This is a genomic window from Corynebacterium sp. 212_CJEI, assembly GCF_001055915.1.
Taxonomy (GTDB): Bacteria; Actinomycetota; Actinomycetes; order Mycobacteriales; family Mycobacteriaceae; genus Corynebacterium; species Corynebacterium jeikeium_D.
The window spans coordinates 1-44,015 of sequence record NZ_JVPT01000022.1 but is presented as its reverse complement, the minus strand read 5'-3'; the positions used below and the strand labels follow the sequence as shown (position 1 = coordinate 44,015).

General features: G+C 59.9%; 39 protein-coding genes. 19 read left to right on the top strand and 20 right to left on the bottom strand.

The features are described from left to right. The first annotated feature begins 129 nt into the window (after nt 1-129). Genes ADB02_RS01845 through ADB02_RS01820 form a run of 6 tightly spaced genes read left to right on the top strand, consistent with a single transcriptional unit; the run spans nt 130 to nt 6,828 of the window. Nucleotides 130-3,252, top strand: coding sequence for a Na+/H+ antiporter subunit A (locus ADB02_RS01845; RefSeq protein WP_049189497.1), 3,123 nt, complete (start codon nt 130-132; stop codon nt 3,250-3,252). Further along, nucleotides 3,249-3,764 (top strand): Na(+)/H(+) antiporter subunit C, encoded by a 516-nt coding sequence (locus tag ADB02_RS01840; RefSeq protein WP_016421505.1) that lies wholly within the window; start codon nt 3,249-3,251, stop codon nt 3,762-3,764. The genes ADB02_RS01845 and ADB02_RS01840 overlap by 4 nt, the downstream gene beginning before the upstream one ends. Then, nucleotides 3,754-5,460, top strand: coding sequence for a Na+/H+ antiporter subunit D (locus ADB02_RS01835; RefSeq protein ID WP_049189492.1), 1,707 nt, complete (start codon nt 3,754-3,756; stop codon nt 5,458-5,460). The genes ADB02_RS01840 and ADB02_RS01835 overlap by 11 nt, the downstream gene beginning before the upstream one ends. Continuing rightward, entirely contained in the window at nt 5,457-6,074 is a 618-nt protein-coding gene (locus ADB02_RS01830) for a Na+/H+ antiporter subunit E (RefSeq protein ID WP_049189491.1), read from the top strand. Before ADB02_RS01835 ends, ADB02_RS01830 begins: the two co-directional genes overlap by 4 nt. Beyond that, nucleotides 6,071-6,481 carry a monovalent cation/H+ antiporter complex subunit F gene (locus ADB02_RS01825; RefSeq protein WP_049189490.1) on the top strand — a complete coding sequence of 137 codons (411 nt, stop codon included), beginning with the start codon at nt 6,071-6,073 and terminating at the stop codon, nt 6,479-6,481. Before ADB02_RS01830 ends, ADB02_RS01825 begins: the two co-directional genes overlap by 4 nt. Beyond that, nucleotides 6,478-6,828: a monovalent cation/H(+) antiporter subunit G gene (locus ADB02_RS01820; RefSeq protein ID WP_016421509.1), complete on the top strand. Its 351-nt coding sequence runs from the start codon at nt 6,478-6,480 to the stop codon at nt 6,826-6,828. The genes ADB02_RS01825 and ADB02_RS01820 overlap by 4 nt, the downstream gene beginning before the upstream one ends. A 122-nt stretch (nt 6,829-6,950) precedes the next feature. On the opposite strand, the gene ADB02_RS01815 is transcribed toward ADB02_RS01820, so the two are convergent. The 4 genes from ADB02_RS01815 to ADB02_RS01800 all read right to left on the bottom strand — a co-directional run bounded on the left by ADB02_RS01815 (nt 6,951) and on the right by ADB02_RS01800 (nt 10,288). Then, nucleotides 6,951-8,174 carry a glutamate--cysteine ligase gene (locus ADB02_RS01815; RefSeq protein WP_049189489.1) on the bottom strand — a complete coding sequence of 408 codons (1,224 nt, stop codon included), beginning with the start codon at nt 8,172-8,174 and terminating at the stop codon, nt 6,951-6,953. A gap of 17 nt (nt 8,175-8,191) precedes the next feature. Next, the gene (locus tag ADB02_RS01810) at nt 8,192-8,749 is read right to left on the bottom strand and encodes a hypothetical protein (protein WP_049189488.1); all 558 of its coding nucleotides are present in this window, start codon (nt 8,747-8,749) and stop codon (nt 8,192-8,194) included. A 225-nt stretch (nt 8,750-8,974) separates the two neighbouring features. Beyond that, nucleotides 8,975-9,901, bottom strand: coding sequence for a LytR C-terminal domain-containing protein (locus tag ADB02_RS01805; protein ID WP_241482372.1), 927 nt, complete (start codon nt 9,899-9,901; stop codon nt 8,975-8,977). A gap of 42 nt (nt 9,902-9,943) precedes the next feature. After that, nucleotides 9,944-10,288: a DUF3263 domain-containing protein gene (locus ADB02_RS01800; protein ID WP_239392993.1), complete on the bottom strand. Its 345-nt coding sequence runs from the start codon at nt 10,286-10,288 to the stop codon at nt 9,944-9,946. 198 nt (nt 10,289-10,486) lie between these two features. Between ADB02_RS01800 and ADB02_RS01795 the strand changes: the two genes are divergently transcribed. Both ADB02_RS01795 and ADB02_RS01790 read left to right on the top strand, forming a co-directional pair. Beyond that, entirely contained in the window at nt 10,487-11,068 is a 582-nt protein-coding gene (locus tag ADB02_RS01795) for a peptide deformylase (protein ID WP_049189486.1), read from the top strand. A gap of 3 nt (nt 11,069-11,071) precedes the next feature. Then, nucleotides 11,072-12,190 (top strand): N-acetylglutamate synthase, CG3035 family, encoded by a 1,119-nt coding sequence (locus tag ADB02_RS01790; RefSeq protein WP_080969549.1) that lies wholly within the window; start codon nt 11,072-11,074, stop codon nt 12,188-12,190. 49 nt (nt 12,191-12,239) lie between these two features. On the opposite strand, the gene ADB02_RS01785 is transcribed toward ADB02_RS01790, so the two are convergent. Beyond that, nucleotides 12,240-13,067 carry an RDD family protein gene (locus ADB02_RS01785; RefSeq protein ID WP_241482369.1) on the bottom strand — a complete coding sequence of 276 codons (828 nt, stop codon included), beginning with the start codon at nt 13,065-13,067 and terminating at the stop codon, nt 12,240-12,242. A gap of 121 nt (nt 13,068-13,188) precedes the next feature. On the opposite strand from ADB02_RS01785, the gene ADB02_RS01780 reads away from it, so the two are divergent. From ADB02_RS01780 to ADB02_RS01770, 3 genes are all read left to right on the top strand, one after another. After that, nucleotides 13,189-13,986, top strand: coding sequence for an exodeoxyribonuclease III (locus tag ADB02_RS01780; protein ID WP_049189484.1), 798 nt, complete (start codon nt 13,189-13,191; stop codon nt 13,984-13,986). Nucleotides 13,987-14,229: 243 nt separating this feature from the next. After that, nucleotides 14,230-14,793 (top strand): MarR family winged helix-turn-helix transcriptional regulator, encoded by a 564-nt coding sequence (locus ADB02_RS01775; RefSeq protein ID WP_016421518.1) that lies wholly within the window; start codon nt 14,230-14,232, stop codon nt 14,791-14,793. Between the two features lie 42 nt (nt 14,794-14,835). Then, nucleotides 14,836-15,153 carry a hypothetical protein gene (locus ADB02_RS01770; RefSeq protein WP_180950649.1) on the top strand — a complete coding sequence of 106 codons (318 nt, stop codon included), beginning with the start codon at nt 14,836-14,838 and terminating at the stop codon, nt 15,151-15,153. 37 nt (nt 15,154-15,190) lie between these two features. Here the strand turns inward: ADB02_RS01770 and ADB02_RS01765 are convergent, their stop codons facing one another. Beyond that, complete coding sequence (locus tag ADB02_RS01765; RefSeq protein WP_049189483.1) at nt 15,191-15,694, bottom strand: NUDIX domain-containing protein; 504 nt, start codon at nt 15,692-15,694, stop codon at nt 15,191-15,193. Nucleotides 15,695-15,829: 135 nt separating this feature from the next. Between ADB02_RS01765 and ADB02_RS01760 the strand changes: the two genes are divergently transcribed. The 4 genes from ADB02_RS01760 (at nt 15,830) to ADB02_RS01745 (ending at nt 21,991) form a co-directional block, all read left to right on the top strand. Continuing rightward, nucleotides 15,830-17,488, top strand: coding sequence for a hypothetical protein (locus ADB02_RS01760; protein WP_049189482.1), 1,659 nt, complete (start codon nt 15,830-15,832; stop codon nt 17,486-17,488). Further along, nucleotides 17,485-18,564 carry a glutamate ABC transporter substrate-binding protein gene (locus ADB02_RS01755; protein ID WP_049189481.1) on the top strand — a complete coding sequence of 360 codons (1,080 nt, stop codon included), beginning with the start codon at nt 17,485-17,487 and terminating at the stop codon, nt 18,562-18,564. Before ADB02_RS01760 ends, ADB02_RS01755 begins: the two co-directional genes overlap by 4 nt. Then, the gene (locus tag ADB02_RS01750) at nt 18,561-21,026 is read left to right on the top strand and encodes a serine/threonine protein kinase (protein WP_049189480.1); all 2,466 of its coding nucleotides are present in this window, start codon (nt 18,561-18,563) and stop codon (nt 21,024-21,026) included. Before ADB02_RS01755 ends, ADB02_RS01750 begins: the two co-directional genes overlap by 4 nt. 113 nt (nt 21,027-21,139) lie before the next feature. Beyond that, the gene (locus tag ADB02_RS01745; protein WP_016421524.1) at nt 21,140-21,991 is read left to right on the top strand and encodes a L,D-transpeptidase; all 852 of its coding nucleotides are present in this window, start codon (nt 21,140-21,142) and stop codon (nt 21,989-21,991) included. A gap of 244 nt (nt 21,992-22,235) precedes the next feature. Here the strand turns inward: ADB02_RS01745 and ADB02_RS01740 are convergent, their stop codons facing one another. Further along, a complete protein-coding gene (locus tag ADB02_RS01740; RefSeq protein ID WP_016421525.1) occupies nt 22,236-23,432 on the bottom strand; it encodes an acetate kinase in 1,197 nt (398 codons plus the stop codon). Nucleotides 23,433-23,437: 5 nt separating this feature from the next. Next, nucleotides 23,438-24,763, bottom strand: coding sequence for a phosphate acetyltransferase (gene pta / locus ADB02_RS01735; RefSeq protein ID WP_241482374.1), 1,326 nt, complete (start codon nt 24,761-24,763; stop codon nt 23,438-23,440). 742 nt (nt 24,764-25,505) lie between these two features. On the opposite strand from pta, the gene ADB02_RS01730 reads away from it, so the two are divergent. Beyond that, the gene (locus ADB02_RS01730) at nt 25,506-26,894 is read left to right on the top strand and encodes an FAD-dependent oxidoreductase (RefSeq protein WP_049169886.1); all 1,389 of its coding nucleotides are present in this window, start codon (nt 25,506-25,508) and stop codon (nt 26,892-26,894) included. A gap of 33 nt (nt 26,895-26,927) precedes the next feature. Here ADB02_RS01730 and ADB02_RS01725 read toward each other — a convergent pair whose 3' ends face one another. From ADB02_RS01725 to ADB02_RS01700, 6 genes are all read right to left on the bottom strand, one after another. Continuing rightward, entirely contained in the window at nt 26,928-27,698 is a 771-nt protein-coding gene (locus tag ADB02_RS01725) for a sirohydrochlorin chelatase (RefSeq protein WP_049169883.1), read from the bottom strand. Nucleotides 27,699-27,753: 55 nt separating this feature from the next. Further along, nucleotides 27,754-29,055: a sulfate adenylyltransferase subunit 1 gene (locus ADB02_RS01720; RefSeq protein WP_049189478.1), complete on the bottom strand. Its 1,302-nt coding sequence runs from the start codon at nt 29,053-29,055 to the stop codon at nt 27,754-27,756. Continuing rightward, nucleotides 29,055-29,981: a sulfate adenylyltransferase subunit CysD gene (gene cysD / locus ADB02_RS01715; protein ID WP_049189477.1), complete on the bottom strand. Its 927-nt coding sequence runs from the start codon at nt 29,979-29,981 to the stop codon at nt 29,055-29,057. Before cysD ends, ADB02_RS01720 begins: the two co-directional genes overlap by 1 nt. 117 nt (nt 29,982-30,098) lie before the next feature. Beyond that, entirely contained in the window at nt 30,099-30,863 is a 765-nt protein-coding gene (locus ADB02_RS01710; RefSeq protein WP_049189476.1) for a phosphoadenylyl-sulfate reductase, read from the bottom strand. Nucleotides 30,864-31,113: 250 nt separating this feature from the next. Next, entirely contained in the window at nt 31,114-32,820 is a 1,707-nt protein-coding gene (locus ADB02_RS01705; protein ID WP_049189475.1) for a nitrite/sulfite reductase, read from the bottom strand. A gap of 143 nt (nt 32,821-32,963) precedes the next feature. Continuing rightward, entirely contained in the window at nt 32,964-33,989 is a 1,026-nt protein-coding gene (locus tag ADB02_RS01700; protein WP_049189474.1) for a sulfite exporter TauE/SafE family protein, read from the bottom strand. A 253-nt stretch (nt 33,990-34,242) separates the two neighbouring features. Between ADB02_RS01700 and ADB02_RS01695 the strand changes: the two genes are divergently transcribed. Together ADB02_RS01695 and ADB02_RS01690 are read left to right on the top strand one after the other, a co-directional pair. After that, a complete protein-coding gene (locus tag ADB02_RS01695) occupies nt 34,243-35,748 on the top strand; it encodes an FAD-dependent oxidoreductase (RefSeq protein ID WP_049189473.1) in 1,506 nt (501 codons plus the stop codon). Nucleotides 35,749-35,812: 64 nt separating this feature from the next. Beyond that, nucleotides 35,813-36,316 carry a phosphoribosyltransferase gene (locus ADB02_RS01690; RefSeq protein WP_048734520.1) on the top strand — a complete coding sequence of 168 codons (504 nt, stop codon included), beginning with the start codon at nt 35,813-35,815 and terminating at the stop codon, nt 36,314-36,316. A gap of 93 nt (nt 36,317-36,409) precedes the next feature. Here the strand turns inward: ADB02_RS01690 and purT are convergent, their stop codons facing one another. The 6 genes from purT to ADB02_RS01660 all read right to left on the bottom strand — a co-directional run bounded on the left by purT (nt 36,410) and on the right by ADB02_RS01660 (nt 43,272). Continuing rightward, nucleotides 36,410-37,630: a formate-dependent phosphoribosylglycinamide formyltransferase gene (purT, locus tag ADB02_RS01685; protein WP_048734516.1), complete on the bottom strand. Its 1,221-nt coding sequence runs from the start codon at nt 37,628-37,630 to the stop codon at nt 36,410-36,412. A gap of 116 nt (nt 37,631-37,746) precedes the next feature. Then, on the bottom strand, nt 37,747-38,778 hold the full coding sequence (locus tag ADB02_RS01680) for a nucleoside hydrolase (RefSeq protein ID WP_049189472.1): 1,032 nt from the start codon (nt 38,776-38,778) through the stop codon (nt 37,747-37,749). Between the two features lie 96 nt (nt 38,779-38,874). Continuing rightward, nucleotides 38,875-40,131 carry a glycerophosphodiester phosphodiesterase family protein gene (locus tag ADB02_RS01675; RefSeq protein ID WP_016421539.1) on the bottom strand — a complete coding sequence of 419 codons (1,257 nt, stop codon included), beginning with the start codon at nt 40,129-40,131 and terminating at the stop codon, nt 38,875-38,877. A 193-nt stretch (nt 40,132-40,324) separates the two neighbouring features. After that, nucleotides 40,325-40,963, bottom strand: coding sequence for an LppP/LprE family lipoprotein (locus ADB02_RS01670; RefSeq protein ID WP_016421540.1), 639 nt, complete (start codon nt 40,961-40,963; stop codon nt 40,325-40,327). A gap of 162 nt (nt 40,964-41,125) precedes the next feature. Beyond that, entirely contained in the window at nt 41,126-41,710 is a 585-nt protein-coding gene (locus tag ADB02_RS01665; RefSeq protein WP_016421541.1) for an LppP/LprE family lipoprotein, read from the bottom strand. A gap of 272 nt (nt 41,711-41,982) precedes the next feature. Continuing rightward, nucleotides 41,983-43,272 carry an adenylosuccinate synthase gene (locus ADB02_RS01660; RefSeq protein WP_016421542.1) on the bottom strand — a complete coding sequence of 430 codons (1,290 nt, stop codon included), beginning with the start codon at nt 43,270-43,272 and terminating at the stop codon, nt 41,983-41,985. 51 nt (nt 43,273-43,323) lie between these two features. Here ADB02_RS01660 and ADB02_RS01655 point away from each other — a divergent pair. After that, nucleotides 43,324-44,015 (top strand): hypothetical protein (locus ADB02_RS01655; protein ID WP_241482368.1); only part of this gene is annotated, 692 nt, incomplete at its 3' end.

Genomic DNA, 44,015 nt, shown 5'->3' with positions numbered 1-44,015 from the left:
CAACTCACCCCCAAATTTTCACTTTCCCAGAAACAATTGACCGTTTTCACACACTCGGTTAACACCGCTTCAAATGCTTAAGTCCCTAAAACGGGGTTGCATGAACTGGCGTGTTCCAATCATTATGGAATAGTGACTTCTCTCCTGTGCATCCTGTTCGTTACGGCAGCGCTTGCACCATGGACGATTAAGTGGCTCGGAACCCGCGGGTTCCTCGTACTCAGCCTCCCGCTGGCAGGCGGTGCCATCTACACCGGCACCCATCTCGTTCGCTTAGCTCTAGACAATGGCAACGGGGAAACTTCCGCACTCACGCAACCCGCCGTCACGCATTTTTCGTGGATGCCCATTATCCACTTGGATGTAAACCTGCGATTAGGTCCTATTGAATCGCTCTTCGGCACGCTGGTTTTGACCATCGGCTTTCTCGTACTGGTGTACTGCTCCGGTTACTTCATCAACCCGCCACTCGGCAAACGTCGCCGCGTAGGTTCCTTCGCAGCCCAAATGATCGCCTTCGCTGCGGCGATGTACGGCCTGGTCATCAGCGACAGCATCATGCTGATGTTCGTCTTCTGGGAAATTACCTCGGTTCTGTCCTTCCTCCTGGTGGGCTACTACGCCGAGCGCGCCTCCTCCCGTCGCGCAGCAGGCCAGGCGCTCCTGGTCACGACGCTGGGTGGCCTCATCATGCTGGTCGGTATCGTTCTGATGGGAGTGACCACCGGTTTCTGGAACTTCTCCGAACTCACCGCGCCTGGCGCTCTGACAGCGGCACAGCTGGACTCCACGGCAGTATCCACGGCCGCAATCCTGCTGGTCGTTGGTGCGCTGTCGAAGTCCGCTATCGCGCCCTTCCACTTCTGGCTACCCGGTGCAATGGCCGCCCCTACCCCGGTTTCTTCCTTCCTGCATTCGGCAGCGATGGTCAAAGCCGGTGTGTTCCTGGTTGCCCGGCTCGCGCCGACCTTCAATGACACCAACGCGTGGCAGCCAATCATCATCCCGCTCGGCCTCTTGACCATGATCATGGCCGGCTGGATGGCCCTGCGCCAGAAGGATCTCAAGCTGATTATGGCGTATGGCACTGTCAGCCAGTTGGGATTCATCATCACAGTCGCGTCGATAGGCACGCGTGCGACGATGCTGGCAGCCCTGGCACTGACGCTCGGCCATGCCATGTTCAAGGCCGCGCTGTTTATGGTCGCGGGCACAATTGACAGGCTGACTGGTACGCGCGATATCCGTGAGCTCTCTGGGCTCGGTAGAAAGTCGCCGCAGTTGCTGGTGATTTCGATTCTCGCCGCTGCATCGATGATGGGTGTGCCGCCGTTCGTCGGCTTCGTCGCCAAGGAAGCTGCGCTGGAGGCCACGCTCAATGCTGATCCGCTGCATGGGATGCCGTCGGTGTTTACCACCATTGGCCTCGTCGTGGGTTCGATTCTGACCGTAGCGTACTCGCTGTACCTGCTGCGCGCCGCGTTTGCGACCAAGTCCAGCACCCACGCCAGCGGCGGTGGCACTTCCCCTGCCGTGGCAGAGATGGATTCCCCGACGTGGGATCAGATTGGCCCGGCTTGGCTGTTGGCGCTGGCAGGTTTGGTTTTCGGCCTGGTTCCCCGCGTCCTCGACTCGACTATCTCGCCCTACCTCACCAATGCCTACCCGAATGCGGAAGCAGAATCGCACCTGGCTCTCTGGCACGGTTTCACCCTTCCTCTGGCGCTGACAGCCACAATTCTGATCACAGGTGGCATCATGCACTGGCAGCGCAAACTGGTGCGTCAGCTACAGTTTGAACAGCCGGCTCTCGGTAGTGCCGATGCGCTTTACGACGGCATCCTGGACTTGGCCCGCCGTCTTTCTCTCCGTGCCACTGCTGCGACCCAGCGTGGTTCCCTTCCGTTGAATGAGGCGGTCATTTTGCTGACCCTCATCGTGCTGTCCATCGGTGCCTTGTTGCTCGGTGAGCGTGATGAGCTCCGGATGGAACTGTGGGACTCTGCACCGCAGGGCGCGGTCGCGTTGATTATAATCATCGCGGCTCTGGCCGCCACCCAACAGAAAAACAGGCTCTCCGGTGTCATCCTGGTAGGTGTGACCGGCTACGGCTTGGCCATTATCTTCGCCATGTACGGTGCACCTGATTTGGCTCTGACGCAGCTGCTGGTTGAGACGGTCTCAATGATTGTTTTCGTGTTGGTGCTGCGCACGCTCTCGCCGCGGGCACCGGCATCAAATCCGAGGTGGATACGACACCGTGCATGGCTGGCCATCGCAGTCGGTGTCACTGTCCCAGTGTTGGCCGCCTACGCTATGGGCTCCCGTCGTACTGAGCCAATCTCCGGCGACATTCCGCCGCTAGCTCACGATATTGGGCACGGCCAGAATGCGGTCAACGTACTTCTTGTCGATATCCGCGCCTGGGATACCTTCGGTGAAATCACCGTGCTGGTGATGGTGGCGCTGGGGATTACCTCGCTGGTATTCCGCACGCACACGATGCACATGCGCTCAAAGATTAAGCCACAGCGGAATCGTGCTCGCCGCAACACCCGCTGGTTGAACACCATCGATGAGTCCGGTGAAGCCGAGCGGTTGCGCTACCCAATCATGGTTCTGGTGGCATCGCGCGCGCTCTTCCCCGCCATGATGGTGGTTTCCATCTACCTCTTCTTCGCCGGCCACAACGATGTCGGTGGTGGCTTCGCAGGTGGCCTCGTGGCTGCGCTGGCACTGACCATGCGTTATCTCATCGGTGGGCATCGTGAACTGGCAGCAACTCTGCCAATTCCTACCGAGGTACTTCTCGGCGGCGGTCTGCTGGTGTCGGCTCTTAGCGCCGTATGGCCACTGTTCGTGGGTTGGGCTCCGCTGACTTCCTGGTACGGCTCGCGGGAAATTCCGCTGCTCGGCGACGTCACCGTTGTCTCCCCTATGCTCTTTGACCTGGGTGTGTACATGATTGTCGTTGGCACGATTGTCTACATCCTGCGCAGTTTGGGCGGCGGCATCGATGCTCAGATAAACCTTCGCGCTGAGCGTGATCGTTCACGTCGTGTGAATCGAGCCGCACTCGGCCAGTCCCGCCAGCTGCGTAGCAAGTTGGCGGCGGCTAAGCCCGCAGGTGTTAAGTCCGCAGGCGTTAAACCTGCCGGCACTAAACCCGCAGGCACTGCCAACACAGCCACCTCGGAGGCCTCAGAACCGACAGCCCCAGCTAGGACCGAAGGAAAGGACACTCACCAGTGATTCTCAATTTTGTTCTGCTAGCTACTGTCGGCACGCTGATCGCCACAGGGGTGTACCTGTTCCTCGATCGTTCGTTGACCAGGATGCTCATGGGGCTGTTGCTGATGGGCAACGGTATCAACCTGCTCATCCTGCTTGGCTCTGGTGCACCGGGGCAACCACCGATCTGGGATAGAGAATCGCTAGTCAGCGATGCCCAGGCCGACTCGCTGCCTCAGGCCTTCATCCTCACCGCGATTGTTATCTCTATGGGCATGACCGCCTTCCTGCTGGCCCTGCTCTATCGCCAGCACCGCTACCACATCGGCGATCACGTGCAGGATGACCACGAAGACCGCAGTCTGGCACTGCGTCGCGCCAGCGACCCGTCGGCTGCTCCGGATCACGACAAGTCCGACGACCCCACCACCGGTCGTCCCACGGAGGCCGGAGATAACTTCGGTCCGGTCTGTTTCGAAAAGCCTGTTACCCCACCATCCAACACCCCAGGAGGTGACGACGATGACGACTGAGCAATTAATCCTGGCGCTAATCCCGCTTCCTATCATCGTCCCCGCCGCCACCGCCGCAATTGCTCTGCTGCTGGCACGTTTTCCCAAAGCACAGCAGGCGATCACGCTGTTTTCACTCGGCAGCCTGCTGGGAGTCGCCAGCGCACTGGTGTATCTCATCTACGCGCACGGCATCCACACGGTCCAGGTGGGCGGCTGGGACGCACCAATCGGCATCACGCTCGTGGCCGACAACCTCGCCGTGCTGATGATTACCGTCTCTCAGCTGGTCCTCTTTGCCGTGATGTGGTTCGGCATCGGCCAGGGTATTAGCGATGGTGACGAAGATGAGCCGATCTCCGTCTTCGTTCCGACGTACATGTTGCTCAACATGGGTGTCTCGATGGCCTTCCTGGCTGGCGACCTGTTCAACATGTATGTCGGTTTCGAGGTTCTGCTCGTAGCCTCCTACGTGCTGCTCACGCTGGGGGCCTCGTCGTCACGCACTCGCGCAGGCGTGTCGTATGTGATGGTCAACATGCTGTCCTCGATGGTGTTCCTGCTGGCGATTGGCCTGGTTTATCAAGCGGTCGGCACGGTGAACTTCGCGCATATTTCTCTGCGTATGGAGGACATCCCCGATGGCACCCGCACCGCAATCTTCGCAGTGTTGCTCGTTGCCTTCGCGGTGAAGGCGGCGGTGTTCCCGCTGTCGGCATGGTTGCCAGACTCCTACCCCACCGCACCGTCCATGGTCACCGCAGTCTTCGCGGGTCTGCTGACGAAGGTGGGTGTCTACGCGATCATCCGCACGCGCAGTGTCGTCTTCCCCGACGGCAGGCTTGACGACGTCCTGATGTGGGCCGGCCTAGCGACAATGCTCATGGGCATTCTCGGCGCCATGGCCCAAAATGACATCAAACGTCTCTTGTCATTTACGCTGGTGTCCCACATCGGATACATGATCTTCGGTATTGCCGTCGGCAATACGCTGGGGCTCGGCGGCGCAATCTTCTACATTGTCCACCACATTCTGGTGCAGACGGCGTTGTTCCTGGTGGTCGGGCTTATCGAACGCCAGGCGGGCTCGTCCTCCCTGCGCAGCCTGGGTGGCCTGGCCAAATCCTCGCCGCTGCTGGCGCTGCTATACCTTGTGCCCGCGCTCAACCTCGGTGGTATCCCACCGTTCTCAGGCTTCCTGGGCAAGGTCATGCTGATTGAGGCGGGTGCCCAAGACGGCTCCGCCACCGCGTGGATTCTGGTTGCGGGTTCGATTATCACCAGCCTGCTGACCCTCTACACCATGATTCTCGTCTGGTCGAAGGCCTTCTGGCGTGACCGTTCCGATGCCCCCGAGGGTGACACCGTGCTGGCGCAACCAGCTGCACTCCGGGAAAGGACGCAGATGGTCGCTATCGCAGATCGTGATGACGTCGGCCGGATGCCACTCGGCATGGTGATGCCGACGGCCCTACTGGTGATTGCCTCTGTGGGCGTGACTCTTCTGGCCGGACCGCTGTCCAATGTGGCTACCGAAGCGGCGAGCAACGTCGCGAATGTTGATGACTACCGCGCGGCAGTTCTCGGTATCGAATCGGCCGATGACAAGGGACTGGAGCAGCTGAAGAACCCAGGCCGCACCAAGAGCCCGTGGGAGTCGGACCCGGTGACCGAACATGCCACCAGCACGTTGGAAGGAGCAGGTGAAAGCTCATGAGTAAAGCTCGCGCCAAGGTGGCCGCAAAACGACCACCGCGTATTTCAATCCTGCTGTTCCTGTTCACGCTGATTATTTGGGTCATGCTGTGGGGCGAAGTGACATTTGCCAATGTACTTTCGGGAATCCTGGTAGCCACGTTGCTCAACCTCGCCATGCCTATCCCGCCAAACAGCGCGCTGGACATCAACTTCGGTGGCATGGTGCGACTGTTCGGTTCCTGGACAATCGACTTTGTGAAGGCCTCAATCAGTGTCTCCTGGCTGGCCATCCGACGAGCTGATCCACCACCGACGGCCATCATCAAGGTCCCTATGCGCACCAATGACGATATTTCGCTCACGACTGCAATGGCACTGATTAACTTGCAGCCGGGCGGAATCATCGTGGACATCGACAAGCGGGAAAAGACGCTGACCATGCACATTCTCGACGCGTCGTCGACGAGCAAGGTAGCCGAGCAAATCAACCAGCTGACTCGAATCGAGCGTCGGGTTATTCGGGCGTTTGAAAACCGCGATGTCAACGAGCAACCGACCAAGTCGGTGCCAAGTGACAACCAGGTGAGCAGCGACAAGAGCAGCGAGAAGAGCAGCGAAAGGAGTAGCCGATGAACCCGGAAGTTTTTAACACTCTGCTCGGAGTGGCTGCCGCAGGCTATTTCATTGCGGTGATGATTACCCTCGGGCACATGATTGCCGGTCCAAACTCGCTGGACCGCCTGGTGGCGCTGGAGTCGACGACTGCAATGCTGCAGGGCATGCTCGCTGCGTTCATGGCCTGGAGCTTGGACACTTCGGTGGTCTACCCAATGCTCATCATTGCGCTGCTCGGTTTCCTGTCTTCGCTGGCGGTCGCCAAGTTCCGTGTTCCGGATGACGGAAAGCAGCCCGCAAAGAGCTCCCGGAAGGGTGCGACGAAAGCAGCCGGAAAGGTCGCCACAAAGAAAACCGCACAGAAAGCGGCGCCTAAGGCAACACCGACAACGGCTCCGAAAACAGCGAAGGGAGAGTCCAAATGATTCTCGTGGCAGACATTATCGCCATCACACTGATTCTCACCGGAATGCTACTGTGCGTTGCAGCGTCCGTGGGATTGATACGCTTCCGCGACACCATCAGTCGGATGCACGCATCCTCCAAGCCACAAACACTGGGGCTAATTTTGACGCTGTCGGGCTCGCTTGTGCACGTCGCCACGCACGCGTCAGCTCACACAACTACTAGCAGTGACTTGGCTCTGTTGACCCTGATTATCCTGTTTGCTCTGGGTACATCGCCGATTGTTAGTAACCGCGTTGGCCACGAGGCGTTCAAGGAGAGGCTCGTCGACGAGGACAGCCTGGCCCGCGATGACAGCCGGGAATAACGAGAGGACAATGGCCTTAAGTTACTGGCTGAGTTTATGACAAAGTGACTAGGTTTATGCACCTCAAAAGTGCTATAAGCCTAGTCACTATTTTTGTCTAGGCACACACCGCTTAACGACGGCTAGTCGCTCACCTGCTCGTGGAAATCTGCAGGCGCTATCGGATGCCCGGCGCGCAGTTCCTGCACTGCAAGATCCACAGCGGCCCGCCACGGGGTGTGGCCAATGCGCTCTTCGTTCGCTCGTACGTCGTCCTCGGTAGCCATGGAAGGCAGCGCCCCGGCCGCATCCGCCACAGTGCGCTGACGCTCGTATGCCGCGCCCATTTCCACGATGTTGTTGATGAATTCCAGTTCGGCTCGGCAGCCCAGTTCGTCGGCAAGCGGGGCGAGCTGAACCACAAGCTCACGGAGTTCATCGCGAACCCACCGCTCGTCGGTATCGCGATTGACGATGACCAACGCGTCCATCCCGTAACGAGCGGCGCGCCACTTGTTTTCGGCGATGTGCCAGGACTGCAGTGACGGTAGTTCCTCGCCAGCCTCCCACATGCGGTCGTAGTAAACCGTCAGGCAGTGCGTCAATGCCACGATAGCGGCGAGTTCCTGCAGGTTAGAGGTGGCGTCGGCGACACGAATCTCAATGGTGCCGTACTTTGATGCCGGGCGGATGTCCAAGTGCATCGAGCCGGTGTGGTTGATGACGCCGGAGCGGGACTGGTCGTGCATGTAGGACTCCCACTCGGGCCACGTGTAAATCGCCGGCGGCTGACCCGCGGTGGGAAGCTGCTGGTAGAGCAGGCTTCGGTTGGAAGCGTAACCCATATCCTCGCCGTTCCAGGCCGGTGAGGAGGCAGACAGCGCCAACATGTGCGGCAGCTTCGTTGCCAGAGCCTGAATGATCGGCCAAACGCGTTCGGAGTCTTTAATGCCTACGTGGACGTGGACTCCCCAGATAATCATCTGGTTCCCCCACCACTGAGTGCGGTTGATAATTTCGGAGTAGTGCCCCTTGGCACTGACCTGCTGAGCAGTACCGCGGGCGAACGGATGCGAGCCCGATGACCACACATCCACCCCAACGCGGTCAGCGGCGTCGAGAACCATATCCAGCTGGCTTTGGAGCTCCGCTACGGCATCGGGCACGTTCATGTGCACACCGGTGACGAGCTCCACGGTGTTGGCGAGGAACTCGCGCTGGAGCCCATGCCCGGGATGCTCCGCATCGATGATGTCGAGCACCTCGGCGGCAGCGGGGGCGGTGTCGCGCGTTCGTCGGTCAACGAACGCCACTTCCCATTCCACTCCCAGAGATGGCTGCGCCGATCCGGAAAATTGCTCAGTCATACCGCTATTTTTTCACACTAGGAGTCGTTTTCCTCAGTGGGCTCCGTCCAGGTGACGGTTTTTGCGCAGGAGGCAAGGTCACCGTTGGAATCGACAAGCGCAACTGTGGTGAAACTGTCCTCGTCCACCTTGGACGGCACGTTCCAGACATCTGCATTCCGTTTGTCATCGACGTGCACTTCACCGATAACACCCAACCCCTCAGCTGCGGGACTGCCTATGCCACTGCAGCCAGATGCACCGCGCGCCTGCACTGTGTACTTACCCTTATCCAAGGTAGTGAACTGACCTTTTTCGTCGGAAAGACCCATCCACCCCTTGGCACTCATGACCTGGACAGTTGCCAGCATTTTCATTGATCCGTCGTCGTTTGTGCGGATGAAGTTATAGGCGCTGACTCGCTCGGTCAGCTTCGGTGCAGCCGGATCTACGCTCACTGGCGCAGTGCTTGACGACGCGTCCGCGTTCCCGTCCTTGTTGCTGCTGGATTCAACCCCTGAGCAGGAAACCAACAGTGTTGCAGCACAACCCAACGCGGTGGCGACAGCAACGCGACGACGCATTACGGCGAACATAAAAACCTCACAGACCTCACTGGCTACTAGCAGAATACTAGTACCCCTTTTTCAGCCGTGATCTGTTTGAGACTGCAAAATATGCAAAAGCCCCGCCTAAGCCATGAAATGTGTGGCTTACGCGGGGCTTGGGAAGCTATGGGGGGGGCTTCGTACCACGGCGGCAGGTCTTGACGCCTAGGCCGCAGACCTTAGTGAGAGACCGAAGTCCGGTGGGCCGGGAGTCTAGTGAGCCGGGTCAGTGGCGACCACGACGATTCCCGCCGGAGCGTCCCGGAGACGGTCATCGCGAGGTGCGGCTTCCCAACCGTTGTCGTGCGCGATCTGCTCAGCAGCGGCCTTTTCCTCTTCGTTCCTCGGGTCGAAGTAGACGGTGGTCTTCTCCCACACACCCATCTTCTCTTCAGGAGCGTTGCCGGTCTCGCCGGCACCCCAGCCCTGCTCACCCATCTGCTTGGACAGGTCATCGGCAAGGCCCACGACCTCAGAGTTGTTCAGGACACTGACCTTGACAGTCTTGCGGTCAATCTGTGGCGCTTCGTTGGCCTCATCCTGTGCCGGCGGATTCTCCGCGGGAGGAACCGGTTTGCCTGGCTCATTTGCCGGCGGCGGCAGGACCTCGCCGTCACCATCTCCAGCAGCACCATCCTTTGCCGGATCACTGCCGTTGGCCGATTCAGCAGGCGCACCAGAGTCAGCCGGAGCGGATGCCGAGGTGTCATTCTGGCCGGTGTTCTCAGCATCGTCGCCACGCGTGCTGAGTGCGTAGGCACCGTAGGCGACCAGGCACACGCCGATAGCGAGCAGCACAATAGCGAGAACACGCATGTAGCGGCCATCACCGGCACCGTCGCCGATGTCGCCGTCATCAACACCATCAGCAGCTGCGGAATTGCTAGCAGCAGCCCGAGAGCCAGCACCGGTAGTGGCGGCAGCGGTGGCACCAGCAGCGGCTGCGCCAGCGGCCGGAGCCGCAGATCTGGGAGCTGCGTGTTGAGCATCCGACGGCTCGGAGTACGCGTGAGCGCCGCCAGCGGCGGGAGCCTCCGCGTAATCGCTGTACTCATCGAAGTCGTCGTAGTCGTCATCGAGTCGATGACGGCCCGGACGCGGCGAATTCTGAGGGTTTAGTTGGTCAGACACATCCCACATCCTATATGTTCTGCCGCCGAACCGTGAAGTGAAACTTGAACCTTATGCGTCGTGGTTGTCCCGCACGGCGCGCAGCCGATGAACCAACACGGGTTCGGCTGCTTCGGCTGCTGGAGAGTCGAGAAGTCGCGAAAGTACCTGGTGGTAGCGGATTGTGTTGTTGCCGAAGTCCTCGGCAAAGCGACGTCGAATTGCCTCCTGTCGCGCACCGGCCATACGCGGTCCACGGCGGGCAACTTTCAGCCATTCTTTCTCAAAATCCAGCATTTTCTGAGCCAAAACGGGTTCAATGCCGCTGGTATCACCCACGAGTCCGAGATGCTCGGATGAGTCAAGCCGCCGCTCGGCCTCAGGTTCGTGGCTGCCACCTATGGGCTCCTTGCTCACCACTTTCCGCACCCCGCTTTCCTTCTCGCTCGCCCTGATCCTCTATTCTGCACGACACTGTCTATGCAGATACTTAGTGAAGATACATCGTCAGATCTAGCCACCCAGCCTCACCTACGCCCCACCTACAACTCCCTGACACAACTCAGGCATCACCAGGCGATTTAGAAAACATGGACGCCGAGTAGAATCAGCGGCATGACTATCCGTCCCATTGTGATTGCCGGAGACCCCGTTCTCCACACTCCTACCCAGCCGGTGACCGAGGATGTCTCCGAGCTGCGTGAGCTCATCGAGGACATGTACGAAACCATGGACCGCGCCCACGGTGTGGGGCTGGCTGCCAACCAGGTGGGTGTCGGCAAGCGCCTGTTCGTCTACAACTGCCCCGATGACGACGATGTCTGGCACCGCGGCTGCGTCATCAATCCGGTGCTGACCACCAGTGAAATCCCGAAGACCATGCCTAACGACGACGGCTCCGATGACGAAGGCTGCCTCTCTGTACCCGGCCTGTCCTTCCCCACCAACCGCGCGGAGAAGGCTGTCGTCACCGGTCTGGATGAAAACGGCGAAGAGGTTCGCATCGAGGCCACCGGTTTCTTCGCCCGCTGCATGCAGCACGAGGTCGGCCACCTGGACGGGTTCCTCTACACCGATTGCCTCACCGGTCGTTGGAAGCGCATGGCCAAGAAGGAAATCAAGCGCGCCGGTTGGACCGAGAGCGGCCTGACCTGGATGCCGGGCGTGGATCCGGATCCGTTCGGCCACGAGGATTAAATCGTGGCGGATAGGCAATTGGAGTCGTCGGCAAGCGAAAATGCAGCACAGAAGCTCCCGATTTCCCGCTGGGGTGTCGGTGAAGTGGCGGTGGGACGTCGTGTCATTGTGCGGCGCGCGCTAACCGATGAAGAGGCGCTGGCCAGCGGCAAGAAGACTACGGACGTCATTGGGCACGTGCTCAGCATGGATCCGTTCGTCGTGCGACCGCAGGTTCGTGCCGGTGTGCGTGCCGACGAGTCCGTGGCAGCGGTGAACTTTAGCGATAAGCACATTTTGATTGTGAAGGCTCTACCGGATCATCCGGTGCGCAATTCGGATATTCGCGCCGTGGAAACTGCGACCGCAAAGGCCTTCCCGGGTATCGCGCACGTGGTGGAGTCGGGCTGGCTACTGCGTGCGGGCGATGGCATCACGGAGCGTTCCAACTCCGCGCTGCCGCTCGAACCCGGAGCCAGCACTCAGCCGGTGCCGTTGGAGAAGATTAAGTCGTTTTACAATTCCCACGATTTGCCGGTGCGGATTGCGATTCCGGATAGAATCGCCAAACCTGCACAGGCGCTGGTCGCGGGGCCGGAGTGGACGGTCGGGCCGGACATTGTGGTTATGACGCGCTCACTCGATGGGGATTTGCCGCCTGCTGAATTGGCAGCTGAATCGAACAGTAACGAGTTGGCAGACGTGCAGGTGGACATCGCTGATCAGCCTGACGACGACTGGCTGGAGCTCTACCATTTCCGCGGCACTACACTGCCCGAGCATGCGCTGCAGTTCCTGCGCAATGAAATTGATGGCCGCATGTGTTTCGGGCGGCTCCAAGTCCCTGATGACAGTGCACTTGAGGGCATGCGCACAGTAGCTATTACGCGCGGCACGCTGACCGAATCGGAGGACGGCCGCGTGTGGCTCGGATTCTCCGCCGTGGAAGTCGCAGCCGATATGCGCCGCCGAGGACTTGGCACCCTACTGGGAATTCAGATGATGCACTGGGGTGCGCAGCACGGGGCAGATTCTGCATATCTGCAGGTATTGGGCTCGAATGAGGCTGGCATTGCGCTGTACCGGACGCTCGGTTTTACCGAGCACCACCGGCACCGCTACGCGGAGCTGACAGGGGCTTAGGCCTCGGGGCTCACGTTTCGCCCCTTCCCCGCTCACCCTGATGATCGCGCTACTTCCCGCGCTTAACCCGCTTAGTCCGCTTCAGCTGCTTGCCCTGCTGCTCTTTGCTGCCCATGCGATTGTCCATGCGGCGCTGTCCGCGCTGCAGCTCGCGCGTCTCCGGCTTTTCCACCACTCGAGTGCGAACCGAGAGTTCATGACGACCTCTCCCCAGCGGATCGCGTGAGGCAGCCATCGCAATCCAGCCAGCCAGGCCCACAGAGACAAACCAACCGGCGACCGGAATCATCGACGGCAGAATCCAGGCATTGCGCACAAAACCATCGCGGGCTGAAACTGGCATCCCGTGTGCACCTTCAATTTTCATGCCCATGGCGTGCTTACCCGGAGAACCGTCGAAGATGGAGTCTCCCGCCACGCGGTAGAGGTAAAAACCACCGGGACCGAGGAAGAGGCTGATCAGCATCACCATTACGCCGCTGTCCGATGTCCCCGCGATGCTAGCGAGAACTGCAATAGAGGCAATCAACGCAGTGTAGATGACAGAATCCACCAGCAGCGCACCACCACGACGCACCACAGGGGCATTGGCCAGATTGGGGTCGAAGCCCAGGTGTACTGCCATTTGAGCGGTCAGCGGTGCAACTTTGGGGTTAGTGCTGAGCTCACCGAAGGAAGACACCCCGTAGCTAGCGGGGTACCCGCTCTCGTAGCCGACCGGAATGTTTGCTACCGGATATGGCACATCCTGGTACGGCATTGCCGCACCGTACGCCGCATATGTGTCGTGCTCCCGATAAGCATTCCTGCCACTACTACTCAGGTAATCCGCCGGACTGTACTCGCCGCCGTAACGGCGATCGTCCCAGTTAGCCAACCTCGAAACTCCCTTTCCTACCGGGCTTCCGCCCATCTAGTCCGCTTTTGTCCGCCTATTTTGTCACTGCTTTATTCAACGCATGAGGCCGCCGTTTCGTTCCCCTTTTACAATCGTTGATATGCGAATCTGTGTCTGGAACGTCAATTCGGCTCGAACCCGCCTCGACCGAATGGTGGAAATGCTGCGCCGGAATGACATTGATGTCCTGGCCGTCCAGGAAACCAAGTGCAGGGACGACCAATTTCCCACCGCTGCTTTTGAAGAGCTGGGATACCAAGTCGCCCACCACGGCCTGAATCAGTGGAATGGCGTTGCCATCATCTCCCGCGTCGGCCTTGAGGACATCCAGGCAGGGTTCCCCGGTCAGCCCGGTTTCAACAAGGACCCCGACGCAACTCCCGCATTGGAGGCCCGCCATATCGCTGCTACCTGCGGTGGCGTGCGCATCAACAGCCTCTACATCCCGAACGGCCGCGACATCACCGACCCGCACTTCGAGTACAAGCTCGAATTTTTGGAGCGGCTCCGTCAGCACATCATCGCCACGCTTGACGACGACCCGGAGGCCACCTTCATGATGGGCGGCGACTTCAACATCGCCCCGACCGACGGCGATGTCTGGTCAATGGCAGCCTTCGCGGGGAAAACACATGTCACACCACCTGAACGCGCAGCTTTCTATGCGCTGGAGCAGGCGGGTATGAAGGAAGTAACTCGCCAATTCACTCCAAACCAGTGGACCTACTGGGATTACAAGGCTGGCCGCTTTTTCAAGGATGAGGGCATGCGCATCGACTTCCAGCTCGCCTCCCCCGCCCTCGCGGCAAAGGCGTCCGCCGGATTCATCGACATCGAAGAGCGTCAGGGCAAAGGCGCATCCGACCATGCTCCGGTGATTGTGGATTACGAAGTGTAGATAAACGCGGCGGAAAAGCGCGTAGGCCTAGTTCCTACTAGGGGGTGTCGCTGGGGCCGTCGTAAAGCGGAGTCCTTGCTGCCAGCCCCTAAAATCAGGGGCAGAAATGTGCGATAAAGCACCCGCACAACACTTATGAGTCTAACTTTTTGTTCAATCTACAAATTTTCACCACAGAAAGTTATTTCGACGATATAAGGTGTTTATTCAGAACATCAATTCATTACGTCGGGAAGGAAGATCATGACTTCTGCACGCTCCCCTCAGCGCACCACCACCCCGGAGCCAGCGAGCGGCTTCCCCACCGCGGATGACTCAACTGAGTCCGATGAATCCCTGCGCGAAAGCGTGCAGAAGATTTCCATCGGCCTGTATGACTTCCTTGCGTCGACTCGCCGCCTCGGTGAGCGCCCGAATGCCAGGATGGACATTTCCCAGTCGGAAATGGAAGTACTGCACTTTATTTCGACCCACCCGGGCTGCGGCGTATCCGACATTGCACGCCTGCGTTTCCTGCGCCCGTCCAACGTTTCGGCAACAGTCCGCCGTCTACTCGACAACGGGCTGATTGAACGCGAGAACAATGCAAAGGATCGCCGTGCGCAGAACCTCTATGTCTCCAGCGATGGCGAGACCCTGCTGGAGCAACTTATCGACCACTGGGGTGCGCTGGTGTACGAAATTGTGCGGACGATGTCGCAAAAGGACGTGCGTGCGCTAATTAAGGCACTGCCTTCGCTGCTGAAGCTGGCGGAGCACTCGGAAAGCTATGTTGAGGAGCACCAGCGCCGCCAGGAGCCGTTCTAAAAGCGCGCCGCTAAACCCTTCTTACTAGGTACGATGATGCTCATGGCTATTACTTTGAAGAAGGCAAAAAACGTAAAGACCGCTCCATTGGTGGCCACCGGCCTCATCGGCGGCTGGCTCACCGCTCGCGAAACAGGCATTCGCCCGCTCGGTGGCGTCATCTTGGGCGCCGCCGGCGCATATGCAGCACGCACCTGGAACGCAAAGACCGGCGCCCTGGGAGCCACTGGTCTGGTGGCCGCCTACCTCGGCGCTTTCGGCCTCTCACACCCGCTGGCCAAGAAGATTGGCGCATGGCCGTCCGTCCTGACCGTCACCGCGCTGGCTGCTGGCGCAGCAGCAGTTGCCGACTCCAAGTAGTCGACGCAGAGAGCGCCGGTAGGTGCGAAGCCGACACCTAGTCAAGGGCCTCCAGCAGTTTCTCGAGGTGCGCGCGCACCCGGGGCCACGATTCCACAAAAGGCGGCAGCAGATCGAGGCTGTCGACGTCGTCAAGCGGAATCCAGCGCAGCTCTAGAGACTCTTCGTTCGGATTCGTCTCCAGCTCTTCGGCAGCTAGTGCGTAGACCGTGTGGTACTTCCAGCCGCCGGCGAGCTCGGGGCGGTCCGGATCGGCCGGGAAGGGCCCGGTGGTGACCTGCGTGTCGAGGATGCGAAGCTGATGCTCCAGCAGCCCAGTTTCCTCAGCCGTTTCACGCAGCGCGGTCGCCTCAGGAGTCTCATGAGAATCACAAGCCCCACCAGGAACACCCCACGTTAGGGGGAACGATGTCCAGTCAGCTCGATACTGCATAAGCACCGTGCGCTGAGGGCTCACAATCAGCAGCCCTGCAGCTCCGAAGCGTCCCCAGCAGCGCGTACCGTTGGGGCCGGCCGCCCAACCATTTCCATCCTGAAGCATGTCTCCACCCTACGCCAGATACCCTTGTGTTTTCCGTCACAAGCCCGAGCGACTAAGATTTGCAAGGAACTAACGTTGCTCTGAGCGGAGAGATTGTCGCAGGCGACTTCGGTCACGTCGGAAGGACACGTGCACATGGGTGAAACCACTTCAAGTGCGCCTCATTCCCGCGCCCACGACAAAAGCCGAAACCCATTCCACCGCAAGAATCGCGCTCCACGCCGAACTCGTTTCAGCGGTCGCACCACTCCCGGTGGCGAAAGCTTAGACATACACACTGCGGCTCAGGCGGCAAAGGAATCGAAAGATACTCCCGCCGCCACCCCGGCTCCCGAGAGCGCGGCACCATCAACTGCTCTGGACACTACAGAGTCCTCGGCTAATGCCCCAGCAACGGCCGCAACCCCAACAGCCCTGGCAGACTCTCCGCGCGATACAGACCTGCGCGTGGATGCCCTGGAGATTGGCCCGCGCAACCGGAGATTGACACGTTTTCTCGGTGAGCGCCTCTATGACAAGCTCGGCCCGTCGGCCACGTATGTGCGCCGGTCAGCGTCATTTTTGATAACGTCACCGGGCCGATTGACCATAGTCGCCCTCATCCTCATCGTCGCTATCCTGGCAGCCGGCCTATCCATGTGGCAAACAACCTCGCAACGCCAGCAGCAGCTCACCCGAATTTCGCAACTGAGCGAGCCGATGGCCAATGCCTCGCAGAATCTCTATGCCTCGCTGACGATTGCCGATGCGTCCGCCAACACCGCTTTTTCCCGCGGCACACTCAACAGCAGCCAGGACTTGGTCAGCAACTTCGACGATGTCATCGCACAAGCATCCATGTCCGCTACCCGCGCAGCTACGGGCATTGAAAACGTCGATGATCCAGAGATGAAGGATGTCGCGACTGTACAGCGACTGTTGCCGGTCTACACCGGCATGGTCGAGACAGCTCGCGCGAATGCGCGCCAGGGCAACCCCGTCAGTGTCGCGTACCTCGCCTCTGCCTCAAACTTGATGCAGGTCCAGATTCTGCCAGCTGCAAAGTCGCTCTACGAACGCACCAGTACCACGACTAATGAGGAGCAGCGCGAACTATCGAAGCCACCTCTTTTCCCGATGTCAGGCCTGGCAGCGGCAATTTTGATGCTGCTAATCACACAGTGGTGGCTGACTCGCCGCACCGGTCGACTATTCAACGTCGGCCTGTTTGGTGCAACCATGCTGATGGCCATCGCACTTGTCGGTGTGGGAATCGCCACCACTCAGCCGTGGCAGTCTAACTCCCTCTTCGGAGAGCAGCGCCCGGACGTTCATGCCCTAACCCAAGTACGCATTGATGCCCAGCAGCTACGCGCCAGCGAAACCCTCGGCTTAGTGCGCCGTCAGCCCGCGGATGCGGAGTCCTTCTCGCAGTCGGTGCGCACCCTGGTCGGCGAGCTGGAAAGAGTGGACGCCAACGCGCCGGACGACGATGTCAGAGCCGCTATCCACGGTATCTACAGCTGGGAGTCCGGCCACAACCTGATGATGGAGCACTTGAGTTCAGGCGACTACGCCGGTGCGGTTCGCATCGCGACCGATGTGGATAATGCCAGCTCGTCGGCGACTGCGTTCAACCAGGTCGATGAGTCGCTACAGAATTCCATCGCCGAGTCCCGCCTGACCGCCCGTGAGAACCTCGACCAATCCCGTCGCGCTATCGCGGCACTATCCCTCGCCACGGTTACGCTGACCGTCATCGCGGCAGTTCTGGTTGTTTTCGGCTTCCGACACCGGCTTCTGGAGTACCTATGATTGTTTCGTTCTCCCCGTCGCTCCACAGTCTCGCCGGTTGGCGGCGCGGGGCCGTCCTTGGTGCACTCGCCATCGCCGGGCTCACCGTCAGTGCCTGCGCGACCGATTCGCTTGCCGACGATCCCTACTCGCGCACAATCCTGGAGGCCACCGGTGACTTCCCCCTGCCACCGGGCGCGTTCTACGACAAAGCCTCCTCGAGGAAGCCTGCGGCAGAAGCCAACACCCCAGATCTGTCCACACTCGCCCCCGATGACCAAACACCGGAAGAGCGAATCCCGGAGATTTACCAGCGCGGCCGCATCATCGTTGGTGTTGACCAATCATTGAACCTGCTCAGCTTCCGCGACTTCAGCAGCGGAGAGCTCTCGGGGTTTGAAGTATCCCTGGCACAAGAGATTGCCCGGGACATCTTTGACAATCCCGATGCTGTCGAGTTTCGGTTCGTCGACAGCAACGAACGCACTGCCGCACTCGAAGACGGCACTGTCGATGTCGTTTTGCGCACTATGACGGTCACCGATGCCCGGCGCGAAAGGGTGCTGTTCTCCACACCGTATTTGACAGCACGAGCTGGAGTTCTAGTCTCTTCGCCGGGTGGCGATGCTTCCCCCGAGGACGTCGAGGACGGTCGCATCTGCGTTTCCCGGGGATCCACTACCGAGGATTTGATTCGACGGCTCTCGCCGAACAATACGCTGCTATTGGTCGGTAACTGGTCGGACTGCCTCATTTCACTTCAAAACAGCCAGGCAGAAATCGTCGTTGCCGATGACACCATCCTCGCTGGTATCAACGACCAAGATCCGGCTACCGCCATTGTCCAGCGGGGCTTGAACGAGGAAAGCTACGCGGCCGGTGTATCCAAGGGGAACCCAGGCCTAGTTCGCCAAATCAACGCGACCCTGGAGCGTATGGCGAGCGACGGCACCTGGCAGTCCCTCTACGACACTTGGTTCGGCCCCTTCCTGCCAAGCGGTACACAGCCATCGCCACAGTACAGCGACGACGAAGACATACTTGGAATCTCCCCCACACCGGAAGCTGCTCCAGAAGGCGAGGTGGATAACCGATGAGCGACGAAAACCAGTACTCCGAGCATGCCCAGCAAGCCCAGCATCCCCAGTACACGCCGGAGCCCCAGGAGGATGCTCACGCAGAGGCAGAGGCAGCTGCCACTCAGGCCGCCGCCTTCGACCCATTCGCCGATGAAGACGACGAACAAGAGCCCGGCACTGCCGCTGTCGCCTTCGACCCTTTTGCGGACGATGATGACGATGACGAAGAGTTCGATATCGCCGAATTATTGGGGCGCGGGAGCTCGTCGTCAAGCGCGACGACCCAACCCGGCGCCCAGACGCCAGATCCGTCGATGGCCTCGCACCGGAAAGCGTTGGAGGACTTCCGCCGGAGGCGATCGAATGCACACCGCGGACGCACTGTCGCCGACGGCATGGTGCACCTGCCGTACATCACAACGCAGGATCCGCGCGATGCAGTAATGAGTGATGAGAAGATTCGAGCGACGAATAAGCCGGCGCCGAGCCTGAAAGCCGGCGATATCGTGGCGGATCAGTACGAGATCGTAGGCCCAATTGCCCACGGCGGGCTCGGCTGGATTTACCTGGCGATTGACCACAATGTCTCGGATCGTTGGGTCGTGCTCAAGGGCATGATAGCAGCGAAAAACGAGAAGGATTTCGCCGTAGTCCAGGCGGAACGCGAGTTCCTCGCGGAAATCTCGCATCCGGGAATTGTGAAGATCATCAACTTCATCGATGAGACGGACGCCAACAGCGCCACCGGCTTCATTGTGATGGAGTACGTCGGCGGCCCGTCGTTACGCAAGCAGCGACGGAGCTACCCAGACGGCGTCATGCCCTGTGACCTAGCGATTGGCTACATCCTGGAGCTGCTCCCCGCGCTGGATTACCTGCACTCGCGCGGCGTTGTCTACAACGATTTGAAGCCGGACAACGTGCTGCTCAGCGAAGACCACGTCACGCTTATCGACGTTGGCGCGGTCACCGGCATCGGCGCCTACGGCCATATCTACGGCACGCCCGGTTTCCAGGCGCCGGAGATTGCCACGACGGGACCGACGATTGCCAGCGATATCTACACAGTCGGCCGCACGCTGGCCTCCCTGATTCTGAAGTTGCCGGCGACCAACGGCGTCTACGACCCGGGGCTACCCTCACCTGTCGAAGAGCCTCTATTCCGCCGTTTTTACTCGCTCTACCGCTTCCTACTACGCGCTTGCCACGAGAACCCGGAGGCTCGCTTCGGTTCTGCCGAAGAGATGAGTGTGCAGCTCATCGGCGTATTGCGCGAGATTCTGGCGGTGCGCGACGGCGTGCAATTCCCGCAGGCGGTGTCGAATTTCTCGCCGCAGCGTTCCACGTACGGCACCAAGCACCTGGTGTTCCGCACCGATCAGCTTGTCGACGGCATCACCCGCGGCGTGGAAATCACTCCGCAAGAAGTGACCTTCGCGCTGCCTGTACCACTGATTAACCCGACAGATCCGGGTGCGCGCATCTTGAGTGCCTCGTCATTTACGGAGCCCAACGAACTTATCGAGGCACTGACCAATGCTCTGTCCGAACCCGAGTATGGTTCTTCGGTGGAAATTCCACTGGGCATCGTGCGTGCGAAACTGGACCTCGGATTAATTGATGAGGCCCGCGACAGCCTCTGCGATGTCTCTGAACGTTTGCAGCGCGATTGGCGTTATCACTGGTACGAGGGCGTGACTTATTTGCTTCTCGACCAATTCAACGATGCCCTCGCCTCGTTCCACCACGTGCTGACGATGCTGCCCGGCGAGCCCGCCCCGAAGTTGGCGCTGGCAGCGACTCTCGAGTTGATTCAACAGCGCTTGGGCATCGCCAACGCATCTCTCCTCGAGCCCGCTGTCGCCCGCGCCGCCGCGAATTTGAGCAGCGCGCTGGATAATGTCGCTGCCGATACGCCCGAGATCTTCTCCCCCGCCTGGGCCAGCGAGTCCCTGTCTCCTCAGACGATTCGTTTCAACACCCTGCGTCTCTACGCCGTCGTGTGGGCGGCCAACCCGACGACGGTATCCTCCGCCTTCGGGCTAGCTCGTCAGCTGGCCTCTGAGCGCCAACACGAAATGGCTATCTCCCAGCTTGACCGCGTACCCGGTAACTCCCGTCACCATCGCATGGCACGTTTGACGACGATTCTGATGCTCACCTCAGGGATGCCCTCCGAGTTAACTGAATCGAGAATTCGCCGTGCTGCGCGTCGTCTGGTGGAGCTGCCGACGAATGAACCGCGCATGCCACAGCTGCGCATCGCCGTGATGGCGTCCGCGCTGAACTGGTTGCGCAGCTCGAACCTCGACCATGCAGCTAGCTCCAATGGTCTTTTCGATGCGCCCTTTACCGTGGCCGGCCTGCGTGAAGGATTGGAAAAAGACTTACGGATGCTGGCACGCTCTTCGCAGTTTCCGCGACACCGCTACAACTTGGTGGATATCGCAAATCTCATTCGGCCACGGACTTGGCGTTAGCTCTCTAACAGCTCCTTACCGAACCTGGTCAAACATGCTGTTGTGGGCCTGAGCGCCACCCCAGAATTGGTGAATAAAGAGAGAATTGCCTTTCGTGGTTTAAGATATCCTCTATGTTTGCCTCTTCGAAATCCTCTCTCCGCAGCGCTAAGCGCGTAATTATCAGCGCTGCAGCCCTCACCACCGCCTTTGGTATTGGGGCCGGCACTGCCGTTGCCCTGCCGGTTTCTCCAGACCTGCAGTCGCTTAGCCAGAGTGTTCGGGACCTCAAGCTGCCGGAGATCTCGACTCTGAATTCGGGCGACCTTGCCCCTGAGCTCTCTGAGGTACTGGATTCCTCTTCGGTGAAGCTGCCGGATTCGGTCGTCGCTCTGATTAATGAAAACTTCAAGTTCGCTGAAAACAACAAGCAGGTGGCGGACAAGGTCAAAACTCAGCTGCTGAACGCCATCGACAGCCTGCCGTTGCCAGCTGCACAGAAGGCCGAAGCCACCCGCGTCGTCAACGAGATTTTCGGTTTGCTGGGGGGCCAGGACGAGCCGTCGCAGCCTGAGCCGGCGCCTGCCCCTGCTCCACAGCCAGAGCAGAAGCCACGCCCTGAACCACGCCCAGAGCCAAACAACCCGTGCCCGCCGAGCGCCCGCGCATGCGTTGACCTGGCTAACCAGAAGACCTGGCTGCAGGAAAATGGCAACATCACCTACGGTCCGGTGCCAATGTCCTCCGGTATGCCGGGTTACGAAACCACCCGCGGCCACCTGAGCGTTACCCGCAAGGTCCGCGATGAGTGGTCCCGTCCTTACAACGGTCCGATGCCGTTCTCGGTGTACTTCACCAACGACGGCGAAGCTTTCCACGAGGGCTCTGTTAATCAGATGTCCCACGGCTGCATCCACCTGAACCACGATGATGCTGTGAAGTACTTCGATACCCTGCAGGTCGGCGACGGCGTCTACATCTGGTAGTTAGCTGCGCTGATGCGTTGAAACGATGACCGGGTGACTGAGCCTGTTGAGGCATAGGCGCAGTCGCCCCGGCGGTGAAAAATGAGCTCGCCCCACTAGGTTCTTCCAGTTTGGAAGGCAGTGGGAGCGAGCTCATTTTTGTTGAGTTACAGCTGCCGATTCAACAGATGGGGCATCTAGCAGCCGTCGATTACGGAGGGTTACAGGAGCCCCTGCCTACTCGTCAGTGCCCCTGCCTCAAAACCTACTCCACGAAGCTCATTGCGTAGCGAGCAATGGCCAGTTCCTCATTGGTCGGTACCACGAAGACCTTGACCTTCGAGTCCTCCGCCGAAATCAGACGCGGGCCGTCATTCGGCTGGGAGTTGAGCTCGTCATCAATCTTGATACCGAAGTTCTCAAGCTCAGCCATCGAATCACGGCGAATACCGACATGGTTCTCACCGACACCTGCGGTGAAGGTGATGGCATCGAGGCGGCCGAGAATCAGCATGTAAGAACCAATGTAGCGGCGCAGCTGGTGGACATACATCTGGTATGCAGCCCAAGCATCCGGGTCGTGGTCATCCATGCGCTCCTGCAGAACCCGGAAGTCATTGACACCAGAGACACCCTTCAGACCGGACTGGCGGTTGCACAGATTGTCGATCTCGTCGATGCTCATGCCGTTGCGGTAGAGGTGGAAGATGACGCCCGGGTCAATGTCACCGGTACGAGTGCCCATCATCAGACCAGCCAGCGGGGTCAGCCCCATCGAGGTATCCACCGCCTGGCCACCTCGGATAGCCGCACACGACGCACCATTACCCAGGTGCAGCGTAATCTGGTTGATTTCCTCTGCCGGCTTATTCAGAAGGTCCGGCACCTGCTTGGAAACAAACTCATGCGAGGTGCCGTGGAAGCCGTAACGACGGATATCAAACTTCGATGCGACCTCTGCGTTGAGCGGGTACAGAGCAGCAGCTGGCGGCATGGTGTGGAAGAAACCAGTGTCGAAGACGGCGACGTGAGGCACGTCCGAAAGCAGCTTGCGAGACTCCTCGATGCCTACGATATTGGCCGGGTTGTGCAGCGGCGCCAGCGGAATAAGGTCGCGGATCATGCCGACGATTTCGTCGGTAATCAGCTCCGGTCCAGAGAACAGGCGACCACCGTGAACGACGCGGTGACCGACGGCCGCAATATCCACCGACTCCGGACCAACACCGTGCTCATCCATCAGCTCGAACGCGCGGTCAAGACCACTGGCGTGGTCAGCGATCGGCTCAGTGATTTCAATCTTCTGTCCGGAGAACTTCAGATTAATAATGCCGTCTTCTTCACCAATGCGCTCCACCAGACCGGAGACATACGGCGGCTGCGTTGAGTCCTTCTCCGGATCTACCAGCTGAAACTTGATAGAGGAGGAACCGGAGTTCAAAACAAGTACGTGACGGGACATAATAATTAGTTTCCTCCAGCCTGAATAGCGGTAATTGCAACCGTGTTGATGATGTCCGGCACCGTGGCGCCACGGGAAAGGTCGTTGACCGGCTTGTTCAAGCCCTGCAGAATCGGGCCGATTGCCAATGCACCACCACAGCGCTGGGCAATCTTGTAACCGATGTTACCGGCGTCCAGATCCGGGAACACGAAAACAGTTGCCTTACCCGCAACGGAGGAATCCGGCATCTTCTTCGCAGCCACAGACGGGTCAATAGCAGCATCGAACTGCAGCGGACCATCGACAGCGAGCTCCGGAGCCAGCTCCTTGGCCTTGGCCAGACCCGCCTTCACACGGTCCACATCCTCACCTGTGCCGGATGCTCCAGTGGAGTAGCTCAGCATGGCGACGCGGGCGTCGATGCCGAAGGAAGCTGCAGTCTCGGCGGATACTACCGCGATTTCACCCAGCTGTTCCGGAGCAGGCTTCGGCAGCACCGCACAGTCCGCAAAACCCCACAGCGAGTTGTCCATAACCATGAGGAACAGTGACGACACCGTGGAAGCCGACGGCTTGGTCTTAATGATTTGCAAGGACGGACGAATGGTGTGCGCAGTTGTGTGGGCTGCACCGGACACCATGCCGTCGACAAGCCCATTGTGAATCATCATCGTCGCGAAGTAGGAGATGTCCCGCATCGTCTCACGGGCCTGCTCCAGCGTGACCCCCTTGGCCTTGCGCATCTCTGCGAACTGTTCCGCGAACTGCTCAACATATTCGGAGGTCTGCGGGTTCCAGAGATGGGCAGCGTCGATGTCAAAACCCAGTTCGGCGGCGCGTGCCTTCATCGCATCCGGGTCGCCGAGGATAGTGAGCTCACAGATGTCCTCGCGCAGGAGGTAATCAGCGGCTTCAAGAATGCGGTCATCGTCCCCCTCTGGCAGCACAATGTGGCGTTTATCAGCCTTGGCGCGCTGCAATAGCCACCACTGGAAACGCTGTGGAGTCATCACTGCGGTGACCTCGCGGCTTACGACCTTGCGCAGCCCCTCAGCATCGTCAACGGCAACAACGGGAACGTCGAGCTCGAGAGTCTTAGCAGCCTCAGCTGCCTCCTCCCCTGTAAGGACAACTGCGAGTACCTCGCTGTGACGCTGAGCTGCACTGCTGAGAGCCAAACGAACGCGAGCCTTTGCGGCCTCTGTGTGGCAGCCCTCGCCGCCAGCGACAACGATGACACCGGCGCCGGCGACGGTGGCAATGCGGAAGTCAAAATCGAGGTTGCCGGAGCCGGTCAGAACAGCCGCCCCCTCGTTAGCAGCGCGGTCAGCCTCAACAGCACTGACGATGGTGTCAAGCGCGGATTCCGGATCCACAACAACCTGATCCACGGTGGCGCCGTGCGCCCCACCGACAGTGTGGAGGCAACGTGCCCCACCCAGTGCCTCAGACAATGCCGTAATGACATCTTGCAGATTGTCTGCGCGGTCCACTGAAGTAATCAGGACTGCGGAGTTGTTGGTGGACGCTTGGGCGTTCTTATCGCTCACCGACGTTCCTTTCTCGCACTGCGCTTAATCGTTGACTTATTTAAACGTTGACTTGGCTCGAGCCGTTGGACTGCCGGAGGCTCAAGATCATGCTGAGCTTCTAATCCTGCTGAATCTAATCCCGCTGAGTCCCAAATCATTATTTTCATCTTATTGTGAGTCACCTTACATCTCACGGCGGACTCAAACCTCTTTGGTTACCCCTGGTAGCCACACTTTTCCCCGCAGATTCCAACAATTTTCCCGCATAATCGCGGGTTTTATGCGGTTTTTCTAGTGAACTAGCCCAAATTCCCACATTAGACGTGACTAAGGTCACATTTAGTTTTGTATGCCTTCAAAAGCATCTCACCGATGATGTGATGCTCGCCTCTCGATTTTTCGTAAGTTATCGCTACGATTGGGGGCGCTACCATTGGGAATGTCGAATAAACCGATAGCTCACCAATAACTCCTTTCCCCCACGAGGTCACCGCTGGCAGCTACTTACGCCGCGGCCTCGTGGCCGTCGTAAAGCATTAGAGAAAGAAGGACACACTTCATGAATCGCCCGCTCCGCGTTGCCGTAATTGGCTCTGGCCCGGCCGGTGTTTATGCTTCCGATGCACTGATGAAATCCAGTACTGACGTGGAAGTCGATCTGTTTGAAAAGATGCCGGCTCCATTCGGTCTAATCCGCTACGGCGTCGCCCCCGACCACCCACGCATCAAGGGCATCATCATGGCCTTGCACCGCGTGATGGAAAAGCCGGAGCTGCGCCTATTTTCCAACGTTGAGTTCGGCAAGGACATCACACTCGACGAATTAAAGGAGCATTACGACGCCGTCATCTTCGCCACCGGTGCCGTCGGCGACCGCGCACTGCCAACGCCGGGAGCGGACCTGCCGGAGCACTTCGGCGCAGGCGAATTCGTGGGCTTCTACGACGGCAATCCACTCTTTGAGCGCACCTGGGACCTTTCGGCGGAGTCCGTGGCCGTCGTCGGTGTCGGCAACGTCGCGCTGGATGTCTCTCGAATCCTGGCGAAGACCGGTGAGGAACTGCACGTCACAGAGATTCCGGACAATGTCTACGAGGTTCTGAAGACAAATAAGGCCAAGGAAGTCCACGTCTTCGGCCGCCGCGGCCCGGCACAGGCAAAGTTCACTCCGCTGGAGCTCAAGGAGCTCGACTACTCACCGAACGTCGAGGTCGTTGTCGATCCGCGCGATATTGATTACGACTCCGCATCCGAGATTATGCGTCGCAACTCCAAGATCACTGACCAGGTCTGCACCATCCTGGAGAACTACGCCATCCGTGAGCCAAAGAACGCACCGCACAAGCTCTACATTCACTTCTTCGAGTCGCCAGTGGAAATCCTCAGCGAGGAGGGTACCGACGGCCAGCAGCATGTGACAGGCTTGCGCACTCAGCGCATGGAATACGACGGTGCTGGCGGGCTGCGGCCGACCGGCGAGACCACCGACTGGAAGGTCGGCGCTGTCTACTCCGCCGTGGGCTACCGCTCTGATGCGCTGCCGGGTATCCCGTTCGACAACGTGAAGAATGTCATTTCCAACGTCGGTGGTCGAGTCATCGAATCCGACAACACCGAGGATGAAGCAGCCGAGGCCATCACTGGCCTCTACACCACCGGTTGGGTTCGCCGCGGACCGGTCGGCCTGATTGGTAATACCAAGGGCGATGCCAATGAGGCCGTAGCCAATCTGCTGGCCGATGCCGCTGAGGGCAAGAAATTCAACCCGTCGAAGCCGGAGTTGTCCGCTGTCAACGAGCTGCTGGAGTCCAAGGGTATCGACTACCTGGACTGGGAAGGTTGGCACAAGCTCGATGCTGCCGAACGCACCGCCGGCGAGGCCGAGGGTCGCGAACGCAAGAAGTACGTCGAGTGGGATGAGATGGTCACCCACTCCAAGGGCGAGTAACGGCGAGTAACTAGGACGGATAAAAAGCGTCGGCTACGCCACTACCTTCACGTCCGTGTACGCGGCGCGCGAGTCCCAGCGGCAGCACACAATCGGCGCCAACAGCTCGGCCAATGGCTCACCAAAAGCCACCTGACCAGCACCGTCGGCAGCGCCTGCATCGATGACTCGATCCCACAATAGGCCCGGCGCGGTAAACAGCGGCACCACTACGAGTCCGCGTCCGCGCTTGGCCGCGCGCTCCTGCGCCGCGGCCACAGCATCGGCTCCCTTGATTTTCTCAGGACCGACCACGAATGCCGCGCTCACATGTCCCGGCAGCATCCCGCCAAGGTTTGCCGCAAACTGGTGCACCGCCGCATTGGCATCCTCATCAGAGGAGCCGACCCCCATCACCAGCGCATCGACCGGCCAGGAAAAAGATGCATTCTCCGCCGCTTCGATGATTCGCTTTACGACGGCGCGCTTCGTGCCGTCGCCAAGCCCGAGTCCTTCAGCCACTGTGATGTCAACACCATGCCGATCGCAGAGTCGAACCTGCTCGGGAACGTCGACTCGCGAGTGGAACGCATCGGTGAACAGCAGCGGTACGGCCAGTGCCTGAGTCTCGCCGGCAGCGGCGAGCTCGGCACAGACGGTATCCAGTGAGGGCTCGTCGAGGTCCAGCCAGGCGAGGCGAATCTGAGAGGGCGCATCCAGACGGGTGAGCGGCATCTTCTCGCGCACGAGCGCGACCACGTCTTCGAGCACCGGTTTGGTCTCTGAGTGCCGAGAACCGTGCGCAAGCAGAATCAGTGCGGTCATCGATGGTCTCCTCAGGCTCGCTAGCTGTGCTTTCTGGTTTCTCTACCTGGCAGCTCTACTGGGCAGCGCCACGCACGAGGCCTGCGGTGAGGGTGTCACCGGTGCCCGGCTCGATGAGCAGGAATGCACCGACACGGCCACCGACGCGGTAGGCATCGACCGGCAGCGGCTGTGCGACCTCGACGGTGATCTCCGCGACGTCGTTGACTGCAAGCTGATCAGCCACACCGGTGGGCTCACCGGTTTCGATATCGATGAGCGCATCGACGGAAGCGATACGACCACGCACCAGTGCGGCACCATAGCGCACCTCTACGACGCGACCGACTGCCAACGGCTTGTCTGCAAGGTGGACGGCCACGGCGGAGAAACGGCGCACGTCTTCCGGGCGCGTGCCACTGATGAGGTCGCCACGGGCGAGGTCGAACTCGGCATCCAGGCTGATGGCCACCGACTGGCCGGCCACGGCCTCAGTGACATCCTCAGCTGCCACGGTGATCTTCGTGACCGTAGCCTGACGGTTGGCGTCTACGGAGACAACATCGCCCACACGCACGCTACCTGCGGCGATACGGCCGGCGTAACCACGGTATTCAGTGGCGTGATCGCGAATGACATAGTCGATGGGCAGGCGCAGGTCAGCCTCGGCATCGGTTTCCAGGTCGGCACCGATGTTGAGGTTTTCCAGCAGCTCCAGCACGGTCGGCCCCTCGTACCACGGAGTGTGCTCAGAAGAATCGACAATGTTGTCGCCGACCAGAGCCGACACTGGAACAACGAAGGTGTTCTGCAGACCCAGGCGCTCTGCTAGTGCTGCCACATCCGACTCAATGGCGCGGAAGGCCTCTTCGCTGTAGTCCAGTAGGTCAATCTTGTTGACTGCGAAAATCACGTGGCGAACGCCCAGCAGACCGGCCACCGTTGCGTGACGCTTGGTCTGCGTCACGACGCCGTTGCGCGCGTCGATAAGCAAAACGACGGCCTCGGCGGTGGACATACCGGTGACGGTGTTTCGGGTGTACTGCTCGTGACCTGGGCAGTCGGCGAGGATGAAGGAGCGGACGTCGGTGGCGAAGTAGCGGTAGGCGACATCGATGGTGATGCCCTGCTCACGCTCGGCCCGCAGACCGTCGACCAGCAGCGACAGGTCCGGGTTTTCCTGACCGCGCGCCTGTGAGGAGGCGACGACGGCCTCGTACTGGTCAGCGAGGATATTCTTCGTGTCGTGCAGCAGGCGACCGACGAAGGTGGACTTACCGTCGTCGACGGAGCCAGCGGTGCACAGGCGAAGAGTGCGACGAGCGCGAGTGGCGCGGTCAGCGGAAATCAGGGTAGCTGGGGAATTTGGCTGGCTCATCAGAAGTAACCTTCCTTCTTACGGTCTTCCATGGAGGATTCGGACAACTTGTCATCTGCGCGGGTAGCGCCGCGCTCGGTGAGCTTGGATGTGCGAAGTTCCTCCATGACCTCCGCAATAGTGGTGGCAGTCGATTCGACAGCGCCGGTGCAGCTCATGTCACCGACAGTGCGGTAGCGGACAGTGCGAACCTCGAGGGTCTCGCCGTCGCGGGGGCCACCCCACTCGCCCGGTGCCAACCACATGCCGCCGCGGTTGAACACCTCACGCTCGTGGGCGAAGTAGATGGGAGGCAGTTCGATGTCACGGGCTTCGATATAGGCCCAGACGTCGGCCTCGGTCCAGTTCGAGATCGGGAAAACGCGAACGTTCTCTCCGGCGGCGTGGCGACCGTTGTAGAGGCCCCACAGCTCAGGGCGCTGACGGCGTGGATCCCAACCGCCGAAGGAGTCGCGGACGGAGAACACGCGCTCCTTTGCGCGGGCCTTCTCCTCATCGCGGCGGGCGCCACCGAGAACGGCATCGTAACCGCGGTTGGCAATGGTCTCCACCAGCGGCACGGTCTGCAAGGGGTTGCGGGTGCCGTCGGCACGCTCGGTGAGCACGCCGCTGTCGATCCAGTCTTGGACCTTGGCTACGTGCAGCTTGATGCCCGGCTGAGCGGCAATCTTGTCGCGGAATTCAATAACTTCGGGGAAGTTGTGGCCGGTGTCGACGTGGAGCAGCTCCAGCGGGATACCCGCCGGTGCGAAGGCGCGCTTGGCCAGCTCGAGCACGACGACGGAATCCTTTCCGCCGGAGAAAAGTAGTGCCGGACGCTCGAACTGACCGGCGGTCTGGCGAATAATGTCGATGGCCTCGGCTTCCAGCTCGGCAAGCCGCGGGTCGAGGCGGTTTTGTACGGAAACGGTGGTTGAGCTAGTCATGGGGGTTCTTTCTGTTGGGGCTGTGTTGGCTGTTGTAACTGCGCTGTTTTAGCTGATATCGGTTATCGGCGGGCGGCTAGTGGCTGGCGGCAAGTAGCTGTCTGCTAGCCGCTCGAACTAGAGGTGCAATCCGCACTCAGTCTTCTCGGAGCCCGCCCAGCGACCCGAGCGCGGATCCGCGCCCTCTGCCACTCGCGCGGTGCATGTCGCGCAGCCAATCGACGGGAACCCCTGTTGCGTCAGCGGATGCACAATGAGGTCGTTGTCCTCGATGTACTGGGCAACATCCTCATCTGTCCAGGTGGCCAACGGGTTGAGCTTGATGCGACCAGTCTTGTCGATCTCCAGTACCGGCGTGTGTGCGCGGGTCGGCGCGTCGACGCGCTTCAGACCTGTGACCCAGCCCTCGTAGGGGCGCTTCACGGCAGACAGCGGCTCGACCTTCCGCAATGCGCAGCAACGCGTCGGGTCGGTCTTGTACAGATCAACGCCCTCTTCGGCGTCCTGCTCGGCGCGGGTGCGCTTCGGCTCAATCGACAGCAGTCGGTTGTCGTAACGCTGTGCGACCTGCTCTGCCACGTCGAGGGTCTCCGGGAAGTGGTAACCGGTATCCAGGAAAATCAGATCTGCCTCCGGCGCGTGCCGAGCAGCCAGTTCCGCCAACACTGTGTCCTGCATCGACAGGGTCACAGCCAGTGGCGTGTGCAGGTGCTCCGCACCCCATTCCAATACTTCCCCAGCAGTGGCGGTCTCCAGCTTGGAGCCCCACTCCAGTGCGAGCTCAATCAGACGGCGAGCAGTTTCCGGGTTGTCCAGCGCGTCTTCACGCGCGAGCGCCTCCTGAGTCTTAATGACCTCAGCGGTTTTCAGTCCCGTGTTCATGACGCCACCTTTCTATCGATATGTCCGTGCAGTTTCACTGTGAATACCCGGCAGCATTCGCGGCATTGCCAGGCGTAATCGGTTTCCAGGTCGGGCCACAGATCATCACCGCCGCAGTAAGGGCAATGCATCACCGCACCCCGGTTCGGATTGGGGTGTGCGCTTCGGCCACCGATTCCCAGTCGCGCTGGCGTCTCGTCTTTTTCGCTTGACGACGGCCCCTGCGACCGAACCCCATTGGGAGATTCACTCACTTCAGGTCCTCCTCATCAGCGCGGACAATCCACTCGCGGAACTGTTCACCCTCGTGGCGCTGCTCCTTGAAGTGATTGACGACGCGCTCGATGTAGTCACCCAGTTCTGCCGAGGTGACCTTGTGTCCGCGAACCTTGCGGCCGAAGTTGGCATCGAGCCCCAGCGAACCACCGAGGTGAACCTGGAAACCCTCGACACGGTTGCCCTCGTCGTCGGTGACAATCTGCCCCTTGAGTCCGATGTCGGCAATCTGCGTGCGGGCGCAGGCATTCGGGCAGCCATTGAGCGCAATGGTGATTGGGACGTCGAGGTCACCGAGGCGTTCCTCCAAGTCGCCCACCAAATCAATTGCGCGCTGGCGCGTGGTGACAAGTGCGAGCTTGCAGAACTCTAGGCCGGTGCAGGCCAGGATGCCCCGTCGGAAAGCAGAAGGCTTGGCAGACAGGCCAATTTCGTCGAGTTCTGCGAGCAGGGAGTCGACCTGGTCGTCGGCGACGTCGAGGAGAATGAGCTCCTTCATCACGGTGGTGCGGACGCGGGAAACACCGTGGCGCTCGGCGATGTCGGCGAGCTTGACCAGGTCAGAGCCCGGAACACGGCCAACAGCGGGCTTAACACCGACGTAGTTGAGACCGTCGGCCTGCTTGTGCACGCCGATGTGGTCCCGGTCGCCCTCGAAAGGTTCGGGTGCGGGGCCGTCGATAAGCTTGCGGTTGAGGTAGTCGTCTTCGAGTACCTGGCGGAACTTCTCCGCGCCCCATTCGGCAACGAGGAACTTCAGACGCGCACGATTGCGCAGGCGACGGTAGCCGTAGTCCCGGAAGATGCGGCACACGCCCGCCCATACCTCGGGAACCTCGTCCTCTGGGATCCAGGCGCCGAGACGCTGGGCGAGCATCGGGTTGGTGGAGAGACCACCACCGACCCAAACGTCGAAACCGGGGCCGTGCTCTGGATGATTGACACCGACGAAGGCAACGTCCTGGACCTCGTGGGTGACATCGAGACGCGGGGAACCGGAAACTGCCGACTTAAACTTACGCGGTAGGTTGGAGAACTCGTCGCCGGAGAGGTACTCCTCCTTGATGCGGCGGATGGCGTTGGTGCCGTCGACAATTTCATCGGCCGCAACACCGGCAACCGGGCTGCCTAGAATAACGCGGGGAACGTCGCCGCAGCCAAAGTTGGTGTCGAGACCAACTCGCTCAAGGCGCTCCCAGATCTCCGGCATATCTTCGACGCGAATCCAGTGCAGCTGGACGTTCTGGCGGTCGGAGAAGTCCGCAGTGTCGCGGGCGAAGTCGCGGGAAATCTCGCCGATGGTGCGAATGCCCTCGGTGGTGGTCTGGCCACCGTCGAGGCGGACGCGGAGCATAAAGTACTTGTCCTGCAGCTCGGCGTTGGTCTTCACGCCGGTGTGCTCACCGCTAAGCCCCTGCTTGCGCTGGGTGTAGAGGCCAATCCACTTAAAGCGAGGCGCTAGGTCCTCCGCGGGGATGGAGTCAAACCCCTGCTTGGAGTAGATGTCGATAACACGCTGCTTAACGGCGATGCCAGCATCTTCTTTCTTAATGCGCTCGTCGTCGTTAAGTGGCTCGCGGCCGTCGATAAGCCACTGCCCCTGTGGCTTCGGTGCGCGCTTCTTACGTCGGGTAGCCGCTGCGGAAGCTGGACGCTCGGCGGTTTTCGTAGGAGAGCTCATGGGGAATCTACCGAATCACTTTCGTTTTGTTCTCGTTGACCGAATTAGTTTCTAATCTTTATAGACCGTTTGGTCTACGTTGCATTGCAGGCAACATTAGACCGACCAGTCTGGCTAGTGCAAGCCGGGACACGCTCGGATACCTAGCGAACCCCCGCTTCGCCCACGCGGACACCGTTTTTCACACCCACTTTGACACCTTCAGAAGCATCCTCGGCCCCGGCATCAACCGAAGCGGGTGATGGAGATCCAGAACTAGACACATCAGCCGAGGGAGACTGAGAAGTCGGCTCAAGTTGGACCCGCTGACGCAGCCCCGGAAGAGTGTCGTGCGAACGCGCCCACAGCACCAGCACAACGACAACAAAAGCCCACACGAGCAGCGCTGTCGTCAGTACGCCCCCAGAAACCAGCGACGAAAACAGAGTGCGAATATTCAGCCCCACCAACACGCCGCCGATCGCAATCCCAAGCAGCCGCGGATTAATGCGCCCCACCAGGTACGCAGCCAAGGGTGCCGCAATCACACCACCGCACAACAAACCAATTACCGGTGCGGCATGCTGAGTGAATTCCTCCCGCAGCTTGGGCAAAAAGCCCAGTACAGCCGCCAAGGCAACGAGAAATTCCGCCGCAGAGACAGTACCGATAATCTTGCGCGGCTGGTCAGCCTCAGCGCCGAGCAAAGTTGAGGTGGTAACAGGCCCCCAACCACCGCCTCCAGTGGAATCAAGCAGGCCACCAAAGAGCCCCAGCGGAGCGAGCTTCTTCGCCCCCCAGGCCTTCTTCTTGCGCTTAACATTGGCCAAAAAGGCGAAGCGGATAATCACCCACAGACCGAGGAAAAGCAAGATTGTCGAGGTCACAGGCGTCGCGGCATCACCGTCGAGATTCGCCAAAAAGGTCGCACCAATAAAGGCACCGATAGCACCCGGCACGCCAAGACTCAGCGCGCGTCGCCAGTCGACATTGCCGAATCGCCAGTGTGAAATACCGGAGGCCAGTGTCGTACCCACCTCTGCTACGTGAACCACCGCCGACGCAGTGGCAGCACTACTACCAGCGACAATAAACAGCGAAGTAGCGGTGACACCGAAAGCCATCCCCAGAGTGCCGTCGACTAATTGCGCGCCAAGGCCGATTAGCACGAAGACTATGAGTTTTTCCATGACAAGCCCTTCCCCGCTTACCCAACCAGAGCCTGCCGTTGCCACGATGCTCGCACGCCGAGCCCCTTTCAGAGCTCATTCAGCAGAAGCGATGCGCAGCAAAACCCTCTCAAGCCAAAGCAGTGATTCTTGCGGTGTTTTGTGTTTGCTTTTTGTAGACCAGTTTGTCTATATTCTGTTTCAGCAAGCATAGACCGGTTGGTCTACGATAAGCAATCGCGACAAAGAAAACGTAGAAAAAGGATTCCACCCAATGACCAACGACCAGACTGCAGCCCAGAACACGGCCGCTTCCTCACTGCCCGATCTCGCCAACTCCACCACGCCACTGCGTGTAGCCGTGGTTGGCTCGGGCCCGGCCGGCATCTACGCCTCCGACGCGCTGATGAAGTCCGGCCGCGATGTCGCCATCGACCTCTACGAGCGCCTTCCAGTGCCGTTCGGCCTCATCCGCTACGGTGTTGCGCCAGACCACCCGCGAATCAAGGGCATCATTAAGTCCCTCCACCGAGTGCTGGACAAGCCGCAGGTTCGACTGCTGGGCAACGTGGACGTCGGCAAGCAGGTCAGCGTTGATGAACTGCGCCAGTTCTACGACGCCATCATCTTCGCCACTGGCGCGACCGGCGACCGCGATCTGAACATCCCGGGCTCGGATCTGCCGGAGCACTACGGCGCCGGTGAGTTCGTAGGTTTCTACGACTCCCACCCGGAGTTTGCTCGCGAATGGGACCTCTCTGCTGAGTCGGTCGCTGTGATCGGCGTCGGTAACGTGGGTCTCGACGTCGCCCGTATTCTCGCCAAGACTGCCGATGAGCTGCACGTCACCGAAATCGCCGACAACGTCTACGACGGCCTGGCAAAGAATGCCGCCCGCGAAGTCCATGTCTTTGGCCGTCGCGGTCCGGCTCAGGCAAAGTTCACTCCACTGGAGCTGAAGGAACTGGACCACTCTGACACCATTGAGGTTGTCGTGAATCCGGAGGACATCCAGTACGATGCCGCCTCCGAAACGTCCCGTCGCGAGTCCAAGATCACCGATCAGGTCTGTACGATTCTGGAAAACTACGCCATCCGCGAGCCAAAGGGCGCCCCGCACAAGCTCTTCATCCACTTCTTCGAGTCCCCGGTCGAAATCATCGGCGAGACCGGTGAAGATGGAGTACAGCACGTCAGTGCTATCCGCACCGAACGCACCGAACTCGACGGCGAGGGTGGCGTCCGCGGCACCGGCAAGTTCACCGAATGGCCGGTCGGTGCGGTCTACCGCGCAGTCGGCTACCGCTCCGACGCAGTCACCGGCGTACCGTTCGACACCGGCACGCACACCATCCCAGATGCCGGCGGCCGCGTGCTTGACGACATCGACGGCAACCACATCCAGGGCCTGTACACCACCGGCTGGATTCGCCGTGGCCCGGTCGGCCTAATCGGTAACACCAAGGGCGATGCCAACGAAGCTGTCGGCAACCTCATCGCCGACTGGGAGGCAGGTCGCCTGGCCGCACCTGCAAAGCCCACGCATAACGACGTCGACGAGTTCCTGGCCGACAAGGGCCTCCAGGTCACCACCTGGGAGGGCTGGCACGCACTCGACGCCGCCGAGCGTGCCGCGGGCGAAGCCGAAGGCCGCGAGCGCAAGAAGCTGGTCGAGTGGGCTGACATGGTTGCGGCCTCCACGGTCGTCGCAAAGCAGCCAGATGCCGATGACGTGGCCGAAGCTGTGCACGAAGCTGTTGTGGAGACCGTCGCGAGCTAGCGCATCGGGTCTAACCGGACAGTTGATTGTGCACGTCAGTCGATCTTCGGATTAGAGTTAATACATGGCTTATCATGCAGACTCATCCAACCTGGACGTCAAGGAAGTTCTGACCTGGGAAGGCTTCGGCGTCGCCTCCCGTGAACTGGCACAGCAGATTGTCGACTCGGACTTCGACCCGGAGATTATTATCGCCGTGGCCCGCGGTGGCCTGCTGCCAGCAGGCGCACTCAGCTACACCATGGGCGTCAAGCTCTCTGACGCCATCAACGTCGAGTTCTACACCGACGTGGCGGAGACCCTGCCGGATCCGGTTCTGCTGGAGCCGCTCCTGGACATCGAATCGATTTCCAACCGCCGCCTGCTGGTCGTTGACGATGTGGCCGACTCCGGTCGCACGCTGCATCTGGTGCTCGACCTGCTCAAGAAGCACGGCGCTGAAGTCCGTTCCGCTGTGCTCTACGGCAAGTCCCGCTCGGAGATTGCACCGGACTACGTCTGGAAGCACACCGATGACTGGATCGTCTTCCCCTGGTCGGCCGAGCCACCGGTACAGAAGTCCAAGTAGATCAAGTAGCTTACGCACCACAGCGGGCACAAAAAAGTGCGCTGCAGCGTTCCTTTCCCAAGCAACACCAGCAGCGCACACTAGGTCGTCGAACTACCCCAGTTCGACGACCTTAATCTTTGATGCCGCCTCCGATGCGCGCTCACGAGCAGCATCGACAGAATCCGCGGTCGAAACAGCAACACCCATGCGGCGACGCGGGCCAGCAACCGGCTTACCAAAGATACGAATATCGGTCTCCGGAATAGCCATGGCCTCCGTCAGCCCGGTGTAACCCGGCTGCTCGATGTCAGCACCGCCGTAGACGACAGCGGAGGCTCCCGGGGACACCAGCGTGACGTCGATAGGCAGACCCAACACTGCGCGCGCGTGCAGCTCGAACTCGGAGAAACGCTGCGTACCCATGGTGACCATGCCGGTGTCGTGCGGACGCGGGCTGACCTCGGAGAACCACACCTCATCGCCGCGGACAAACAGCTCGACGCCGAAGATACCGCGACCGCCCAGCGCGTTGGTGATGCGCGCGGCGACAGAGCGAGCATTGTCCAGGGCGTTTTCGCTCATGGCAGCCGGTTGCCAGGACTCAACGTAGTCACCATCCTGCTGACGGTGGCCGATGGGCTCACAGAACCACGTTGCCCCCTCGCCGGTCTCCGGATCCACGGAGCGCACGGTCAGCAGCGTGATCTCATAGTCGAAATCGACGAAGCCCTCCACGATGACGCGACCGGACTCAACGCGACCGCCACTCATGGCGTAATCCCACGCGGCCTGGACATCCTCCGGCGAACGCAGCGTGGACTGTCCCTTGCCCGAGGAACTCATGACCGGCTTGACCACGCATGGGAAGCCAATCTCATCAACAGCTGCGGTGAACTCATCAAAGCTGGAGGCGAAGTGATAGCGGGAAGTCGGCAGCCCCACCTCTTCCGCAGCCAGGCGGCGAATACCCTCTCGGTTCATGGTCAGCTGAGTCGCCCGTGCGGTCGGAATAACGGTGACGTCCAGCGTCTCATCTTCCTCGACCTCTGCCAGCACCTCGGTTGCCAGAGCCTCAATCTCAGGGACGATGAAGTGTGGCTTGACCTGGAGAATCAGGTCCCGCAGTGCGCTAGGGTCCGACATATTCAACACGTAGGCGTGGTGAGCTACCTGGTGTGCCGGTGCATGCTCGTAGCGATCGGCAGCGTGCACCTCAACGCCAAGACGCTGGAAAGCAATGGTCACCTCCTTGCCGAGCTCGCCAGAGCCGAGCAGCAGAACTCGCGTTGCTCCCGGCTGGTACGGGGTTCCGGTGACTTCAGGGGTGAACATCGAGATAAATTCGCTTTCGTCTACGGCACATACGCTGCGCAACCAGCAGCTGTTAAATTGATTGCCTCCAGCATACGACAGCGAGCTGATTCACCGCGGCGGGCACGGGCGGGAACCTAGCGCGGGAACACCCGCTGGAACTCAGCCAGCGCCACCTCACGGTCAGCGGCCAGGACAACATTCGCCACCGCTCCGGCTGAATCCTCCACCACCTGGCCGCGGCGTGCTGGCTCATCTGCAAAGGTTCGCTTATCGACGCCCACGAGACGCATCTTCTCCACTTCCCCGGTCACCGCACCGACGGCCACCATCGCGGCAAAGAGGTCATGAACCTGCGCCTTGTAACCGACTCCAACTCCCTGGTGGAACTCAAAGTAGAACTTCAGTGAGCGACGCAGAACACGCAGTAGCTCCGGGTTCATACCGGCATCTCGCCAGGATTCAATCTCAGTATCACTAATGGTGATGGTCTCGGTGACATTGAGCGGAACCAGCGTCGGCACCGGCGCGCCTGCGGCGGTGGCGATGCTGCGCACGGCATCCTCCGGGCGCTCGACGGCCACAGCGCCCGCGGTGCCGAAGACCTCGATGACCGCGGTGGGGTCAACCCAGAAGTTCCATTCCGCAAACTCGGTAACGTTACCGTGGTACTCCACAGCACCACCCATAATGGTCACGCCGTCGAGCTCCCGCATGAGTTCCGGGTACTTCTTCAAAGCGGCCACGTAGGTGGTCATAGGGCCAGTGACCAGCAGGTGCACCTTCTCCCCCGTCGACCGTGCCTGCTCGATGACCTGGCGCCACAGCGCCAGCGGATCCGCCGCTCCTGCGCGCCCCGGTTCGTAGATGACGGCCGGTGGCGCCAGGTTGTAGCCCAGCCCGTACGGGCCATGAGTCTCAGGCGTGGTGGTCAGCTCACGGTCAGCGGGCCCCTCGAAACCGCTGACGACCGGAACCTCCGGACAACCACAAAGATTCAGCATGTACTTGGTATTACGGGCAGACCATGCCGCAGTGGTGTTACCACCTGCGCAGGTCACACCCACCAGCTCGATCTCGCCTGCGGTATGCAACCCCGCGAGGTAGACGAGAGCAAGACTGTCATCGATACCCGTGTCAACGTCGGCAAGCACTTTCAAACGCGTCATAAGGTCAAGTGTGACACGAAACACGCTCGGCCCGCAGAGCTAAACATGGGCAAAACAGGGATACAGACGAGTTTCCGCTGGTGCTGGCCGGGTTTACTAGTTCGTCGACATCGCTGCATCACCCACCGGAGCAGGCTCCGGCAGCGGCATATTCAGCTCGGCCAAGACCTCGCGCAGTCGCGTCGGGTAGTCGGTGATGATGCCGTCGACACCAGCGGCAATCTGCTCGCGCATGGTCTCCTTTTCGTTCACCGTCCACGGCACCACCTTCATGCCGGCCTCGTGTGCGCGGGAAATCAGCTCCGGCGTGGCGACCGGGTGGTAGTCAGAATCCGACGGTGTCTTGCCGTAAGGAATGCTGTGCGTCGGTGAGAGCACCTGCACGCCGAGCTGCTTGGCGGCCTCGATGATGTCGCCATCGACCTCGTCGTAATTGACATCGCCGATCCAAGGAGAATCCTTCTTCCAGGTGGTTTCGTCCCACAGCATGACCAGCGGAATCTCCGGGTTCCGTTCCGCGACCAGCGGCAACGAGCGCCAATCGAAGGATTGAATCATCACACGATCAGCCACACCCGCGCGGTCAATCTCGTCGAGAATCACATCGACGAACTCCTGCGGTTCTGCCGAGTCAGCGCGCTTTTCGCCCTCGATCTTGGTCTCAATGTTGAAGTGGATGTCCTGGTTGTCCTTAGTCAGCTCGAACAGCTCCGGCAGGGTCATCATCCTATTGCCCTTGATTGGCTCCGCATCCGGGAAGTCCTCGAGCTTCTTGTCGCAGACCAGGGTTTGTACCTGCTCATAGGTGAGATCATGTACGAGCTTGCCGACGTACGGGTACTGCGGATCCCCCTCCGTCACTGGCTCGGTGTCCGAGCACTTGTCATCTTGGATTTCCGGATCGTGCCAGACCATAGGCACGCCATCCTTCGTCAGGACGATGTCCAGCTCCAACGTCGTAACGCCCAGCTCCAACGAGTTGATCATCGCCTGCTTGGACTCCTCCGTCCACTCACCGCGACCACCACGGTGTGACTGCAGATCAAAACCCTCCGGCAGCTTAGCCATCGCAGCCGGCCGCACATTCGCGGCCGCATTCAGCTCAGCGACCTGCTGCTTTTCAAAGGTCTTCTCTTCGCTCGACGTAGTGCTGACCGCGCTTGCACTGCTTGACGACGACGCCGCGTCGTTGTCTGCATCATTGCTGCAGGCTGCAATAGGAGAAATAGCAAACGCGCCCATAGCGATGGCCGCGATTGCGCGGCGCGTGCCGTGGACGCGTGAATTCTGAGGCTGCTCGCTCTGCTTGGTCCGTTCGTCAAACATGGAGTCAGATGAGTTGCGAGAAGACATGGCCGGTGATTTTTCCTCTTTGGGCGTAGTGTTAGCGACTTCATAGCGACGGCATAGTACCGACAACACAGTGTCGACAAACTACCGTCGGAGGTTTACGGAACACAGAAATCTGGGTGAAAACTGTGTGGTGCGCCACTACTTTAAAACGGCCTGACAGCACTCGCATCTGGAGAGAGTGCGGGGTGAGCGTTTAATTCCCCTCTGCCTTTGGAATCTCGCCTTCTTGAGCAACCTCTGCCCCATCCCAGGAGTACGTAACGGGAGCGTTGTACTGGTCTTTAAAGGCGAAGGCACCGCCGTCTTCGATCATTTTATTGACATCGAAGAAATTGACGGTCACAGTTTTGCCATCACCCTCGACCGAGTTGATTGTCTGCGGACCACCGGCGGTCCCCACGTACTCGCCCTTATGAAACAGCAGCACTGCACCAGCGGTAGTTGAATGCGTAATTTCATTCTGTACTGCTGAGGCAAAGGTCAACTCGCTGGTGGTATCCCAGTTCGTATCGTCCGTGACTGTCCAACCGCTGCCATTGCCACCTTCCATTGAGTTCAGGTCGGCAACCGCTTCTTCGAAAGCCTCTTCCTGGGTTGGCGCAGAAGAACCCCCATCGGGGTCGTTGTCATCGACATCCGGATTGGGGGTATCTGCACTTTCACTGTCATCCTCGACAGTGGTGGTCGTAGTGATGGTCGTCGTTTCTTGATCTACCTGAGAAGCAGAGGTCGGTGCTGCGGTCTCATCAGTGGAGCAACCGGACAAAGCCACTACACCTGCGACCGCCGCGCTAACCAGCATCGACCCGCGACGAACTGAATGACCACTCATGGCTGGAACCTCTTCTGTTCTCTCAAGTTTTCTCAAGCACTGAGCTACGACGGAGCATTACTTTCTCATGTCCGACTCTGAATTGAGTTTACTTGGGAAAATTCAAGAGACCCCGGGAGTGTCCAAGAATTCTCGAAAGCTCTCGAAAATTCTCGGGAGTCCTTAGGAAGCGGGCTTCGCCCCGCCGGGAATCTTGCCCTCGTGGACGACGTGATCGCCGTTCCAGAAGAAGTGAACATTAGAGGTGAACTTGGCCGCATCAGCGTTCGGCGCACCTGCGGCCTCCTGGGCCTCCCAGTCGTGGTAGATGACCGAGATGTTCTTACCATCAGGGGTCGGCGTCACCTTGTTGATGTGCTGAGGCCGGTCAGAGTCCGTACCAATGAACTCACCCTTGTGGAACATCAACAGCACAGTGGAGGACTGAGCGTTGCCCTGCTTGGCCTGATCTGCGAGAGCAAAGCTCAAATCGCTACACGGGCTGAAGTTGGAGGTGCCAGTGTACTTCCACCCATCATGGTTGTTCGGACGCTCCCTGTTGACCTTATCCAGGGCCTCCTGGATTTCAGGTGCTGCCGGGTTCGGGGTACAGCTATCTGCCTTCGCCGGAGCCGGTGCCGGCACTGGGGCCGGTTCCGCCTGAGCCGCGGGAGCTGCAACGGCTCCACCTACTGCGGAGAAAACCATCGCGCCGGAAAGTACGGCGGAACTTGCCAGTCGTTGTACTCGGTGTCCTGTGTTTTGCATGAAAACCACACGCCTTCTGTCGTTTGGACTTCTGTCGTTGGACCACGCGGTGAGGCCTACGATACAAAAATGACTCTGGGATGCCAGTGTCAACTGACAATTCCCAGAGCCTTCTCGTGGTTAGCAAATGTTCTTTTTTACAGCAGCCAGCAGTTTCGACACCGAAGATTTTTTATCTAACAGTTCGATAAAGCCGGGTCGAAAGCCGGACTATTTTCCGGCTAGTTCGCCACTGCCCCCCAGGCTAAGTACCCAGCGCTAGTTGCCCAGCGCTAGTTGTCCAGCACATCGTGGACAACGATGGTCTGGTCACGACCCGGGCCAACACCGATGTAGGAAATGCGAGCGCCGGAGAGCTCCTCCAGGCGGTTCAGGTAATCCTTGGCCTTGTCCGGCAGCTCATCGAAGGTGCGGCAGCCAGTGATGTCTTCGTCCCATGCAGGCATGGTCTCGTAAATCGGGACAGCGTGGTGGAACTCCGACTGGGTGAGTGGCATTTCGTCGTGACGCACGCCATCAACGTCGTAAGCGACACAAATCGGAATCTCGCCGATACCAGTCAGGACATCCAGCTTGGTGATGAACAGATCCGTGAAACCGTTGACGCGCGCGGCGTAGCGAGCCAGCACCGAGTCGTACCAACCACAGCGGCGCTTACGGCCGGTGTTGACTCCGACCTCACCGCCGGTGGTCTGCAGGTACTCGCCCCACTTGTCGAACAGCTCCGTCGGGAACGGGCCAGCACCGACGCGGGTGGTGTAGGCCTTCATGATGCCCAGCACCGAAGTGATCTTCGTCGGGCCGATGCCGGTGCCCACGCAGGCACCACCAGCGGTTGGGTTCGAGGAGGTCACGAACGGGTAGGTGCCGTGGTCGACGTCGAGCATGGTGGCCTGGCCGCCCTCCATGAGGACGTGCTTGCCGGCATCCAAAGCCTGATTGAGCTCAAACTCCGAGTCGATAATCATCGGGCGCAGACGATCGGCGAAGCCCATGAAGTAATCAAAGACTTCATCCGGGTCGATAGCGCGGCGGTTGTACAGCTTGACCAGAATCTGGTTCTTCTGAGCCAGCGAAGACTCAATCTTCTGGCGCAGAATCGACTCATCCAGAATGTCCTGGACACGCAAGCCCGTACGGCCGACCTTGTCGGCATACGTCGGGCCGATACCGCGGCCAGTGGTGCCGATAGCGCGCTTACCCAGGAAGCGCTCGGTCACGCGGTCCAGCGTCTGGTGGTACGGAGCAACCATGTGGGCATTGCCGGAAACGCGCAGGCGGGAGGCTTTTGCACCGCGAGCTTCGAGGCCATCAATCTCGTCGAAAAGCGCCTCGAGGTTGACCACACAGCCGTTACCGATAATCGGCACAGCGTTTTCCGACAGCACACCCGCCGGAAGCAGCTTCAGCTCGTACTTCTCACCGCCGACGACAACGGTGTGGCCGGCGTTATTGCCACCGTTGGGCTTGACGACGTAGTCGACGCGGCCACCGAGAATATCGGTTGCTTTGCCCTTGCCCTCGTCGCCCCACTGGGCACCGACGATAATGATTGCGGCCATAGTCCTACTTCAACTCCTGGGATTGCAGACGACGCATTAGAGTGTAGTCCTATGCGTATTGTTGTGCTGCAGTGTGGCCCCGATGTACCCGCGTTTCCCCAATTGCTCCGCCAATCATGGTCTACATCAGCACCGTCCACACCATCAGCACCAGCTACTCCGGCACCACCCGCCTATGCGCTTCACGACGTCGCGATGATCCCCACCCGCAAGGAGCTGGCTTTCATCGACGACCTGGCCAAGGACGTACTGCCTGTCGATACAGCTCCGACGCCGGAGGAAATCTCCAAGCAGAAGAAAGTCGACCACTTAGGCGCTCCGCAACCCGCTCCGCAAAAGCCGAGCGAGCCGTTACGAATTGTGGTCGTTGGCACCGACGCGGCACTGGCTACCGTGGCAACCTACCTGATGCGCAAGAACCTCCTGTGGATTGAAGTGGCACATGTCCCCACCGCACCGTCGACCGCGGCCAAAAACTGGGGCATCGAAGGAGGAGAAGGGCTCGATGCGGCGACCGCGCTCACACGCCCGACGACGCCAGTGCCGCTGATTCGCGATGACACCGGCCACGCAATTGTTGGTTACGCCCTACTGACAGAGCCGGGAATTACCGGAGTGTCCTCGGCAAACGGGTTTACTGGCGAGGTCTATGTCGACGAGCATCAGATGTTCTCCGGCACATCCACCGGCCTGCAGATTCGCCCTACCCCCGACGCCCCGGGCATCGTTGCGGCCGAAGTTCC

Coding starts and splice junctions, on each gene's coding strand:
- ADB02_RS01835 (WP_049189492.1), top strand. CDS start 3,754: ATGACGACTGAGCAATTAATCCTGGCGCTAATCCCGCTTCCTATCATC.
- ADB02_RS01830 (WP_049189491.1), top strand. CDS start 5,457: ATGAGTAAAGCTCGCGCCAAGGTGGCCGCAAAACGACCACCGCGTATT.
- ADB02_RS01825 (WP_049189490.1), top strand. CDS start 6,071: ATGAACCCGGAAGTTTTTAACACTCTGCTCGGAGTGGCTGCCGCAGGC.
- ADB02_RS01820 (WP_016421509.1), top strand. CDS start 6,478: ATGATTCTCGTGGCAGACATTATCGCCATCACACTGATTCTCACCGGA.
- ADB02_RS01815 (WP_049189489.1), bottom strand. CDS start 8,174: ATGACTGAGCAATTTTCCGGATCGGCGCAGCCATCTCTGGGAGTGGAA.
- ADB02_RS01810 (WP_049189488.1), bottom strand. CDS start 8,749: ATGTTCGCCGTAATGCGTCGTCGCGTTGCTGTCGCCACCGCGTTGGGT.
- ADB02_RS01805 (WP_241482372.1), bottom strand. CDS start 9,901: ATGTGGGATGTGTCTGACCAACTAAACCCTCAGAATTCGCCGCGTCCG.
- ADB02_RS01795 (WP_049189486.1), top strand. CDS start 10,487: ATGACTATCCGTCCCATTGTGATTGCCGGAGACCCCGTTCTCCACACT.
- ADB02_RS01780 (WP_049189484.1), top strand. CDS start 13,189: ATGCGAATCTGTGTCTGGAACGTCAATTCGGCTCGAACCCGCCTCGAC.
- ADB02_RS01775 (WP_016421518.1), top strand. CDS start 14,230: ATGACTTCTGCACGCTCCCCTCAGCGCACCACCACCCCGGAGCCAGCG.
- ADB02_RS01770 (WP_180950649.1), top strand. CDS start 14,836: ATGGCTATTACTTTGAAGAAGGCAAAAAACGTAAAGACCGCTCCATTG.
- ADB02_RS01765 (WP_049189483.1), bottom strand. CDS start 15,694: ATGCTTCAGGATGGAAATGGTTGGGCGGCCGGCCCCAACGGTACGCGC.
- ADB02_RS01760 (WP_049189482.1), top strand. CDS start 15,830: ATGGGTGAAACCACTTCAAGTGCGCCTCATTCCCGCGCCCACGACAAA.
- ADB02_RS01755 (WP_049189481.1), top strand. CDS start 17,485: ATGATTGTTTCGTTCTCCCCGTCGCTCCACAGTCTCGCCGGTTGGCGG.
- ADB02_RS01750 (WP_049189480.1), top strand. CDS start 18,561: ATGAGCGACGAAAACCAGTACTCCGAGCATGCCCAGCAAGCCCAGCAT.
- ADB02_RS01745 (WP_016421524.1), top strand. CDS start 21,140: ATGTTTGCCTCTTCGAAATCCTCTCTCCGCAGCGCTAAGCGCGTAATT.
- ADB02_RS01740 (WP_016421525.1), bottom strand. CDS start 23,432: ATGTCCCGTCACGTACTTGTTTTGAACTCCGGTTCCTCCTCTATCAAG.
- ADB02_RS01730 (WP_049169886.1), top strand. CDS start 25,506: ATGAATCGCCCGCTCCGCGTTGCCGTAATTGGCTCTGGCCCGGCCGGT.
- ADB02_RS01725 (WP_049169883.1), bottom strand. CDS start 27,698: ATGACCGCACTGATTCTGCTTGCGCACGGTTCTCGGCACTCAGAGACC.
- ADB02_RS01720 (WP_049189478.1), bottom strand. CDS start 29,055: ATGAGCCAGCCAAATTCCCCAGCTACCCTGATTTCCGCTGACCGCGCC.
- cysD (WP_049189477.1), bottom strand. CDS start 29,981: ATGACTAGCTCAACCACCGTTTCCGTACAAAACCGCCTCGACCCGCGG.
- ADB02_RS01710 (WP_049189476.1), bottom strand. CDS start 30,863: ATGAACACGGGACTGAAAACCGCTGAGGTCATTAAGACTCAGGAGGCG.
- ADB02_RS01705 (WP_049189475.1), bottom strand. CDS start 32,820: ATGAGCTCTCCTACGAAAACCGCCGAGCGTCCAGCTTCCGCAGCGGCT.
- ADB02_RS01700 (WP_049189474.1), bottom strand. CDS start 33,989: ATGGAAAAACTCATAGTCTTCGTGCTAATCGGCCTTGGCGCGCAATTA.
- ADB02_RS01695 (WP_049189473.1), top strand. CDS start 34,243: ATGACCAACGACCAGACTGCAGCCCAGAACACGGCCGCTTCCTCACTG.
- ADB02_RS01690 (WP_048734520.1), top strand. CDS start 35,813: ATGGCTTATCATGCAGACTCATCCAACCTGGACGTCAAGGAAGTTCTG.
- purT (WP_048734516.1), bottom strand. CDS start 37,630: ATGTTCACCCCTGAAGTCACCGGAACCCCGTACCAGCCGGGAGCAACG.
- ADB02_RS01680 (WP_049189472.1), bottom strand. CDS start 38,778: ATGACGCGTTTGAAAGTGCTTGCCGACGTTGACACGGGTATCGATGAC.
- ADB02_RS01675 (WP_016421539.1), bottom strand. CDS start 40,131: ATGTCTTCTCGCAACTCATCTGACTCCATGTTTGACGAACGGACCAAG.
- ADB02_RS01670 (WP_016421540.1), bottom strand. CDS start 40,963: ATGAGTGGTCATTCAGTTCGTCGCGGGTCGATGCTGGTTAGCGCGGCG.
- ADB02_RS01665 (WP_016421541.1), bottom strand. CDS start 41,710: ATGCAAAACACAGGACACCGAGTACAACGACTGGCAAGTTCCGCCGTA.
- ADB02_RS01660 (WP_016421542.1), bottom strand. CDS start 43,272: ATGGCCGCAATCATTATCGTCGGTGCCCAGTGGGGCGACGAGGGCAAG.